Source organism: Pseudomonas sp. A-R-19 (genome assembly GCF_019956575.1).
Taxonomy (GTDB): domain Bacteria; phylum Pseudomonadota; class Gammaproteobacteria; order Pseudomonadales; family Pseudomonadaceae; genus Aquipseudomonas.
Genome location: NZ_JAHBDR010000082.1, coordinates 55989 through 112064, shown reverse-complemented (window position 1 = coordinate 112064; position 56076 = coordinate 55989). Strand labels below are relative to the sequence as shown.

The window sequence follows — 56076 nt, the reverse complement described above, 5'->3', positions numbered from 1 at the left end:
AAGGCACGGATTTACGACCCTCCGACCGGAGGGTTTTTTTTGCCTGTTATTTGCGCGCCTTGAGGATCACGAATTTAGGATTGGCTGCCACTTGCTCGACGCCACGGAACAATCGCGCCAGCTTGCTGTGGTATCCCAGATGACGGTTACCGACGATGTACAACGCGCCACCCACGACCAGCGCTTCGCGCGCCTGCTGGAACATCCGCCAGGCCAGGAAGTCGCCCACCACTTGTTGCTGGTGAAACGGTGGATTGCACAGTACGACGTCAAGCGATTGCGGTTCCTGGCCGGCCAAGCCATCGCCGGCACGCACGAGCACTTCCCGTTCACCCAAGGCTGCGCGCCAGTTTTCGGCGGCTGATTGCACCGCCATGAACGACTCGTCCACTAGCGTGTAGTGGGCCTCGGGGTTTTTCAGGGCGCTGGCGATGGCCAGGACGCCATTGCCGCAACCGAGATCGGCAACCCGCGCCGAGCCGAGATTTTTCGGCAGGTGTGGCAAAAATGCCCGTGTGCCGATATCCAGGCCTTCGCGGCAAAACACATTGGCGTGGTTGAGCAGTTCGATGGCCGGATCGTCGAGCCTGTATCGCGTTGGGTAAGGCGACACAGCCGGGGTTTTGTCTTCAGCCGTGGCAATCAATAGCCGCGCCTTCTTTACTGCCAGCGAGGCTTGCACGGGGCCGATGTAACGCTCCAGCAAGTCGCCCGCTGCCCGGGGCAGATGCTTGATCATGGCGGCGGCAATCACTTGGGCGCCGGGTGCCAGTTGGCCTTGCAGGCGGATCAGTTGCTCCTCCAGCAGTGCCAGGGTTTTCGGCACACGGATCAGCACCCGGTCAAACGGCCCGACCAGGGCCTCGCTGGCGGGGACGCTCGGCACCGCATCAAACGCCAGGCCGTTGCGCACCAGGTTCTTTTCCAGGCCCTGGAGTGCCAGGAACGAATCACCACTGCTGACCACCCGCATTTTGCCCGCCAGGCTGGCCGCCAACGCGCCGAAGCTGTCGTTGAGCACCAGCACCCGGGTGTCAGCGGTGGGCTGCTGTTCAGCCAGGTAATCGAGCAGGTATTCATCGGCCGCATCGAAAGCTTGCAGCGGTTCGTTCTGCTGTTCGGGCTGGCGGATCAGGTCGAGGCTGGCGAAGGGTGTTTCGAGCAAAGGCATTGGGCGGGGCTCTGGGTAATCAACGGATGTCCCGCAGCCTGTAGGCGTTGGTGCGGGCGGAACCGTCCGAGTGTATTGCGCCGTGAAGGTCGGCACGCCAACACTCAGGAGGGACCGCAAATGGTACGTTTTTTTTGCCTGGATTACCCGCAGGTTTTCCCTCGGTGGGGTGCTTTCAGATGGCCCCGGAACGGGCTGCGGCGAGGACTGCCGCAATCTTGTTGTTGACGCCGAGCTTCTCGATAGCCCTGTGCACATGAAAGTTGACCGTGCGTTCACTCAAACTGAGGATCCTGGAAATTTCATAGGCTGTCTTGCCATCGGCCGAGAGTTTCAGGACTTCGAGTTCCCGCCGCGACAAGGGGGGGGCCTGGGGGCGAACCTTTCTTTTCGGTTGCATCCCAAGCGCCAGAGCGTGCAAGTGGCGACTGATGAACACTGAGAATCCAAGGTTTTCGTACAGCTCGTAGGCTGAAATCGGGCAGTGGCTTCTGGCCAGGCTGAGAATGCTGTTCAGGCCGGTTTCCTCATCGTGGATCGCCTGGGACCAGCCATGCTGCAAACCTTGTTGCTGCAACAACTGCCATAGCCAGGGTGTCCTGGAAAAAAGCTCTTCACTCCAGACAACAGGAAACATTGAGTGATTGCACTGCGCCATTATCGGGTCTATTCGCGTGTCATTATTCTTTTCATATTGAATGTTCCACTCAGGGGGGAAATTGTTCAGGCTCACCGGGTTCGCGTCGACCCCGACTGAATTAGAAGTAATTGAAAACCCACAGAATTTATATCCAAGGTTTCTGGCAAAGTTGAGCGCGATTCGATAGGCAGTATCAATCTCTTGTGTATGGGCTAATTGCTTAAGCTGTGACTCCTTCCAGATCTCCATGGGGGAATTCTCCATTAGCGTAGCTTGTTGGTGCATTTTTTGGATCCGAGATCCGGCACGTCAGGAAGTGTAGGACAGTTCCTACGGAGTTGGTGCAACAATTTTGCTCTTTTGACTATTGGAAAAGTGTGCTTAAGGTTCTTAGGCATATAGGAGTTTTAAAATGCCATATGTCATTTAACAATGATGATTGTGTGTGGAATTTAGTGAGCGATCACTTGTGCCTATCAATGCCACTACAATTTGTCTGTGTTTATGCTGCCGTCTTTGCGGGACACTGGGGCATCTTTTGATTGGAGCCTTCCATGTCCGTCAGTGAAGAAAAATTTACGCGCCAGACCTTGCTCGAGGTTCATCCGTTGACCCCGAACCTGTTTACCCTGCGCGCCACGCGGGATGCCGGGTTTCGTTTTCGGGCGGGGCAGTTTGCCCGGTTGGGCGTGACCAAGGCTGACGGCAGCACGGTATGGCGCGCCTATTCCATGGTGTCCTCGCCCTATGACGAGTTCCTGGAGTTCTTTTCCATTGTCGTACCGGGTGGTGAGTTCACCAGTGAACTCAGCCGCTTGGGCGTCGGCGATACATTGCTCGTCGACCGCCAGGCCTTCGGTTACCTGACACCGGACCGTTTCGTCGATGGGCGCGACCTGTGGCTGCTATCGACCGGGACCGGCGTGGCGCCGTTCCTGTCGATACTCCAGGACTTCGAAGTCTGGGAGAGATTCGAGCGGATCATCCTGGTCTACAGCGTTCGCGAATCACGGGAACTGGCTTACCAGGAGCTGATCGCGGGGCTGACGCAACGTGAGTATCTGGCGCAATACGCAGACAAGCTGCAATTCATCGCCACGGTCACTCGTGAACAGCATCCTGGCGCATTGAACGGGCGGATCACCACGCTGATTGAAAGCGGCGAACTGGAGCGCGCCGCCGGTGTTGCGCTGACGCCTGAGCACTCACGGGTCATGCTGTGCGGCAATCCGCAGATGATCGATGACACGCGCAAGCTGCTTAAACAGCGGGACATGCACCTGAGCCTCAGCCGGCGACCCGGCCAGGTGGCGGTGGAAAACTTCTGGTAAGAAAAACGGCGCCTCAAAGGCGCCGTTTTTTTATGCTGATGCAGTCAGGGCCGGTTGTTTTGGGCCTTGAGCAGGTCGCGGATCTCGCCCAGCAACTCTTCTTCCTTGGTTGGAACCGGCGGCAGGCTAGGGGCCACGGCCTCTTCGCGCTTCAGGCGGTTGATGGCCTTGACGCCCATGAAGATCGCGAAGGCAACGATGACGAAGTCGAGGATGGTCTGGATGAATTTGCCGTAGGCCAGCACCACCGCCGGAGTGGCGCCCTCCGCTGCCTTGAGCGTTATGACCAGATCACTGAAGTCCACGCCACCGATCAGCATGCCGATTGGCGGCATGATCAGGTCACCGACAAACGACGTCACGATCTTGCCGAAGGCCGCACCGATGATGATGCCGACGGCCATGTCGACCACGTTGCCTTTGACCGCGAAGGCCTTGAACTCGTTTAACACGCCCATAGGTTATTTCCTTGTTACAGATGAGGTTGATGAACGCAGTGTAAATCAGCAAATCGCATCCTGCATGAAACAACTGCCTGCTGTGCTTGCCTGCAATCGACCCGGGTGGTGTTGAAAAATTCACCGATTGATCTCATCCGTGGGGGTGACCAGGTCTTCCAGAGTGGTTCGCGTACGGTGTTTTCTTCAGCGCAATGGCTTCGTTTGTGTGAGTCGAAAGTCCATTCTTGAATCGGGAGGGTTGAAGTTAATCGGGTAAGTGGTAGCCGGAAACTGTTTTGAAAATTAATTGCAGTTAGAGTGGCGGTTAACTGTTCGGTTAATCTGGAAGTTGGCTAATTCAGTTTCGTGCTACTCAGGGTTAATAATTGAATTTTGTTTGGGTATTGTCGGAGTTGTGCAATAAGTACGTATGTGAGTAACGGTTGTACAACTTTTCAAGTCGGGCGATGAAGCGTAGCGCCATAATTTGTTGGGTATGTTGAGTAAAAAACTTATACAGGTTTTTTGTAAGGTGAATGTATTTGAATATACCTGAACTAGATGAAGGCTATTTGAAATCACCCAAGGGGTTTCAAAATATCTGGCCGCACTCGTGTCCCTCAGCTGAGCTATCATCGCGTTTTTTTCCGGGAGTTCCGATGGCCAAGGCCAAGCGCATGTACGGCTGCACCGAGTGCGGCTCAACCTTCCCCAAATGGGCCGGCCAATGCGGTGAGTGCGGGGCCTGGAACACACTCACCGAAACCATGGTGGAAAGCGGCGGGGCTGCAGCCCCCAGTGGTCGTACCGGCTGGGCCGGCCAGCAGGCGCAGATCAAGACTCTGGCCGAAGTCAGTGTCGAAGAAGTTCCACGCTTCTCCACCGCTTCCAGCGAGCTCGACCGGGTTCTGGGTGGTGGTCTGGTGGATGGTTCGGTGGTGCTGATCGGTGGCGACCCGGGCATCGGCAAGTCGACCATACTGCTGCAAACCTTGTGCAACCTCGCCAAGAGCATGCCGGCGCTCTATGTCACCGGCGAAGAATCCCAGCAGCAAGTGGCCATGCGTGCGCGGCGCCTGGGGTTGCCCCAGGATCAACTGCGGGTCATGACCGAAACCTGCATCGAAACCATCATTGCCACCGCCCGCCAGGAAAAGCCCAGGGTGATGGTGATCGACTCGATCCAGACGATTTTTACCGAGCAACTGCAATCGGCACCGGGCGGCGTATCCCAGGTGCGTGAAAGCGCTGCGTTGCTGGTGCGTTATGCCAAACAGAGCGGTACGGCGATTTTCCTGGTCGGCCACGTCACCAAGGAAGGCGCGCTGGCCGGCCCTCGCGTGCTGGAGCACATGGTCGACACCGTGCTGTATTTCGAAGGTGAGTCCGATGGCCGCCTGCGTCTGCTAAGGGCGGTGAAGAACCGCTTCGGTGCCGTCAATGAACTGGGCGTGTTCGGCATGACCGACAAGGGCCTGAAAGAAGTCTCCAATCCGTCGGCGATTTTTCTGACCCGCGCTCAGGAAGAAGTCCCTGGCAGTGTGGTAATGGCCACATGGGAAGGTACGCGGCCGATGCTGGTGGAGGTTCAGGCATTGGTGGACGACAGTCATCTGGCCAATCCGCGCCGGGTCACACTGGGCCTGGATCAAAACCGGTTGGCGATGCTGCTGGCGGTGCTACACCGTCACGGTGGCATTCCGACCCACGATCAGGACGTATTTCTCAACGTGGTCGGCGGGGTCAAGGTACTGGAAACGGCGTCCGATCTGGCGTTGATGGCGGCGGTGATGTCCAGCTTGCGCAACCGGCCGTTACCCCACGATCTGCTGGTGTTTGGTGAAGTCGGGCTTTCCGGCGAGGTGCGTCCGGTGCCGAGCGGTCAGGAGCGTTTGAAAGAGGCTGCCAAGCACGGCTTCAAGCGGGCCATCGTGCCCAAGGGCAATGCGCCGAAGGAGGCGCCGGCAGGATTGCAGATCATTGCCGTGACTCGACTGGAACAGGCCTTGGATGCGTTGTTCGAATAGCTTCAGGTAAATACACAACCCTGTGGGAGCGGGCTTGCTCGCGAAAGCGGTCTTTTATTCAACATTGATGTCGACTGACACGATGCCTTCGCGAGCAAGCCCGCTCCCACAGGGGGGATTCGGGGATGGCTAGATCTCGATCAGGGCGCCCAGCTCTCGCTCGAGCTCGGCCTTATCAGCCAGGTTGAGCTCGATCAATCGCCGCAGGCGTTCGATGGATTCCAGGCTGATGTGCAGGCAGACAAAACCGAGTTGGCCGTGGTCATCGTGGGCCAGTTGCACATCCATGATGATGTCGACGTCTTCGCTCAGATGAATGTCGACCAGAAAATCCTGCTGCGCATTGCCCAACCACGGATCGGGTCGCTCGATCAGTAACCCCTTGAGCGACAGATCAATCAACGTCACCGGCCAGGTGGACTCACCCTGACTCAGCTCGGTTCGGGCATCGAACGCAATACGTTTGAAGCGGCGACGTTCGGCTGGGTGCTCGCTCATGGCGCGATCCTCGTAGATGTACGCTGACTATAGACCCGCATTCTTCAAGGCTGCCAGCGGGGGCAGGTGGCTAGACCAATGTCGGGCTATGGCCTTTGCCGTCAGGAGCGCTAAACTCGGGGTGGCTGTCTTTCTTGTCCACTCTGGCTGGAATAATAAAATGAAAAATAATAATAGCCCGCTACGCCATTTGCCTTGGCTGCTGTTGGCAATCATAGGTGCGTGCGCCTTGGGTGTCGTGGCATTGCGCCGGGGCGAGGCAATCAACGCCTTGTGGATTGTGGTCGCTGCCGTGGCCATCTATCTGGTTGCCTACCGCTATTACAGTCTGTTCATCGCTAACAATGTCATGCAACTCGACGCGCGACGGGCCACCCCCGCTGTGCTCAACAATGACGGTCTGGACTACGTGCCGACCAACAAACACATTCTTTTCGGTCACCACTTCGCGGCCATCGCTGGCGCGGGGCCGTTGGTCGGTCCGGTCCTGGCGGCGCAGATGGGCTACCTGCCCGGCACGCTATGGATAATCGCCGGCGTGGTGCTGGCCGGTTCGGTGCAGGACTTCATGGTCCTGTTCATGTCCACCCGCCGCAACGGTCGGTCCCTGGGCGACATGGTTCGCGAGGAAATGGGCCGCATCCCCGGCACCATCGCGCTGTTCGGTTGCTTCCTGATCATGATCATCATCCTCGCGGTGCTGGCCCTGATCGTGGTCAAGGCCCTGGCCGAAAGCCCCTGGGGCATTTTCACGGTGATGGCGACCATCCCGATCGCGATGTTCATGGGCGTGTACATGCGTTACATCCGCCCGGGTCGTATCGGTGAAATCTCCGTCATTGGCGTGTTGTTGCTGCTGGGCTCGATCTGGCTCGGCGGGCAGATTGCCGCGGATCCGGTGTGGGCCAAGGCGTTCAGCTTCACCGGCGTACAAATCACCTGGATGCTGATCGGCTACGGTTTTGTCGCGGCAGTGTTGCCGGTGTGGCTGATCCTGGCACCCCGTGACTACCTGTCGACCTTCCTGAAAATCGGCACCATCATCGCGTTGGCCATCGGCATTCTGATTACCATGCCCGAGCTGAAAATGCCGGCCCTGACCCAGTTCATCGATGGCACCGGCCCGGTATGGAAGGGCGGGCTGTTCCCGTTCCTGTTCATCACCATCGCCTGTGGCGCGGTCTCGGGTTTCCACGCGCTGATCTCTTCCGGGACCACGCCGAAACTGCTGGATAACGAAACCAACGCCCGCTACATCGGTTACGGCGGCATGCTGATGGAGTCGTTCGTGGCCATCATGGCCATAGTCGCCGCCTCGGTGATCGAACCGGGCGTGTACTTCGCCATGAACAGCCCGGCCGCCGTGGTCGGCGGGGATGTGGTGGCGGTAGCGACGGCGGTCAGCAACTGGGGCTTTGCCATCACGCCGGAAGCGTTGCAAGCAGTGGCCCACGACATCGGTGAAACCACTATCCTGGCCCGTGCCGGCGGTGCGCCGACCCTGGCGGTGGGGATCGCGCAGATCCTGCACAGTGTTCTGCCGGGTGAAAACACCATGGCGTTCTGGTACCACTTCGCGATCCTGTTCGAAGCACTGTTCATCCTGACCGCAGTCGACGCCGGTACCCGTGCCGGTCGTTTCATGCTCCAGGACTTGCTCGGCTCGTTCGTACCGGCCCTGCGTCGCACGGAATCCTGGACCGCCAACCTGATCGCCACCGCCGGTTGTGTGGCGATGTGGGGTTATCTGCTGTACCAGGGCGTGATCGATCCACTGGGCGGCATCAACACCTTGTGGCCGCTGTTCGGTATCTCCAACCAGATGCTGGCCGGCATCGCGCTGATGCTCGGCACCGTCGTGCTGATCAAGATGAAGCGCCAACGCTACATCTGGGTAACCCTAGTGCCGGCCGTATGGCTGTTGATCTGCACCACTACGGCGGGCTTCATCAAGCTGTTCGATGCCAACCCGGCGATCGGTTTCCTGTCGCTGGCCAAGAAATACAGCGATGCGCTGGCCAATGGTCAGATCCTCGCCCCGGCGAAGGACATTACCCAGATGCAGCACGTGATCTTCAACGCCTACACCAACGCAACGCTGACTGCGCTGTTCCTGTTCGTGGTGTTCAGTATCCTGTTCTATGCGCTCAAGGTCGGTATTTCCGCCTGGGGCAGCAAAGAACGTACGGATAAAGAAGCGCCATTCCAGGCGCTACCGGAAGCGTGATCGAGGATTTGCACCATGTTCAATGACCTGAGTCGTCTCGGTAAATACCTCGGTCAGGCCGCGCGCCTGATGGTCGGCATGCCCGACTACGACAACTACGTCGAGCATATGCAGACTAAACACCCGGACAAACCGGTGATGAGCTACGAGATGTTCTTCCGCGAACGTCAGGAAGCCCGTTACGGTGGCAAGGGTGGGCCGAAGTGCTGTTGAAACAAACCGCTTAGGCATCACCTCTGTAGGAGTCGGCTTGCTGGCGATAGCGATCTTCGGGACGCCATCGCCAGCAAGCCGGCTCCTACAGTCTTTTCTGCGCCCAGGAGACCTTATTTTGTCAGTCCCTATACCTGTCACGATCCTCAGCGGCTTCCTCGGCGCTGGTAAAACCACGCTGCTGCGCCACCTGCTCAAGGCCGAACACGGCCTGAAAATCGCCGTGATCGAGAACGAATTCAGTGATGCCGGCATCGATACCCAGTTGTTGGGCGACGAGCCAGTGCAAGTGATGACGCTGTCAAACGGCTGTGTTTGCTGCACCATTCATACGGACCTGACCAAGGCGCTTTACTTGTTGCTGGAGCGCCTGGACCAGGGCGACATAGCGTTCGACCGGCTGGTGATCGAATGCACCGGCCTGGCCGACCCGGCACCGGTGGCGCAAACCTTCTTCATCGACGAAGAACTGCGTGAACGCTATATCCTCGACGGCATCATCACCCTGGTCGATGCCGCTCATGCTGATCTGCACCTGACCCAGACCATCGCCCAGGCACAGATCGGTTTTGCCGACCGCCTGCTGGTGAGCAAGCGCGATCTGGTGGACGAGCCGACCTTCACCGCGTTGAGCGAGCGCCTGACCCGCATCAACCGTCGCGCGCCGATTCGCGTGGTCGACCACGGCAGGATTGACCTGGCCGAATTGCTCGACGTGCGTGGTTTCAACCTCAATGCCGATCTGGGTGGCGGGGTAAGTTTGCGTCCGGTGAGCAAAGCGCCGTCTATCGACCGCATTTCCAGCCTGGTGTTGCGCACTGATAAACCGCTGGATATCGACAAGCTCAGCGAGTTCATGAACGAGCTGCTGGAGGAGCACGGCAAGCAGTTGCTGCGCTACAAAGGCGTGTTGAATATCCTCGGCGAATCGCGTCGCATGGTCTTCCAGGGGGTGCTGAAGCTTTATGGTTTCGACTGGGATACCGAGTGGGCGGAAGACGAAGCGCGCGAGAGCGTGATCGTGTTCATTGCCGATGACTTGCCGGAAGAAAAGATTCGCGAGGGTTTTGCGCGGGTGGCGGCGGATTAAAGTCAGAAATTGCAGCGAGCCTTAAACCGCCATCGCGAGCAGGCTCGCTCCCACATTTGAAGTGCAATTGCCTGTGGGAGCGAAAGCGCACTAACCTGCGGCACAGTTTTGGCCCAGTGCCGATGCAGGGCTCAGCAACAAATATTCCAGATAATCCAGATGCCGGTTGAGCACGACTTGCGCCGTCGCGGCGTCTCCTTGCTCCAGCGCATCCAGAATCTCCATGTGCACTTGCTCCACGCAATAATCCTTCTTCTGCAGATCAAATTGCGCAATCGCCAACGAAGTCAGCGGTACCAGGCTCTCAAGAAAATGCGCTAGCGGTGCATTCCCCGCCATGTGTGCCAACTGCAGATGAAACTCTCCCGACAAACGAATCGCCCGGCCACGCTCGGCGCATTGACGCTCGTTTTCGACCAGTGTCCGCAGGCGCTTCAAGTCTTGCGCGCAGGGGCGCTGACAGGCCAGCCGCACCAGCATGATCTCGGCCAGACGCCGGGCATGCAGGGTCTGCCGGGTCTGCTCGGCATCAAGCTCGGCGACGCGGGGGCGATGGTTGACTCGAAGGATGATGATCTGTTGATGGGACAATCGCGTCAGGACATCACGCATGTCGCTGCGCCTTGCACCGAACATCTGCGCCAGGCTTTCTTCGGTAAAGCGACTGGCCGAATGGATGCGCAGTTCGAAAATGGCATCGAGGACCCGCGAATACAGATCATCCACCGAAGGGCGGACGGGCAGGGTAGCGAGCGTTTGTGGCGAGGCGAAGCTGTTCATGGCCAATCTCCAGTTCGAAGAGGTTTCAACTGCCGAAGTTGTCTTCCGGAATGTTCAGCTCGATGCCCATCCGCTGACCTTCCCGAAGAATGTGCCGGCGCATCTCGGCGCTGGCCAGGGCACTGTTCTTGCTGCGGATCGCCCGCACCACGGCTTCGTTTTCTTCAAGGCGTTCAGCCAGATGCTCTGGGGAATTACGCAACACTTCGGCGCTCTGCTTGAGGGCATTGCTGGTTTGCTGGACCACGCTCTGGAAGATCGGGTTGGATGTCAGCGTGAACAGCTCTTCGTGGAACGCGATGTAGGCGCTTACGCCGGCTTCACTATCGTTGGCCTCCAGGGCTTCGCGCATGTCCATCAGGGTCAGGCGCAGTTGCCCGACTTCCTTGCTGCTGATGGACTGCGCCACGAGGCCTACGATGAACGGCTCAAGGGTATAGCGCAGTTGCAGCACATCCTCCAGGCTCGCCGCGGCCACTGCGCTTTCATGCGCCTGGCTGTCGGCGAGATTGGCTTCGAGCACCACTACGCCTTTGCCCGGCATCGAGCGCACCAGGCCCAGGGTTTCCAGGACGATGACCGCTTCGCGCAGGCTCGGGCGGCTGATGCCCAATTGTTCGGCCAGTTCGCGTTGCCCCGGCAGCATTTCGCCGGAGCGCCACTGACCGCGGGCCAGTGCGGCCCGAAGTTTTTCTACGACTGAATTCACAACGGTCGAGGTGGTAATCACTGTTCGCTCCATGAGCATCTGTAACGGTTATTGACCGTGCCTGCCCGGGAGCAGGCACGGCGATTATTCAAAATTCCTGCTGATGCGCCGGGGTCACGGGTTTTCGCGGCTGGAAGGTATAACCCACCTGGCCGGAAAGTACCTTGTTCGCCCGTTGCACATCGATGTCCTTTTCCCAGCGGGCGATAGCCACGGTAGCCACACAGTTGCCGATCAGGTTGGTCAGCGCCCGGCCAATGCCCATGAACCAGTCCACGGCCAGCACCAACACCAGACCTACCACCGGAATCGCCGGAATGGCCGTCAGTGTCGCCGCCAGGATCACCAGCGCCGATCCGGGAATACCGTGCGCGCCCTTGGAGGTGATCAACGAGACCAACAGAATCGTCAGCAGGTCGGTCATGGCCAGCGGTGTGCCGGTGGCATTGGCAATGAACACGATGGCCAGGGTCAGGTAGATCGAGAAACCGTCGAGGTTGAACGAGTAGCCCGTTGGAATGACCAGCCCGACCGTCGAACTGCCGATGCCCAGGTGTTCAAGCTTGCGCATGATTTGTGGCAGCACAGCGTCGGACGAAGCGGTGCCCATGACGATCAGCAGTTCTTCGCGCAGGTACTTGAGCAGCGGCCACATTTTCAAGCCAGAGAGGCGCATCACCAGGCCGAGAATCAGGCCAACGAAGGCCACGCAGGTCAGGTAGAACAAGCCGACCAGGCTGCCCAGGTGCTGCAGGGAATCCAGGCCATATTTGCTGGTGGTGAAGGCTATCGCACCGAACACGCCGATCGGCGCCAGACGCACGATCATGCCCATGATGCGGAAGATCACGTGGCTCAGCTCATTGATCAGCCGGGAGATGCCCGACGCAGCTTCACCCACCAGATTCAGCGCGCTGCCGAACAACACTGAAAACAGCAGGACCTGCAGGATATTGTTATCGGCAAAGGCGCCAAGCACCGAGGTCGGAATCAGGTCCATGAGGAACTGCGTGGTGGTGTGCATGTGCTGGCCCCGCTGGGCGATGTCGCCCATATCGGCCGCGGAGAGCTGCTCCAGATGAATGTTCGCGCCACTACCGATACCGGTGCTGAAGGCGAATACCAGACCAATCACCAGCGCAATGGTGGTGAGGACTTCAAAGTAGATCACCGATTTCAGGCCGATACGGCCGACCTTCTTCAGGTCGCCGGCACCGCTGATGCCGCTGACCACTACGCAAAACACAATCAAGCCAATGAGCATTTTGATCAGCTTGATAAAACCGTCACCGAGCGGTTTGAGCTGAGCGGAGTATTCGGGAAGGGTCAGCCCGCAGACGATGCCGAGCACCAGTCCGAGAACCACTTGGAGGAAGATTGAACGCGAGCACCATCTGAGCATGGGAGGAATCCTGGTCGGTGTCCTGGCTGCCGTGCGCAGGGCGCATCGACTTCAGGACTTAATTATTGTGGTCTTACCGGTATGTCCAGTGCAGGTGGAGTCTAGGCGCTATTTTCGGCTGTTCGCAAGTGGAAATTGCATAATTGGCATGACCGGTCTTACCAGTTGGGTTGGATACCCCGACCTTGAGCCTTTTGGGAGGCTGGAATTTTTCCCGGGCAGAAAAAAACCGGCCATCGCTGACCGGTTTTTTAAAATCATGCTCTCACAGAGCATTCAATCGACGGTCTTATAGAGAGACATTACGATTGATGATTTTCAGATCGAAGAAGACAAGTTTGCCGCGTCGTTCTTTGTCGGTAAAAATCGGAAAGTTTGGTGACTCGCCATAGGTCAGTACCTCTCGACGCTGTGGACCGGTATGAAGGCGGATGTTGTTGACTTCGCCTGACAGGTCGTCCAGTTTTGCACTATCGCCCTGGCTGTTAATGATGCGAAAGTAAGTAGGGTCATTACCTTCAAAAACCGACAGGTTACGCTGTTCGCCTTCCATGCTTACATTGTTTTTGAAGTTTCCGTCACGATCTTCAATTTTGATAGTGTAGACGTCGTCGTGATAGGCGAAGAGAAACGTTTCTGGGGCAACGTCCTCCGCGTAACTCAGAAGAACGTCTCCGTAAATGTCGAGTTTTTTCTCGAGGATAGCCTTTTCACCATCATTGAAGTCGGGGGACTCCAACATTTTCCGAATGACTTTGCCTGCTAGGGCAACCGGCTTTTTATCGACGAATAGTTGAGCGGTGAACGATTGGTTGTCCATGTTTTGCATGACACTTATCTCTTCCTTGATTGGGAAAGTTAATATTGTTGCTGTTATAAGTTGCGAGGTTTATTGAACACAGTGCACCGACAATTCCTTGCGTGCGTTTTGTACTTATAACCAAGATGCATCACTGGGGTTGCGCTCAATGATTTTCAGTTTGAAAACCAGAGGGGTCCCGATGCGGCTTGGATTATCGGTCAGAACCGGGAAGGTGGGTGGTCCGGAATAGGACTTAACTGGCCGACGTTGTGGGCCGGCGTAAAGATAGATTTCGCTGATTGCGTCCGGAATTTCGTCCATTTTTACAACATTGCCGGAGCTGTTGATGATGCGGAAGTAAGTGGGGTCATTTCCTTCGAAGATGCTCAAATTACGAGCTGCACCTTCCATGCTTGCCGTTGCCTGGTAAAGACTATTAACGCCTTTAATCCGGATGGTGTATACATCGTCATGATAGGCGAAGTAGAAAGTTTCGGGTGTTACACCTTCGCTGTAGCTAAGTTCCAGTGGGTTGTCTTTGCGAACGTTACGATGAAACTCGTGCCAGCCTTCTCCAGTGTCCGGTTCTTCAAGAAGTTTGTTTATAACCTTTCGAACCGTGGCAATAGGCTTGTTATCGACAAAAAGTTGGGCGGTGAACGATTGAGTTCGATCTGTGAACATGATTTTAGTCTCTTCCTTGATGTATGAATAACCCTCGTATTTGTGGTGAGCGAGTCGGGTTATTCGTTGCTTGTCAGGGACGAGACTATCATCAGGGGTTAAAATCCGGATTTTCGGTGTGTTGCAAAATTTTAAATTTTATTCGGTGCTGTTGTCTGTGAGGAAGTTACAGTTTTGGAAGTTGTAAGTGACGGGCATAAAAAAACCGGCACAAGTGCCGGTTTTCTCAGCTGTGATTTAGCGGGGCTTATTAAGCGCCGTATACCGGCAGCTTCTTGCAGATAGCCTTGACCTTCTCACGAACGGCGTCGATCACCGCTTCGTTGGAAAGATCTGCCAGGATGTCGCAGATCCAGCCGGCCAGTTCCTTGCACTCTGCTTCCTTGAAGCCGCGAGTGGTCACAGCCGGAGTGCCGAAGCGCAGGCCGGAGGTGACGAACGGGGAGCGTGGGTCGTTTGGCACGGAGTTCTTGTTCACGGTGATGAACGCTTTGCCCAGAGCGGCGTCAGCATCTTTACCGGAGATTTCCTGCTTGATCAGCGACAGCAGGAACAGGTGGTTCTGAGTACCGCCCGACACCACGTCGAAGCCGCGCTCGATGAACACGCTGGCCATGGCCTGGGCGTTTTTCACCACTTGTTGCTGGTAGGTCTTGAACTCAGGCTGCAGCGCTTCCTTGAAGCAGATCGCTTTAGCGGCGATCACATGTTCCAGCGGGCCACCCTGGGCGCCCGGGAATACCGCGGAGTTCAGCTTCTTCTCGATGTCGGCGTTGGCGCGAGCCAGGATCAGGCCACCACGTGGACCGCGCAGGGTCTTGTGGGTGGTGGTGGTCACGACGTCAGCGAATGGAACCGGGTTCGGGTAGACGCCAGCGGCGACCAGGCCGGCCACGTGGGCCATGTCGACGAACAGGTAAGCGCCAACCTTGTCGGCGATTTCGCGGAAGCGCGGGAAGTCGAGGATCTGCGAGTAGGCAGAGAAACCAGCCACGATCATTTTTGGCTTGTGTTCAACCGCCAGGCGCTCGACTTCGTCGTAGTCGATCAGGCCATTGGCGTCGATGCCGTACTGGATGGCGTTGTACAGCTTGCCGGAGGACGAAACGCTGGCGCCGTGGGTCAGGTGACCACCGTGGGCCAGGCTCATGCCCAGGATGGTGTCGCCAGCCGACAGCAGGGCCAGGTAAACGGCGCTGTTGGCTTGCGAGCCGGCGTGCGGCTGAACGTTGGCGTAGTCGGCACCGAACAGCTCTTTGGCGCGATCGATCGCCAGTTGCTCGACGATATCTACGTACTCGCAACCACCGTAGTAGCGCTTGCCCGGGTAGCCTTCGGCGTACTTGTTGGTCAGTACCGAGCCTTGAGCTTCCATCACCGCAGGGCTGGTGTAGTTTTCCGAAGCGATCAGCTCAATGTGCTCTTCCTGGCGCTGAGCTTCTTGCTCCATGGCGGCAAAGAGATCGGCGTCGTACTTGGCAATAGTCAAATCACGGCTGAACATGGCGGTCCTCAAGGATCGGGGGCGGAAAAGGGGGGCATTCTACCCCAACGGGTTTTGGAAGGCATATGAAACGGCATCATGTCGCAGACAAGTGGGCTTCATGACCTGATATGCGGTGTCTGTGGTGGCCCCTTCGCGAGCAAGCCCGCTCCCACATTTGAAATGCTATCCCCTGTGGGAGCGGGCTTGCTCGCGAAGAGGTCAGCAAACTCAGCGCAACGCTTCAATCGAACATAAAGAGCGCATCATTGCTGAACTGCCCCTCGAACCGCCCCGCCGGCATCGGCCGCCCGAACAGGTAACCCTGCACCTCGTCGCAACCGTGCTCCCTCAGGAAGTCCAGCTGCTCTTGGGTTTCCACACCCTCGGCGATCACCGCCAGATTGAGGCTGTGGGCCATGGCGATGATCGCCCGGGCGATCTGCGCATCCTGTTCTCCGGATGGCAGGCCATCGACGAAGGTGCGGTCGATCTTCAGTACGTCGATCGGGAATTGCTTGAGGTAGTTGAGCGATGAATAACCGGTACCGAAGTCGTCGACGGCAATGCTCAGGCCGAGGTTTTTCAGGCCGTCGAGGATCTGCATCGCCTCGCTGACTTCGCGCATCAGGATACTTTCGGTCAGTTCCAGCTCCAGGCACGCCGGCGGCAGGCCGGTTTCCCTGAGGATGGTGGCGATTCGCGTGCCGAGCTGGCCATCGGAGAACTGCCGCGCCGAGATGTTCACCGACACCTTCGGCACCCGTACCCTGGCCTGATGCCAAGCCTTGAGTTGGCGGCAGGCTTCGCTGATCACCCAGTCGCCGACATCCACCACCAGACCGAGCTCTTCGAGCACCGGTATGAAGTCCCCCGGCGGCACCAGCCCGCGGCGTGGATGACGCCAGCGCAGCAGTGCCTCGGCGCCGGTCAAACGTTTGCCATCGCCACTGAATTGCGGCTGGTAATACAGCACGAATTCGTTCTGTTCCAGGGCGTGGCGCAAGTCGCTTTCCAGTTCCAGCCGCTCCAGGGCGCTGGCGTTCATGTCCGCCTGATAGAACTGGAAGTTGTTCTTGCCACGCTCCTTGGCGTGGTACATCGCCGTGTCGGCGTTCTTCATCAACTGGCTGAGCTCGTTGCCGTCCTGCGGGCTCAGGGCGATGCCGATACTGGCCGTGACAAAGAACTCGCGGCCTTCGAGTACGAACGGTTTCACCAGACTGGCGAGAATCTGTTCGGCCACATGAATGGCCCGGTTCAGGGCGATTTCGCGGTTGGCTCGCGGTTGCAGGAGCAAAGTGAACTCGTCGCCGCCCATGCGCGCCACGGTGTCGTCATCGTCGACGCAACCGAGCAGGCGCGTGGCCATTTCCTTGAGCATGCGGTCGCCGGCGGCGTGGCCCAGGGAGTCGTTGATCGGCTTGAAGCGATCGAGATCGAGGAACATCAGCACCACCCACGACTTCTGCCGCTCGGCCGATTGCAGTGCCGTGTGCAGGCGATCCTGGAACAGCGTGCGGTTAGGCAGGTGGGTCAGGGCGTCGTAGTAGGCGAGGCGGTGAATCCGCTGCTCGCTGGCCTTGCGCTCGCTGATGTCGCTGAAGAAACACACATAACTGGCCAGGTCGCCTTCATCGTCGAGCACGGCGGTGATCCCGACCCAGGCCGGGTAATGCTCGCCGTTACGACGCTTGAGCCAGACTTCGCCTTCCCAGGTGCTGTGCTGGCCCAATTGTTTGAGTACGTAACGCAGATGGGCTTCCTGCTGGTCGTCGACGGTCAGCATGTTCGGCAACTGGTCGAGCACCTGCTCCACGGCATAACCGCTGACACGGCTGAAGGCTTCGTTGGCCTGGACGATGTAGCCGGCCGGGTCGGTGATCAGGATCGCCGAGGTCGAGTGTTCGAATACCGTGGCGGCCATGCGCAAGTCTTTTTCGGCCCGGCGTTGCTGGCTGATGTCGCGACCGACGCCCAGCACGCCTTCGAATGTCCCGTGCTCGTCCCAGACCAATACCAGGCGCAGTTCAATCGGGATCTTGCGCCCGTCGGCCCGCAGGCAATCGAACAGGAACAGTTGGGTTTGCACCTGGCTGCGTAACACAGCCAGTTGGTCCGGCTGATCCAGCGCTTTGCTGACCCGATCCATCAACTGGTAGATGCCGGTCAATTGTTGCGGGTTGGCGATGGTCGATTGCCAGCCGTTCTGGAAAATCCATTCGGCGTCGTAGCCCAACACGGCTTGCACCGAAGGGCTGACGTAATTGAGGTTGAGGCGGCTGTCGGTGGAGAAAATCACGTCGCTGATGCTTTCTGCGAGCATTCGGTAGCGCTGCTCGCTGTCACGCAGCGATTCGCTGGCTTCGATCTGGTCGGTGATGTCCTTGGCCACGCCGATGATCCGCGTGACCTGGTCGTCCTTGTCCCGCGCCAGTGCCTGCTCGCGAATCTCGAAGCGTCGCCACTGGCCGTCGCGATGGCGGAAACGCAACTGGCACTGCATCAACTGGCGATAACCGGCCTGGCGCTGGACCTGGCGGGAACGATGGTAATAGTCGGCGTCTTCGGGGTGCAGGAGGATTTCCCAGAAGTATTCGCCCATCTGGTGCAGCTCGGTGCGGTTGTAGCCCAGGGTCTGGCCCAGATGGTGGTTGCTGAAGATCATGCGCTGGCTGATCACATCCTGCACATACAGATGATCCGGTACCGTGCGCACCACATCTGACCAGAACCCTTCGCGCTCCAGCAATGACAGCTCGATGAGCTTGCGGCTGGTGATGTCGGTGATGCTCAGGATCACCGCTTTATAGTCGTCCTGGGTTTGCGGCAGGCGCAGCACCAGCCACAGGTGCTGGTCGCGACCGCTGGCATCCTGCAGTTTGATTTCCAGCTCAAGCTGTTGCTGCTGGTTGAGTACCGCGTCGAGTACCTGTTTGCCGATGGCGGTGCCGTCCTGCGGGTTGCCGTCGATCAGGAGTTTCCAGGCCTTGTCGGCGTTATCGACATTAAGCAGTTGCAGCGCGACCTGGTTGACTTCGGTGACCCGCAGTTCCTGCAACAGTTGCCGACGTTGTCCCGCAACCGCCAGCCATGTTTTCAGTTGCTCACTGTCCTGCAATTGCGCCTTGTCGAACATGTTCTTGAGCCCGGACATGTCGAGGACGCACAGGGCCACGCCGGTGCCTTCGAAAATGTCCTGGTAACGTCGACGCCCTTCATTCAATTGGTGCTGACGCCGGCGCATGTTCAGCAAGGCGAGGAATGGCAGCATGGAAAACGCCAGGCCCAGCAGGCATTTGCCGATGAACGCCGGCAGCAGCTCTTCCAGCACGTGTTGACGGTCGAACAAGCCACGCAGTTGCCAGTCGCTGCTGCTCAACGGAACCGTCAGCACACTGCTTGCGATATCGTCCTCGGTCAGCGTGCCCGGATTGATCGCGGGCTGCGCTTCGTCGCGGCTGATGATCTGATGATTGATGCGGTTCTCCACCAGCCACATCGGGCGGCCACCGGCCTCGCTTTGCTTGGTCAGGGACGAAAAGAAGGTGGGTGTCAGGCGCAAGGCCCAATAGCCTCGGGAACTGCCGCTGGCCTGATGCAACAATAAATGCACCACGGAGCCATCGGTGCCATTGCTGAAGTAGTGCGCCTGGGAGTGGCTGCGGCGCACCAGTTCGACCAGGTAGTCGCTGTCATCGTTTTCGGGGGCGCTGTCACTGATGACTCTTCCCGATGGGCTGAGCAACGCCAGGCTGCGCAGATCAGGCAGCGACTGTTGCAGCTTGCGCAGCAGGGCCTGCATTTCATCGGCGCCCTGCGGTTGCTCGACGATCGGCAACAGATTGAGGGCGATCTGCGCGTTGAGCGCCATGTTCAGGCTGACCTGCGCGGCCAGGTCGGCGGTGTAGTCGATGGTGTACTGGCGCTGGTTTTTCTGGGTTTCGCGCAACTGGTCGAGCAACTGCCAGAACAGCAGGGCCAGCAGTAACAACACGAGTGTCGCCAATGTGCCCTTCAAGGTCCCGCGCAGGGGCGAGCCGGGCGCTGTGGCCGGCGCGCTGGAAGTCAGTGGCGGAGGAACATTGGACAAGCTGTAATCCTGCGGTTTGGCTGGACTGGCGCGACGTGCACTATAAGCCGGACGCCCGAAGGGCGGCTAGCATGCCTTGAGTTGTGGCGAAGTGCCAGCCCCTGCCCGTCGGCTGGACTGCCATCTGTCATTAAGGTAGCTTTGCCGGTTACGCGGGAGCGTTCCAGCTCCTAGACTCAGACTTTTTCAGCGCGCACGTATTGATAGCCTCAAGCGAGCGACGCGCACGGTCTGGCCGGGCATTGCCTGCGCTCCAATCATTCATCTGTCACTGACCCTAGGTTCTCCATGGCTCAATACGTATTCACCATGCATCGGCTGGGCAAAGTTGTTCCGCCGAAGCGGGAAATCCTGAAAAACATTTCTCTGTCCTTCTTCCCCGGCGCCAAGATCGGCGTGCTCGGCCTCAACGGTTCGGGTAAGTCCACGCTGTTGAAAATCATGGCTGGCGTCGACACCGAGTTCGAGGGCGAAGCCCGTCCGATGCCGGAGCTGAACATCGGCTACCTGCCGCAGGAACCGCAACTGGATCCGACCAAGACCGTGCGTGAAGTGGTCGAGGAAGCGGTCAGCGTGATCAAGAACGCCCAGGCGCGGCTGGACGAGGTCTACGCGGCCTACGCTGAAGAAGACGCCGACTTCGACAAACTGGCTGCCGAACAGGCCAAGCTCGAAGCGATCCTGCAAGCCAGCGACGGCCACAACCTCGATCGTCAACTGGAAGTCGCCGCCGACGCGCTGCGTCTGCCGGCCTGGGATGCCAAGGTCGAATTCCTCTCCGGTGGTGAGAAGCGTCGTGTGGCCTTGTGCCGCCTGCTGCTGTCCGCACCGGACATGCTGCTGCTCGACGAACCGACCAACCACCTGGACGCCGATTCCGTTGCGTGGCTCGAGCACTTCCTGCACGACTTCCCGGGCACCGTGGTCGCGATCACGCACGACCGTTACTTCCTGGACAACGTTGCCGGCTGGATCCTGGAACTCGACCGCGGTGCGGGCATTCCTTACGAGGGCAACTACTCGGGTTGGCTGGAAGCCAAGTCCGATCGTCTGGCTGCCGAATCCAAGCAGCAGTCGGCCCACGAAAAGGCCATGAAGGAAGAACTGGAGTGGGTGCGCAAAGGCGCCAAGGCCCGCCAGTCGAAATCCAAGGCTCGTCTGCAACGCTTCGAAGAAATGCAATCGCAGGAATTCCAGAAGCGCAGCGAAACCAACGAGATCTACATCCCGGCCGGTCCACGCCTGGGCGACAAGGTCATCGAATTCAAGAACGTCACCAAGGGCTATGGCGATCGCGTGCTGATCGACAACCTGTCGTTCTCCATGCCTAAAGGCGCCATCGTCGGCGTGATCGGCGGTAACGGTGCCGGTAAATCGACCCTGTTCCGCATGTTGATGGGCAAGGAAACGCCGGATTCGGGCAGCATCGAAGTCGGTGAAACCGTGCAGCTGGCTTGCGTCGACCAGAGCCGCGAAGACCTGGATGGCAGCAAGACCGTGTTCCAGCAGATCTCCGACGGTTCCGACCAGATCCGCATCGGCAACTACGAGATCCCGTCGCGTACCTACGTTGGTCGCTTCAACTTCAAGGGCGGCGATCAGCAGAAGTTCGTCAAGGACCTGTCCGGTGGTGAGCGCGGTCGCTTGCACCTGGCCCTGACCCTGAAGGAGGGCGGCAACGTCCTGCTGCTCGACGAACCGTCCAACGACCTCGACGTCGAAACCCTGCGTTCCCTGGAAGAAGCCCTGCTGGACTTCCCGGGCGCCGCCATTGTGATCTCTCACGATCGGTGGTTCCTTGACCGCGTCGCGACGCACATCCTGGCGTACGAAGACGACTCGCAAGCGGTGTTCTTCGAAGGCAACTACACCGAGTACGAAGCCGACCGTAAAAAGCGCCTCGGCGACGCGGCTGCCCAGCCGCATCGTGTACGGCACAAGAAACTGGCCTGATTTCGGGTTGGTTGCATAAAGAACGGAGCCTTCGGGCTCCGTTTTTTTTGCCTGTGTTTTTTCAATGACACCGAGTCGCGCCATTCGCGAGCGAGCCCGTTCCCACAGGGTTTTGTGAAAGGCACAAATCTCAATTCAACAGAAGATCCCCTGTGGGAGCGGGCTTGCTCGCGAAGGCGGTGTTCCTGATGGTGCAATACTCGAATGGTGAATCCCTATTCAGGTGCAAAAATGGTCAAAAAACAGATTAATTTATATCCTGTGCACCATTTAATTTCATGAATGCGACATTTTGCTCTGTTCCTGTGCGCGAATCGTTTGTTACAGTCCGGCTCAATCTCCTCCAACGACAATAAATTTGCCGAGACTTTTCCATGATCGAATCTGTCGAGTCCTTCCTTGCGCGCCTGAAAAAACGCGACCCGGATCAACCCGAATTCCACCAGGCCGTCGAAGAAGTTCTGCGCAGTCTGTGGCCGTTTCTTGAGGCCAATCCGCATTACCTGAACTCAGGCATCCTGGAGCGCATCTGCGAGCCTGAGCGGGCGGTGGTGTTTCGCGTGTCGTGGGTCGACGATCACGGCAAGGTCCAGGTCAACCGCGGTTTCCGCATCCAGATGAACAGCGCCATTGGCCCCTACAAGGGTGGCTTGCGTTTCCATCCTTCGGTGAACATGGGCGTTCTGAAGTTCCTTGCCTTCGAGCAGACCTTCAAGAACTCCCTGACTTCGCTGCCAATGGGCGGTGGCAAGGGTGGTTCGGACTTCGACCCCAAAGGCAAAAGCGACGCCGAAGTCATGAGTTTCTGCCAGGCTTTCATGAGCGAGTTGTACCGTCATATCGGTGCGGATGTTGATGTGCCGGCCGGTGATATCGGCGTCGGTGCTCGTGAGATCGGCTTTCTGTTCGGCCAGTACAAGCGCCTGAGCAACCAGTTCACCAGCGTGTTGACCGGCAAGGGCCCGAGCTACGGCGGCAGCCTGATTCGCCCGGAAGCCACCGGTTTCGGTTGCGTGTACTTCGCCGAAGAAATGCTCAAGCGTCGTGGTTTGGCGGTCGAGGGCAAGCGCGTGGCGATTTCCGGTTCGGGTAACGTCGCGCAATACGCCGCGCGCAAGGTCATGGACCTGGGCGGCAAAGTGATTTCGCTGTCTGATTCCGAAGGTACGCTGTACTGCGAAAGCGGTTTGACCGAGGAGCAATGGCAAGCGGTGCTGGAACTGAAAAACGTCCAGCGCGGGCGCATCAGTGAACTGGCCGGCCGTTTTGGCCTGGAATTCCGCGCAGGTCAGCTGCCATGGAGCCTGAGTTGCGACATCGCGCTGCCCTGCGCGACGCAAAACGAACTGGATGCCGAAGCCGCCCGCGCCTTGCTGCGCAACGGCTGCATCTGTGTCGCGGAAGGCGCGAACATGCCGACCACCCTTGAGGCGGTGGACCTGTTCATCGAGGCCGACATTCTGTTCGCGCCGGGCAAGGCCTCCAACGCGGGCGGTGTGGCGGTGAGCGGGCTGGAGATGTCGCAGAACGCCATGCGCCTGGCGTGGACCGCTGGCGAAGTGGACAGCAAGTTGCACGCCATCATCCAGTCGATTCACCACGCTTGCGTGCATTACGGTGAGGAGAGCGGCCGGGTCAATTACGTTAAAGGCGCGAACATCGCCGGCTTCGTGAAAGTCGCCGATGCGATGCTGGCCCAGGGCGTCGTTTAACTCGGCTCGATGCGGATCACTTCAATCTGTTGATCCCCGGCGGGGCGCAGCCACAGCACTTCGTCGTTGAGTCGTGCGCCGAGCAGTGCCCGACCCAGCGGTGAACCCCAATTGATCAGGCCGTGAGCGGCATCGGCCTGATCCTCGCCCACCAGCTGTACCCGGCGTTCGGTGGCGTGTTCGTCGGCGTAAGTCACCCAACTGCCGATCTGCACTTTCTCGGTCGAGGTCGCAGCAAGTACGACCTGAGCGCTGCCCAGGCGCTGCTTGAAGTAACGCAAATCACGTTCGAGATCGACCAGGCGCTGTTTGTCCGCCTGCTCGCCTTTTGCCGATTGCTCGGCATGCAGGGTTTGCAGTTCGGCGACTTTACCCTTTAACAGGTCCAGGCCTTGTGGCGTGACGTAATTGGGCTGCGCGCTGACCTGCCGTTCGACAGGCTGATCGGCTTGCGCGGCGGCGTTATCTTCATTGACGAAGGCACGGCTCATGGAATTCTCCCGGTATAGGGTTTGGGCCATGGTCGCAGGCATTTGGTTTCACTGGATGTCTGAAAGCGACTTACGGCGAGTGATAAGCCCGTGCGGCGTCCTGATCCTTCTGCTGCTGCCAGGCTTTGTCCCGTTCCTCCAGATGGCTGTTGCGCCCATCCCCGCGGTCCTGGTTGTCGCGCATGGCCTGGCACTGGCGAAAGCCATCGCTCCAGCCTTCGGCGTACATTGGGTCCTTGAGGTAACGCGGGACGTTTTTGCGGAACTCGCCGGAGATCGCCCCGGCGGCCTGCCGACCGCTGCTGCAACCGTCATCGAAGCCATCGGCGAAGGCGGGTGGGTAACCTTTGGCGAGCAGCTCTTCGTGGGTTGACTGGCAACCTGCGAGCAGCAACAACACACCCACAACACTTGCATAACGCCGCATTCCTCACTCCCGGGCCATTCAGCGGCCTATGGGTGAAGTCTAGGAGAGGACGAGTGAGGCGATCGTGAAAGAAAGATCAAAGAATTCTTGTAGGAGCCGGCTTGCTGGCGATGGGATCAACGCGGTGTGTCCGAATAACCACGGTGATGCCATCGCCAGCAAGCCGGCTCCTACAGGCGTGGCGATCAGTAGTGATACCACTTCAGCTCAAGCATCACTTCGTTCTCGGCCGTGGCCAAATGGCTGAACTCGCGTTGCGCGCTCAAGCGCAGACCGAGATTGCGCGATATTTCCCACTGCTGATTCAGGCTCAGGCTACGGCGCACTTCGCCATTGGTGAAGAAATCGCCTTTGGCTTCCAGGCTCAAGTTACCCAGCGGGTTCTTCCACAGCACACCGCTGTTGAAACCGGCGGCTGGCGCGACGAATGCGGCGAAGTCGTTGTTGTGCTCGATACGCACCGTGCCCAAGGCAAAACCGAGCATGTCATCGCCCAGTTGCCAGGTTCCGCCACCACCGCCGTTGACGTGGCTGACCAGGGTCTGGTCATCGTGCTTGCCCGGCACCCGCTCCAGGCCACCGGTGACTTGCCATGACAGCGGTTGCAGCAATTCGTTACGCGGGGTCAGGGAGCGAATGGTCGCCAGATCCAGTTGCTGCACTTGCCAGTCATTGCCTTCGTACTGGCGCAGTTTCAATTGCAGGATTTCGATCTGCGCGCCAAGGGGAAAGCTTTCGTTGTTGTCATTGAGGTCGTGATAAGCCATGCGCAAGCCGTACTCGCCAAAGGCTTTATCGCCACGGGTGCCGAGGCCGAGCTGCCAGGTTCGGGACTCGTGGCCGTCTTCAGGCAGGCCGGGTTGCGGGATGTCCAGCTCCGGTGCCGGGTTCTGGTTGATCGCCCGCAGCAGTTCGAAGCTGCGCTGGGCGCGCGCCGGGTCGCGTTCCTGACCGTTGGCGCGGTAGCGCTCCAGGCGATAGGCCGCATCGATGATCAGCGCCTGGCGGTCGCGGGGTTGCGCCTTGAACGCAGGATCTTGCAATTGTTTCTGATCGGCGCTGATTTTCAGCACCCATTGCTGCTCTTCAGGGTTCAACGGCTCAGCGCGACTGAGCAACTCGCGTTCCCGGGAGGGACGATACTGGATCGACTCCACCAGCCCGGCCTCTTTCACGGCCTTGACGGTGTCGGTGGGAATGGCCGTGAGCGGGAATTGCTCGGTCAGGCGCAGGCTTGGACGGGCCACTTGCAGCAGTTCCAGCAAGCGGTATGAGCAGTTTTCGTCGAAGAAGAAGTAATCGAACTTGATCTGCTTCAGCTCCCAGACGTGCTCGACCATGCGCGCGGTTTCCTGTTGCGTCAGGTTCAGCCGGTATTCCCACAGGTCGCGGTTTTCCAGGCTGCGGTATTCCGAGAGTTTTTCCTGATAGGGCACCAGTGCGAACAGGCCGGGATAACCGCCCATCAGGCCTTTCCAGGCATAGAGGATGCTGTTGTCCGAACCCTCGATGTAGGCGCCGAAGTTGATGGCGTAGCTGAGCAGCGAAGTCTTGTCGTTCTTTACACCGGCCTGGTCGATGCGCAGCAGGGTGTGGCCGAACATCGAGGACGGGCTATTCAGATAGGCTGCCGGGAAGATCATCACCGCGCTGTCGGGCGAGACGTCCTTGAACCATTGCTTGAACTCGGCGCAGTCCGGCGTCGGCAGGCCGGTCAGGCCGAGTTGCTCTTTGAGCCAGCGGGTGCGGGCCGGGTAGACGCATTGAGCGTGTTGTTCACCGGCACTGTCCGGGGCGTACAGGGCTTGTACGGTCGCCGCCAGTTCATGGTCCGGGTGTTCATTGCCGTCAGCGGCGAGAAAGAATTTCGGATCGCTGACATAGCTGCGCCAGCCGCCGAGCTTGGCGGTCTCGTAATGGCCCAGGGATATCCAGAAAGGGTCGTTGGCCAGTTGCTGCAAACGTTGAGGGTCGATATGAGGCGCGGCGGACAGCGGGGCGCAGACACACAGCGCCAGCCAGGCAAGGCGTTTGAGCATAAATGGCAACTTAACTTGAAAAAAATGAAGACCGGCGCGGTTGATGCTTCCCCCTGTAGGAGCTGGCTTGCCAGCGATGGTCTCTAAGGCGCCGCGTTTATCCAGTAGACACGCGTCATCGTTAACGACCATCGCTGGCAAGCCAGCTCCTACAGTACGCAGGCATCACCAAAAAAACAAAACCCGCTTCCCGAAAGAAGCGGGGCGGGTCGAGCTTAAGCTTGAGTTGCGTACTTGGCCAGACGAGGGTCGGCTTTGAGCACGGCCAGGGTGTTGGTATGCACATCTTCGGCAGTCACGTCAGCCTTGCTGAAGATCTGCTGGAAGTGCTCGTGAGTGACGGCGGCGAAGTGCGCACGGTCTTCCGGCGCCACGCCCAATACCACGGCATAGGTGGTCAGCGCTTCGCCCTGACCTTTGGCCATGTCTTCGGACAGCTCGTTCATCATGCCATTCATGGCAAACCAGGATTTGCCGCCATAGGTCAGCGCCGCATTGGTTGCGCAGCCGTTGGTGCCGGAGGTCATACCGAAGGTTGCGTTGCCGGAAGTGCCGTTGGTGGTGGATGCCAGGAAGTGAGCTGGAGTACCACGCTGGCCTTCGAACAGCATGTTGCCCCAACCGCAATCCGGGCCGCCAGGCGCTTGCGCCATGGCATTGATGGATACAGCGGTGAAGAGAGTACCAAGAAGAATCCGTTTCATAGCTTTATTCTCTTTATGTGCATACCAATAGACAAGGGAGTCTGGCCCGTTCCGGTGCCAGTGGGCCGGGCATTAGTCCAGCCGCGCAGTTTGGAGTTTAGGCACGATCACGGGGTTCCGTGATTTTTTGCAAAACATTCATGGGGAACGACGGCGCAAGCCCGGCCCGCCTGGGGTTGGCGGATTGACTATGCTCAGGCCTGCGGCGCTCCTTGCCAGTCGGGCATGGGCAGCGCCAGAATGCTGCCATCTGCCCCGCCTGATTGTAAGGAAGCCCGATGCCTGATCCTGTTGCTGCCAGCTTGCGTCTAGCGCCCGAAGCGCTGACCCGTCCGTTTTCCGCTGAACAGTTCAGCTTCTCTACCACCAATGATCTGGAGCCCTTTCGCGGTGTGCTTGGCCAGGAACGTGCGGTCGAAGCCTTGCAGTTCGGTGTGGCCATGCCACGCCCCGGTTACAACGTATTCGTCATGGGCGAGCCCGGCACTGGCCGGTTCTCGTTCGTCAAACGCTACCTCAAGGCCGAAGGCAAGCGCCTGCAGACCCCGGCGGACTGGGTCTACGTCAACAATTTCGATGAACCTCGCGAGCCGCGCGCGCTGGAGCTGCCGTCGGGCACCGCCGGTGCCTTCATCGCTGACATCAACGGCTTGATCGACAACCTGCTGGCGACGTTTCCGGCAGTCTTCGAGCATCCGTCCTACCAGCAGAAGAAAAGCAGCATCGACCGCGCCTTCAACCAGCGCTACGACAAGGCCCTGGACGTCATCGAGCGTCTGGCGCTGGAAAAGGACGTCGCGCTCTACCGCGACGCCAGCAATATCGCCTTCACCCCGATGGGCGACGGCAAGGCGTTGGACGAGGCTGAGTTCGCCCAGTTGCCGGAAGCCGAGCGCGAACGCTTTCACGAGGATATTTCGGCACTGGAGGAGCGCCTGAATGAAGAGCTCGCCAGCCTGCCGCAATGGAAGCGTGAGTCGAGCAACCAACTGCGTCATCTGAACGAAGAAACCATCACCCTGGCCTTGCAGCCATTGTTGTCGCCACTCTCGGAGAAATACGCCGAGAACGCGGCGGTCTGCGGTTATCTGCAAGCCATGCAGGTGTACTTGCTCAAGACCGTGGTCGAGCAACTGGTGGACGACAGCAAGACCGACGCTGTCGCCCGCAAGTTGCTGGAAGAACAATACGCGCCGAGCCTGGTGGTCGGTCACTCGGCCAGCGGCGGTGCGCCAGTGGTGTTCGAGCCGCACCCGACCTACGAAAACCTTTTCGGTCGTATCGAATACAGCACCGATCAGGGCGCGCTGTACACCACCTACCGCCAACTGCGGCCGGGTGCGTTGCACCGGGCCAACGGCGGCTTCCTGATCCTTGAAGCGGACAAAATGCTCAGCGAGCCGTTCGTGTGGGACGCCCTGAAACGCGCCCTGCAATCACGCAAGCTGAAAATGGAGTCGCCGCTCGGTGAGCTGGGCCGTCTGGCCACCGTGACCCTGACACCGCAACACATTCCGTTGCAGGTCAAAGTCGTCATCATCGGTGCCCGCCAGCTGTATTACACGCTGCAAGACCTCGATCCGGACTTCCAGGAGATGTTCCGCGTCCTGGTGGATTTCGACGAAGACATCCCGATGGTCGACGAGAGCCTGGAGCAATTCGCCCAGTTGCTCAAGACCCGTACTTCCGAAGAAGGCATGGCACCGCTGACCGCCGATGCGGTGGCGCGCCTGGCCACCTACAGTGCGCGCCTGGCCGAGCACCAGGGGCGCTTGTCGGCGCGTATCGGTGACTTGTTCCAACTGGTCAGCGAGGCAGACTTCATCCGTCACCTGGCTGGCGATGAAATGACCGACGCCGGGCACATCGAGCGTGCACTCAAGGCCAAGGCCACGCGGACCGGACGGGTTTCGGCGCGGATTCTCGACGACATGCTGGCCGGGATCATCCTGATCGACACCGATGGCGCGGCGGTCGGCAAGTGCAATGGCTTGACCGTGCTGGAAGTCGGCGACTCGGCCTTCGGTGTGCCGGCGCGAATTTCCGCCACGGTGTACCCGGGCGGCAGCGGTATCGTTGACATCGAGCGTGAGGTCAACCTCGGCCAGCCGATCCACTCCAAGGGGGTGATGATCCTCACGGGGTATCTGGGCAGCCGCTACGCCCAGGAATTCCCGCTGGCGATTTCCGCGAGCATCGCCCTGGAGCAATCCTACGGTTATGTCGATGGCGACAGTGCTTCCCTGGGCGAGGCCTGCACCCTGATTTCGGCCTTGTCGAAAACCCCGCTCAAGCAGTGCTTTGCCATCACCGGTTCGATCAACCAGTTTGGCGAAGTACAGGCAGTCGGCGGAGTCAACGAGAAGATCGAGGGCTTCTTCCGTCTGTGCGAAGCCCGCGGTTTGACTGGCGAGCAGGGGGCGATCATTCCTCATGCCAACGTCGCCACGCTGATGCTCGACGAGAAAGTGCTGGCGGCCGTGCGTGCGGGGCAGTTCCATGTGTACGCGGTCCGTCAGGCCGACGAAGCCTTGAGTTTGCTGGTGGGCGAGCCGGCCGGCGAGCCGGACGAAAATGGCGAGTTCCCTGAAGGCAGCGTGAACGCGCGGGTTGTGGAGCGCCTGCGGGTTATCGCGGAAATGATCAGTGAAGATGATCTGAAAGAAGCCGAGAAGGAGTTGGCGCAGGAGGCTTTGGCAGAAACCAAACCAGCTTGATGCAGTAACCCATGTGGGAGCGGGCTTGCTCGCGAAGGCGTCGTGTCAGTCGACATCAAAGTTGCATGACACACTGCTTTCGCGAGCAAGCCCGCTCCCACATTTGTTTGTGTGAGTAGCGGAAAAGCGTCGTCGAAATGGCGTCAATATTCACACTATGACCATTCGGCGCCTTTCGGTCTCCGCTCGGCCTGCAAGCCAGACTTTTCTTCTATTCTCTGCTCAAGGATATCGACAGTAATCACAGGATCGAAACAGCCTTCCCGCGGGGGCTGAATACCGGATCTACCGAGGGTCGCCGCCATGTCGCGCAACCTCTGTCTCACCCGTCAATGCCTGGGCCTTGTGACCCGTATCGAATGTGCCATCCGCCCATTGGCGGGAGATACGGGCATGTGGACTCTGCTCTTCGCCGCCGGAATGGCCGGCGAACAACCTTCGGCCATCAAGGCCCAAGGCCCGTTTCACGGTCCAATCGTCGCTGAATCAATCCTCGACACCATCGTTGAAAGCCTGACCTTGCATGGCTACGAGTTGGCCGACGATCCGCAAATCTGGTGCCTGCACCTGCAAGCCCAACTGCGGGAAATCAACGGGGGGCGCTGCCGGAACATGGGCGGCTTCGAGTTTCACCCAGAGCACTGAGTCGCACTATTGATCAAGGTGCGTCATATCGGCCTTGTCGAGTTTGACCTCGAAACCATATTGCACGGTGGCGAGGTCAGTGCGCTGATAGGTTTCCAGGCGCGTAGGCTGCCCGTAGAAGTAGTGCACGGCAAACTGCGCCGGACCTTGTGCGCTCGCGCCATGGCTGACCGTTAGAATTTCCTTCAAGTAACTGCCGCTGTCGTCCTTGGCGAAGAAACGCCAGTCCTGGGCGGGATACGCCTTCAGGTCCACCACCAGCGCGTTGTCCTTGAGCTCGAGGCCCTTGGGCAGTTGGCGGGCATCGACGGTTTTTTGCTCGACCGTGGCCAGGAACAACGGCATCGAGCCCACCGCGTAGGCTGGCGTTTCCGGAAACAGGTTCAGATCATAAGTGATGGTGCCGCGCAGGGGGTCGATCTGGTACGCCTCGGGCGGCAGCTCGATCGGCTCGTCGCGTTTGCCGCGAGTGTCTTCGGTGAAGAAACTCACCGGACTTTCCCCGGGGTTGAACGATGTGCCGAGCAGTTCATCGTTGAAGCTGCGCAGGTGAGTGAATTCGATTCGCGCAGCGCTGGGATCGTCGACCGATTGACTGATGTTGACGTTCTTTTTCAGTTGGTCCTCACTCAGCGTTGCCCCTTTCAGCCAAGTCGCCGCCTGGTCGTCATACACCACTACGTGCAAGTTCAGGGGCTGGACAGACTTGTTCGCAGTCTCGGCATCGAAGCGCCAGATCGGCAGGTCGAGGTCCTTGCGGGTGACCGTGGCGGCGGAAAAATCCAGGATGCTCACTTCGAGGGTTTCGATCGTCCCGTTGAAGTACACCTTCGAGTAATGTCGAGCTTGCTGTTTCTCAAAGTTGCGTTGTTCTTCGTCGAGCTGTTTTTCCAGGGGCTCGCTCCAGCTCTTTTGCTGTTGCATCTTGGCCAGCTGCTGCTGATAGAAGGCAATTTGTACCGCGGTTTCATTGATTGAGCCGGCGCGCGCGATGAATTGCCCGGTGCTGTCCCTGGCCTGGACGATCAGCGGGTTCAGCGGTGCTTCTCTGACTTCGGGGGCCAGCGGCGCGCTGTTGTTGTATTCGATTTCCGCGTAGTTGTTCGTCAAAGTGAGCAGGGTGACGCTCAGGTTGTCATTGGTGCGGGTCTGGCCTACGTCCTTTTTCGTCAGGTCGAAGCTGTAGAGGCGGCGTGGCGCGATGACCTCGACTTTGCCTTGCAGGGTCACCGGTTGTGGCTGCTGCTTTCTGTCGATGTCGAGGCCTTCGATGAAGGGGTAGGCCACGGTCAGGTCATCGGGGTTGGTCAGGTTGGAGCTCGAAGGGCTCAGCTGGATGCCGGGGTCGGTTTCCGACCATTCCGGCTGGAAGGGAATCACGCGTTTATTGCTCAGGGTGACCGACTGCCATTCCAGTCCGTGGGGAAACAAAAACGCGGCAGGAACGCTGAACGTGAACGGAAACACCGGTTGCAGATCGGTCAGGTAGTCGGAACTGGAGTCCTTTTGCAGCACGAACAACCCATTGATATAGGTATCGACCAGGGCCTGCGGGGTCGGGTAGTGCTTGAGCATGGCGAGGGCGTCTTCGCCGTATTCGGTTTCCACCGGTTTGCTGTCGAGCTTGAGTTGCGCGCGTTCGAGCAGCAGCAGTGAGCCGCCCAACTCCGACACGGCATCCTTGAGTTTTGGATCCTGAATGGCATCCAGCGACTTTTCGAACTGCGCGGTTTTTTCTTCGAGGCTGACCTGGCGTTTTTCATCGCTGGGTGAGCAGCCGCTTAGCAGCAGCGCCAGGCAAATTCCGGCACTCGTTAAAGGCAATCGCACATCCATTTCCAGTCTTCCTGTCCGATACCACTGAGCGGTCAATGATTTGGACACTAGCAGAAAAACTTTGATACACAGGCGCAGGTGGCGGATTTTTCGACGGTTTCTGGCGGTAACGAGGCGCTGTTATACTCGCGGCCATTTCCAGTCCACATGTGAGATTCAATGGAACGCTTTATCGAAAATGCAATGTACGCCTCGCGCTGGCTGTTGGCGCCGATCTATTTCGGCCTGTCCCTCGGGCTGCTGGCGCTGGCACTGAAGTTCTTCCAGGAAGTCTTCCACGTCATCCCGAACGTCTTCTCGATGGCCGAGTCGGACTTGATCCTGGTGCTGCTGTCACTGATCGACATGGCCCTGGTGGGCGGTTTGCTGGTGATGGTGATGATTTCCGGCTACGAGAACTTCGTCTCGCAACTGGATATCGATGACAGCAAGGAAAAGCTCAACTGGCTGGGCACCATGGACTCTTCGTCGCTGAAGATGAAGGTGGCGGCGTCGATCGTGGCAATTTCGTCCATTCACCTGCTGCGCATCTTCATGGACGCCAAGAACGTCGACCCTGAACACCTGCAGTGGTACGTGATCATCCACATGACCTTCGTGGTCTCGGCATTCGCCATGGGTTACCTGGATAAAGTCACCAAGCACTGAGTGCAACTTCCTTTGTGGGAGCGTGGCTTGCCCGCGATGGTATCGACGCGGTCTGACGCTGAACCGTGGTGACGCCATCGCGGGCAAGCCGCGCTCCCACAGGGTGCAAACAGACGGGCGGCGTCGTTTGTGGCTTGTGCTTTGATGCGCCGAGGCCTATCCCTGTAAGTATGTTGGCTCGCCACTGCGTGAGGTGCGTTCATGACCCTGCAAGAGTTGAATGCGTATGCCGTCGCCGGGAAGGTCGATGAGCTGAACCTGATCTCTATGGAGGGGGGCATCTACCTGCTGGAGGCGCGGATGCATGGCGCGGCGCATCCATTGAACGATACGCACGGACACACGATGAGCCTGCGTTCGGTGGAGCATGCCCGTGATGTGCTGCGCTCCTTTCCCAAGTTGCACTTCAACCTTGTGCACACGGTCGTGCATGACGAAATGTGCGGCCTGGTTGCCGATATTGAGGAAAACCTGAAGGTGCCGATCGCCTGACGCCCCTCATCAATGGCATGACATCTGTGCTAGTCTGCTGGCCCTTTTGGTTCCGGGCGCTCCGGGACGCGCTGTGCACGCATGGCAAGTTCCCGAGCCGTCCGCACAGCGGAGCAGTGTCATGTCCGAAGTAAATCTGTCCACCGACGAAACCCGCGTCAGCTACGGTATTGGCCGTCAGCTGGGCGACCAACTGCGCGACAACCCGCCACCGGGCGTAAGCCTGGACGCGATCCTGGCCGGTCTGACCGACGCATTTGCCGGTAAGCCAAGCCGTGTGGGTCAGGAAGAGATGTCCGCCAGCTTCAAGGTCATCCGCGAAATCATGCAGGCCGAAGCTGCAGCCAAGGCTGAAGCGGCCGCTGGCGAAGGCCTGGCTTTCCTGGCTGAAAACGCCAAGCGTGAAGGCATCACCACTCTGGCTTCCGGCCTGCAGTTCGAAGTTCTGACTGCTGGCGAAGGCGCCAAGCCATCCCGTGAAGACACCGTGCGTACCCACTACCACGGCACCCTGATCGACGGCACTGTGTTCGACAGCTCCTACGAGCGCGGCCAGCCAGCAGAGTTCCCGGTTGGCGGCGTGATCGCCGGCTGGACCGAAGCCCTGCAACTGATGAATGCCGGCAGCAAATGGCGCCTGTACGTGCCGAGCGAACTGGCTTACGGCGCTCAAGGCGTTGGCGGCATCCCGCCGCACAGCGTACTGGTGTTCGACGTCGAGCTGCTCGACGTTCTGTAATACCCGCTGATTTACCTGTACCTGTAGGAGCGAGCTTGCTCGCGATGGGCGTCAACGATTACGCGGCCATTCTGAATGAACGCGGTGTCTTGGAGTTTTTCGCGAGCAAGCTCGCTCCTACAAGGTTTGTAGCGTTTCTCATATCTCGATCTTATGGTTCAGATCGTGCGACGGGCGCAACGCCCGGGCATAGCAGAACAGAAACAGATTACGCACCAGCTCCTTGAGTACTACCGGTTCGCTGGAGCTCAGGCCACTGACGTCCAGATCACCCTGGTCCTGCAGCTCGTTCAAGGCTTCCTCTTCCAGTACGGCACAGACTTCCCCGGTTTCCCGATGCAGGATCCTGAGGTAAGGGTGTGGGCGGTCCAACCAGGCATCGATCAAATAAGTCATGGTTCTCATCTCCATTGAAGGTTTGATGAGAATAATTCTTATTCATCAAATAGCAAGGACCTATTGGCGGTTTGCGCTTTTTTTCAGGTGAAGATTGCGTCAGGTCAAATCGACTGGCGTTTGGCTATTGCGAGGATTTACTGGGGGAAGCGGGGAGGGAGTGGTGCCATCCCACGCCGGGCGCGGGATGGAAAACAGCAGGCTCAGACTTTTCTGACGAACTCGGACTTGAGTTTCATTGGGCCAATGCCGTCGATCTTGCAGTCGATGTCGTGATCGCCATCGCACAGGCGGATGTTCTTGACCTTGGTGCCCACCTTGACCACCAAAGACGTGCCCTTGACCTTGAGGTCCTTGATCACGGTGATGGTATCGCCGTCCTGCAGGATGTTACCGACCGAATCCTTTTTCACCGCGTCATCGGACACCGCTTCGGCTTCGCCGCTGGCGGACCATTCGTGAGCGCACTCGGGGCAGATCAGTTGGGCGCCGTCTTCATAGGTGTATTCGGAATTGCATTTCGGGCAGGGTGGCAACGTGCTCACTAAGGCTCCTTGGATTCAGGATCACTAAAAGCGCACATTATATAGGGTTTTATCGCAAGGAGGTGGGACTGTAGGAGCTGGCTTGCTAGCGATGCATGCGCCTCGGTGTGTCAGGAACACTCCGGTGATGCGATCGCCAGCAAGCCGGCTCCTACGAAAAGCGGGTCAGTGCGTACGCGCGACCGCGAACTCGCTCAGTTCAACCAGTGCATCGCGGTATTCGCTGGCAGGCAGCGCGTCGAGGCACTTGATCGCACGTGCCACGTAGTCACGGGCCAGTTGTGCGGTGTAATCCAGCGAGCCCGAGGCTTCCACGGCTTCGCGGATGCTTTCCAGGTCTTCGATTCCGCCTTTCTGGATCGCCTTGCGCACCAGGGCGGCCTGTTCCGGCGTGCCTTCGCGCATGGTGTAGATCAGCGGCAGGGTCGGTTTGCCTTCGGCCAGATCGTCACCGACGTTCTTGCCCAGGGTTTCGGCGTCGCCTTTGTAATCGAGCAGGTCGTCGACCAGCTGGAAGGCCACGCCCAGGTGATCACCGAATGTACGCAGGGCTTCGGCCTGTTCCGGCGTGGCTTGGCACAGGGCCGCGGCACTGTGGGTCGAGGCTTCGAAGAGCATCGCGGTCTTGCCGCGGATGACTTCCATGTAGGTTTCTTCGGTGGTGCTGGCGTCACGTACCTTCGACAACTGCAGCACTTCGCCTTCAGCGATGATGCGCGTCGCTTGCGAAAGGATCTTCATCACTGGCATGGAGCCCAGTTCGACCATCATTTCGAAGGAACGTGAATACAGGAAGTCACCGACCAGCACGCTTGGCGCGTTGCCCCACATGGCGTTGGCGGTCGAACGGCCGCGGCGCATGCCGGACATGTCGACCACGTCGTCATGCAGCAGGGTCGCGGTGTGCAGGAACTCGATGGTGGCGGCCAGCAGGCGCAGCTCGTCGCCTTCGCGACCAAGGGCCTTGCCACACAGCAACACCAATAAGGGACGCAGGCGTTTGCCGCCGGCCGAGGTGATGTAGTCGCCGATTTTCGATACCAGCGGCACTCGGGAAGTCAGCTGCTTCTTGATGATGCCGTCGACGGCGCTAAAATCGTCCGCCACCGCGCGGTAGAAAGCTTGGGGTTGCATCAGCGACAGTTGCTCCAGAAGGGTTGCGCGGCATGCTAGGACCCACGCCAGCAGGTGTCAAGGCGCGATGGACGGCCCCTTGCAAGGCGCTCGTGCCTTGCGTACAATCGCGCACCCTGAACTTCCTGGGCAGCACCTGCCTTACGCAATTGCAAGTGGGCCTCCAGCCCCATGCAGCCATGCCAGCCAATACCTCTTCTTATAAAGAGCTGGGTGAGCAGGATTATCGGAGAAATACCATGTCTTATGCAGTAATCGTTACTGGCGGCAAGCAGTACAAAGTCGCCCCAGGTGAATACCTGAAGATCGAAAAACTGGAAATCGCTACCGGCGAATCCGTTACCTTTGATCGCGTTCTGTTGGTTGCCAACGGTGACGACGTGAATATCGGCGCTCCAGTTGTTGCTGGCGCTACCGTTGTGGCTGAAGTGATCTCCCAAGGTCGTCACGATAAAGTCCGCATCATCAAGTTCCGTCGTCGTAAGCACCACATGAAGCGTATGGGCCACCGCCAGTGGTACACCGAGATCAAAATCACCGGTATTCAGGCTTAATTTCAGCCTAATTCCTCACTAGGAGAATTGAACTCATGGCACACAAAAAAGCTGGTGGTAGTACCCGTAACGGTCGCGACTCAGAAGCCAAACGCCTTGGCGTGAAGATGTATGGCGGCCAGGCTATCAAAGCAGGCAACATCATCGTGCGTCAGCGCGGCACCCAATTCCACGCTGGCTACGGCGTTGGCATGGGTAAAGATCACACCCTCTTCGCTAAAGTCGAAGGCGTGATCAAGTTCGAAGTAAAAGGCGCCTTCGGTCGTCGTTACGTGAGCGTAGTCGCCGCTTAATTGCGCGATCGCTGGAAAAGCCCTGTCTCGCGACGGGGCTTTTTCGTTTGTGGGGTGAGTCTCTTGCAAAGCTGTTTGTATGGGCTGTTGGCGTACGATGTAGGTATCGTGGTTTGGGGTCGCTGCGCTCATTTTTGCAAGAGTCTTATGTCTTGATTGTTTTTCGGCTCGTCCGTATGGCGAGAGGCGTTTGTTATGAAGTTTGTTGATGAAGTATCGATTCGAGTAAAAGCCGGCGATGGTGGCAATGGTGCCATGAGTTTCCGTCGGGAAAAATTTATCGAGAACGGTGGCCCGAACGGCGGTGATGGCGGTGACGGCGGTTCCATCTACATGATGGCCGACGAAAACCTCAACACCCTGGTGGACTACCGTTACACCCGGCACTTCGATGCCGAGCGTGGCTCCAACGGCGGCAGCACCGACTGCACCGGCAAGAAAGGTGAAGACCTGATCCTGCGCGTTCCGGTCGGCACCACGGTGATCGACTCTGCCACTCAGGAAGTCATTGGCGACCTGACCAAGGCCGGTCAGAAATTGATGGTAGTGCAGGGCGGCTGGCACGGTCTGGGCAACACCCGTTTCAAATCCAGTACCAACCGTGCGCCGCGCCAGACCACTCCGGGCAAGCCGGGTGAGCAGCGCGACCTGAAGCTGGAAATGAAAGTGCTGGCTGACGTCGGTCTGCTGGGCTTGCCGAACGCCGGTAAAAGTACTTTTATCCGTTCGGTGTCGGCTGCCAAGCCGAAAGTTGCCGACTACCCGTTCACCACGCTGGTGCCGAACCTGGGTGTGGTCAGTGTCGATCGCTGGAAGAGCTTCGTGGTCGCGGACATTCCGGGTCTGATCGAGGGTGCTTCCGACGGTGCCGGCCTGGGCATTCGCTTCCTCAAGCACTTGGCGCGTACGCGTCTGCTGCTGCACCTCGTGGACATGGCGCCGCTGGATGACGCCAGCGCACCGGATGCCGCTGAAGTGATCGTCAGCGAGCTGATCAAGTTCAGCCCGTCCCTGGCGGAGCGTGATCGCTGGCTGGTCCTGAACAAGTGCGACCAGATCCTTGATGAAGAGCACGATGCTCGCGTCAAGGAAATCGTTGATCGCCTGGAGTGGACGGGTCCGGTCTACGTGATCTCGGCCATCTCCAAGCTCGGTACCGAGCGTCTGTGCCACGACATCATGCGTTACATGGAAGATCGTGCCGATCGCCTGGCCAATGACCCGGCCTACAAGGAAGAGCTGGCCGATCTCGATCAGCGCATCGAAGACGAGGCTCGCGCGCAACTGCAGGCGCTGGATGACAAGCGTGCCCTGCGTCGCAGCGGTGTGAAGTCGGTCCACGACATCGGCGACGATGATTGGGACGAAGAAGATGTGGATGACGAAGATGGTCCGGAAATCATTTACGTGCGTGACTGATTCGTTGCGATAAACTTAAGCGCCGCTCAATCGAGCGGCGTTTTGGTATCTGGAAATCGATTGTTGGTCACGAATAACCACGAATAACGTCACGGGCAGTGCCAGGTCGCGCTGCCCTCAAGCTAAGGTTGAAGATGATGCGGAGCAAGGTGACAGGTGCGCAGCGTTGGGTCGTGAAGATCGGCAGCGCTTTGCTGACGGCAGACGGCAAGGGCCTGGATCGCGCGGCAATGGGTGTCTGGGTTGAGCAGATGGTGGCCTTGCATGAGGCGGGTGTCGAGCTGGTGCTGGTGTCCTCCGGGGCGGTGGCGGCCGGCATGAGCCGTCTGGGCTGGACCTCGCGACCCAGTGCGATGCACGAGCTCCAGGCTGCCGCGGCAATCGGCCAGATGGGGTTGGTGCAGGCCTGGGAGTCGAGTTTTGCCGAGCATGGCCGGCATACCGCGCAGATTCTCCTGACTCACGACGACCTGTCCGACCGCAAGCGCTACCTGAACGCCCGCAGCACCTTGCGTGCGCTGGTCGAGCTCAAGGTCATTCCGGTGATCAACGAGAATGACACCGTGGTCACCGACGAAATCCGTTTTGGCGACAACGACACCCTGGCGGCGCTGGTGGCCAACCTGGTGGAGGCGGACTTGCTGGTGATCCTGACGGATCGTGACGGCATGTTCGACGCCGATCCGCGCAACAATCCGGATGCGCAGTTGATCTACGAGGCGCGTGCCGATGATCCGGCACTCGATGCGGTGGCCGGCAGTACGGGTGGCGCGCTGGGACGTGGTGGCATGCAGACCAAGCTGCGTGCTGCGCGTCTGGCGGCCCGTTCCGGTGCTCACACCATCATCGTCGGTGGGCGGATCGAGCGTGTGCTGGATCGTCTCAAGGCTGGCGAGCGCATCGGCACCTTGCTGTCGCCAGAGCGCGGCATGCTGGCGGCGCGCAAGCAATGGCTGGCCGGTCACCTGCAAACCCGTGGCACCCTGGTGCTGGATGCGGGCGCGGTGACTGCGTTGTCCCAGGGTAACAAGAGCTTGCTGCCGGTCGGGGTCAAATTGGTGCAGGGTAGCTTCCGTCGTGGCGAAATGGTGGTATGCGTGGCGCCGGACGGTCGTGAGATTGCCCGTGGCCTGGCCAACTACAGTGCGCTGGAAGCGCAAAAAATCATCGGTCAGTCGTCCGAAGCGATTGTCGGTCTGTTGGGTTACATGGCGGAACCGGAACTGGTTCACCGCGATAACCTGATCCTGGTTTGAAGGAATACCTGAATGCGCGTGGCAAAAGGATTGTTGGGGTTGCTGTTGGCGATGCCGTTGCTGGCTTCGGCCGAGGAAATCGGCCGGGTGTCGACGGTGTTCAAGTTCGTCGGGCCGAATGACCGGATTGTGGTCGAGGCCTTCGATGATCCGAAGGTCGACGGCGTGACCTGCTATCTGTCGCGCGCCAAGACTGGTGGTGTGAAGGGCGGCCTGGGGTTGGCCGAGGATCGTGCCGAAGCGTCCATCGCTTGCCGTCAGGTCGGGCCGATAAGCTTCAAGGGTGAGCTCAAGGATGGCGATGAGGTGTTCAAGGAGCGCACGTCCCTGGTGTTCAAGACCATGCAGGTGGTGCGCTTTCTCGACAAGAAGCGCAATACGCTGGTGTACCTGGTGTATAGCGATCGCTTGATCGAGGGTAGTCCGCAGAATGCGGTGACGGCGATTCCAATCTTGCCGTGGGCGCACGCCCAATAACCTGATGTAAATCGAACTCTGTAGGAGCGAGCTTGCTCGCGAGGGACGCATGGGTGACATGGGCTGTCTGGTGCCCCGTGTTATCGTTGACGTCCATCGCGAGCAAGCTCGCTCCTACAGTTTTTTGTGTGTCCATCAAATCGCAGGCAATAAAAAACCGACCCTGAGGTCGGTTTTTTAATGAACGAGTCGCTTAGGCAGCAGCGGCAACGTTCAGGGCCTTTACGTGGCCATTCAAACGGCTCTTATGGCGAGCAGCCTTGTTCTTGTGGATGATGCCTTTATCGGCCATGCGGTCGATAACTGGCACAGCCAGAACGTATGCAGCTTGAGCTTTTTCAGCGTCTTTTGCGTCGATGGCCTTAACTACATTCTTGATGTAGGTACGAACCATGGAACGCAGGCTGGCGTTGTGGCTGCGACGCTTCTCAGCCTGTTTTGCACGTTTTTTGGCGGAAGGTGAGTTGGCCACCGTCGAGCTCCTCGAAAGACTTTTTAGGAAATAGCAAACAAAATAGGCCGCGAATCATGCCGATGAAGAGAAGTCTTGTCAAGGGCGCTTGAAACGTTCCGCTAAGTGGTAGGTATGAAGAGGCGGGATATTTATTTCCGGCGCTTGACCTGTAAACTCGCGAGCTTTGGCTCTGTGCTGTTGCGGCGCGGAGTATCGCACAAGTAGGCGCATTGTTCGCCTGCTGTTTATCGACAGGCACAAACTTCTTCCATGAATCTGCTCAAATCGTTGGCCGCCGTCAGCTCTATCACGATGCTTTCCCGGATTCTGGGATTTGTTCGAGACACTCTCATTGCGCGTACATTTGGCGCGGGAATGGCGACGGACGCCTTCTTCATCGCCTTCAAATTGCCCAATCTGCTGCGCCGGATCTTCGCTGAGGGGGCTTTTTCCCAAGCCTTCGTGCCGATTCTTGCGGAATACAAGAGCCAGCAGGGCGAAGAGGCGACACGCACCTTCATTGCCTATGTCTCGGGTTTGTTGACACTGGTGCTGGCGCTGGTCACAGCGCTGGGCATGCTTGCCGCGCCCTGGGTCATTTGGGTAACTGCGCCGGGATTCACCGATACCCCGGAAAAATTCGAGCTCACGTCCGATCTATTGCGGGTGACCTTTCCTTACATATTGCTGATCTCCCTGTCGTCATTGGCGGGCGCGATCCTCAATACCTGGAACCGTTTTTCGGTGCCGGCGTTCGTGCCGACCCTGCTCAACGTCAGCATGATCATCTTTGCGCTGTTCCTGACGCCGTATTTCGATCCTCCCGTGATGGCGCTCGGCTGGGCGGTACTGGTCGGTGGCCTGGCGCAATTGCTTTATCAGCTGCCGCACCTGAAAAAGATCGGCATGCTGGTGCTACCGCGCCTGAACCTGCGCGACACCGGCGTCTGGCGGGTAATGAAGCAGATGCTGCCAGCGATCCTCGGCGTCTCGGTGAGCCAGATTTCGTTGATCATCAACACCATTTTCGCTTCGTTCCTGGTCGCCGGTTCCGTGTCCTGGATGTACTACGCCGACCGTTTGATGGAGTTGCCATCCGGCGTGCTGGGCGTGGCGCTGGGGACGATTCTGCTGCCGACCCTGGCCAAGACTTACGCCAGCAAGGATCGCCACGAATACTCGCGTATTCTCGATTGGGGACTGCGCCTGTGCTTTGTATTGGTGCTGCCTTGCGCCCTGGCGCTGGGGATTCTGGCCGAGCCGCTGACGGTTTCGCTGTTCCAGTACGGCCAGTTCGATGCCCATGATGCGGCCATGACTCAGCGCGCGTTGATCGCTTATTCCGTCGGTTTGCTCGGGATTATCGTGATCAAAGTGCTGGCGCCGGGCTTTTATGCGCAACAAAACATCCGGACGCCGGTGAAAATCGCGATTTTCACTCTGGTCGTTACCCAGCTGTTCAACCTGTTGCTGATCGGCCCGTTGGCTCACGCAGGCCTGGCGCTGGCTATCAGTGCCGGTGCCTGTATCAATGCTGGCTTGCTCTTTTATCAATTGCGTAAACAGCAGATGTACCAGCCGCAACCCGGTTGGGCGAAGTTTGGCTTCAAGCTGGTGATCGCAGTGGCGGTGATGTCTGGCGTATTGCTGGCCGGGATGCATTTCATGCCGGCCTGGGGCGAAGGGCAGATGCTTGAGCGTTTCTTGCGCCTGGGCGCCTTGGTGGTCGCTGGTGTGGTGGCTTATTTCGGCATGTTAGTGTTGATGGGCTTCCGTTTGCGCGACTTCAATCGCAAGGCGCTGGGATAGAGGTTCTGGCCTCGATAAACACGGTCGAACCGGCGGTTTTGTCGGCTCGATCACTTTGGGTTACGGTGTTGCCTGTCGTCGGCCGCCGGGTGTGGTTATAATCGACCACTTTATGAGCAAGAAGCGCGTTATGCAGCTGGTTCGAGGCCTCCACAATCTGCGCCCCCAGCATCGGGGCTGTGTCGCCACTATTGGCAACTTTGACGGTGTACACCGTGGCCACCAGGCAATCCTGGCGCGCCTGCGTGAGCGTGCGCTTGAGTTGGGCGTGCCCAGTTGCGTGGTGATTTTCGAGCCGCAACCGCGCGAGTTCTTCGCTCCGGAGACCGCGCCGGCCCGTCTGGCCCGTTTGCGGGACAAGCTCCAGCTGCTGGCGGCAGAAGGCGTCGACCGCGTTCTGTGCCTGGCTTTCAACCAGCGCCTGAGCAAGCTCAGCGCCAGCGAGTTCGTCGATACCATCCTGGTGGATGGCCTTGGCGTCCAGCACCTGGAGGTCGGCGATGACTTTCGTTTCGGCTGCGACCGCGCGGGAGATTTCGATTTCCTGCAACAGGCCGGCATCCTTCAGGGATTTACCGTCGAAGCGGCGCAAACCGTCGAGCTCGATGGCATCCGGGTCAGCAGCACACAGGTCCGCAATGCCCTGGCCGCCGCTGATTTCGCCCTGGCCGAACGCCTGCTCGGGCGGCCGTACCGGATCGCCGGTCGCGTATTGCATGGCCAGAAGCTCGCTCGGCAGTTGGGTACGCCCACCGCCAACATACAACTCAAGCGTCGTCGCGTGCCGTTCACCGGGGTTTACCTGGTGGACGTCGAGATCGACGGCAAGACCTGGCCCGGCGTCGCCAATATTGGCGTGCGGCCCACGGTTCAAGGTGATGGCAAAGCCCACCTGGAAGTGCATCTTTTAGATTTTGCCGGCGATCTGTATGACCGGCGTTTAACGGTGGTTTTCCACCACAAGCTGCGTGAAGAGCAGCGTTTCGCCTCTCTGGAGGCGCTGAAAACGGCGATCAACGCGGATGTCGCCGCCGCCCGTGCACTAGCCGCACCTAGCGCCCATCGCTAATGAAGAGCCTTAAATGACCGACTATAAAGCCACGCTAAACCTTCCGGACACCGCCTTCCCAATGAAGGCCGGCCTGCCTCAGCGCGAACCGCAGATTCTGCAGCGCTGGGACAGCATTGGCCTGTACGGAAAGTTGCGCGAGATTGGCAAGGATCGTCCGAAGTTCGTATTGCACGACGGCCCTCCGTACGCCAACGGCACGATTCACATCGGTCATGCGCTGAACAAGATTCTCAAGGACATGATCATCCGTTCGAAGACCCTGTCGGGCTTCGACGCACCTTATGTTCCGGGCTGGGACTGCCACGGCCTGCCGATCGAGCACAAGGTCGAAGTGACCCACGGCAAGAACCTGGGCGCGGACAAGACCCGCGAACTGTGCCGGGCCTATGCCACCGAGCAGATCGAAGGGCAGAAGTCCGAGTTCATCCGTCTGGGTGTGCTGGGCGACTTTGCCAACCCGTACAAGACCATGGACTTCAAGAACGAGGCCGGTGAAATCCGCGCTCTCGCCGAAATCGTCAAGGGCGGTTTTGTGTTCAAGGGCCTCAAGCCTGTGAACTGGTGCTTCGACTGCGGTTCGGCCTTGGCCGAAGCGGAAGTCGAGTACGAGAACAAGAAGTCCTCGACCATCGACGTGGCGTTCCCGATTGCCGACGAAGCCAAACTGGCTGCCGCCTTCGGTCTGCCAACCCTGGGCAAACCGGCTTCGATCGTGATCTGGACCACCACCCCGTGGACCATCCCGGCCAACCAGGCGCTGAACGTCCACCCGGAATTCAACTACGCCCTGGTCGACGTCGGCGACAAACTGCTGGTGCTGGCTGAAGAGCTGGTCGAGTCGTGCCTGGCGCGCTATTCGCTGGAAGGCTCGGTGATCGCTACCGCTACCGGTTCGGCGCTGGAACTGATCAACTTCCGTCACCCGTTCTATGACCGTCTGTCGCCGGTTTACCTGGCCGACTACGTTGAGCTGGGCGCTGGTACCGGTGTGGTTCACTCCGCTCCGGCCTACGGCGTGGACGACTTCGTGACCTGCAAGAAGTACGGCATGGTCAACGATGACATCCTCAATCCGGTACAAAGCAACGGCGTTTACGTGCCGTCGCTGGAGTTTTTCGGCGGCCAGTTCATCTGGAAGGCCAACCCGGCCATCGTCGACAAACTGACCGAAGTCGGTGCGCTGCTGCACACCACCGTCATCGAACACAGCTACATGCACTGCTGGCGCCACAAGACCCCGCTGATCTATCGCGCCACCGCGCAGTGGTTCATCGGCATGGACAAGCAGCCGACCACTGGCGACACCCTGCGCCAGCGCTCGCTCAAGGCTATCGAAGAGACCCAGTTCGTACCGGCCTGGGGCCAGGCGCGCCTGCACTCGATGATCGCCAACCGTCCGGACTGGTGCATTTCCCGTCAGCGCAACTGGGGCGTGCCGATCCCGTTCTTCCTGAACAAGGAAAGCGGCGAGCTGCACCCACGCACCGTCGAGCTGATGGAAGAAGTCGCCAAGCGCGTCGAAGTCGAGGGCATCGAAGCCTGGTTCAAGCTGGACGCCGCCGAGCTGCTAGGCGCTGAAGCGCCGCAGTACGACAAGATCAGCGACACCCTGGACGTCTGGTTCGACTCGGGTACCACGCACTGGCACGTCCTGCGCGGTTCGCACCCGATGGGCCACGAAACCGGTCCGCGCGCCGACCTGTACCTGGAAGGCTCGGACCAACACCGTGGCTGGTTCCACTCGTCGCTGCTGACCGGTTGCGCCATCGACAACCACGCACCGTATCGCGAGCTGCTGACTCACGGCTTCACTGTCGACGAGGCCGGCCGCAAGATGTCCAAGTCTTTGGGCAACGTGATTGCGCCACAGAAAGTCAACGACACCCTGGGCGCCGACATCATGCGTCTGTGGGTTGCCTCGACCGATTACTCGGGTGAAATAGCGGTTTCCGAGCAGATCCTGCAACGCAGCGCGGACGCCTACCGGCGTATCCGTAACACTGCGCGCTTCCTGCTTTCGAACCTGACCGGCTTCAACCCGGCCACCGACCTGCTGCCGGCCGAAGAAATGCTGGCACTGGACCGTTGGGCCGTGGACCGTACCCTGCTGCTGCAGCGCGAACTGCAAGAGCACTACGGCGAATACCGCTTCTGGAACGTGTACTCGAAGATCCACAACTTCTGCGTGCAGGAGTTGGGCGGCTTCTATCTCGACATCATCAAGGATCGCCAGTACACCACTGGCGCCGACAGCAAGGCCCGCCGTTCGTGCCAGACCGCGCTGTTCCACATCTCTGAAGCGCTGGTGCGCTGGATCGCGCCGATCCTGGCGTTCACCGCCGACGAACTGTGGCAGTACCTGCCGGGCGAGCGTAACGAATCCGTGATGCTCAACACCTGGTACGAAGGCCTGAGCGAACTGCCGGAAGGCTTCGAGCTGGATCGCGCTTACTGGGACCGGATCATGGCGGTCAAGGTTGCGGTCAACAAGGAAATGGAAATCCAGCGTGCAGCCAAGGCTGTCGGTGGCAACCTGCAGGCCGAGGTGACGCTGTTCGCCGAAGATGCGTTGACCGCCGACCTGGCCAAGCTGAGCAATGAACTGCGCTTCGTGCTGATCACTTCGACCGCCAGTGTTGCGCCGTTGGTGCAGGCACCGGCCGATGCCGTGGTCACCGAAGTCAGCGGCCTGAAGCTGAAGATCGTCAAGTCGGCCCACGCCAAGTGCGCCCGCTGCTGGCACTGCCGTGAAGACGTCGGCGTGAACCCGGAGCATCCGGAAATCTGCGGCCGTTGCGTCGACAACATCGGCGGCGCTGGCGAGGTTCGTCACTATGCCTAATGCCGTTGGTCGCTTCGGGCGACTGGGCTGGCTCTGGTTGAGTTTGCTGGTCCTGGTCATCGACCAGGCCAGCAAGTTCTACTTCGAAGGCAAGCTCCAGATGTACCAGCAGATCGTGATCATCCCCGATTACTTCAGCTGGACCCTGGCCTACAACACTGGCGCGGCGTTCAGCTTCCTGGCTGACAGCTCTGGCTGGCAGCGCTGGCTGTTCGCGTTGATCGCAGTCGTGGTCAGTGCGGTGCTGGTGGTATGGCTCAAGCGTCTGGGGCGCAACGAGACCTGGCTGGCGGTTGCGCTGGCCCTGGTGCTCGGTGGCGCGCTGGGCAATCTGTATGACCGCATTGCCCTGGGCCATGTGATCGATTTCATCCTGGTGCATTGGCAGAATCGCTGGTATTTCCCGGCGTTCAACTTTGCCGACAGTGCAATCACTGTCGGCGCGGTCATGCTTGCACTGGATATGTTCAAAAGTAAAAAGACCGGAGAAACCGTTCATGACTGAACAGGTATTGGCTGAACAACGCATCGGCCAGAACACGGAAGTCACCTTGCATTTCGCATTGCGCCTGGAGAACGGCGACACGGTGGACAGCACCTTCGACAAAGCCCCGGCGACCTTCAAGGTCGGTGACGGCAACCTGTTGCCAGGTTTCGAAGCTGCGCTGTTCGGTTTCAAGGCCGGTGACAAGCGTACACTGAGCATCGAGCCGGAGAACGCTTTCGGCCAGCCGAACCCGCAAAACGTGCAGATCATCCCGCGTTCGCAGTTTGCGGATATGGAGCTGTCGCCCGGTTTGCTGGTGATCTTCAACGATGCGGCCAATACTGAATTGCCGGGCGTGGTCAAAGAGTTCGATGATGCGCAAGTGACCATCGACTTCAACCACCCGCTGGCGGGCAAGACGTTGACCTTTGACGTGGAAATCATTTCCGTCAAAGCGCTGTAGAAATGTGGGAGCGGGCTTGCTCGCGAAAGCGGTGTGTCAGACGACATCAATGTTGAATGTCAGTCAGCATTCGCGAGCAAGCCCGCTCCCACATTAAACCTTCGCTGTTCTTGAACACTGTGTTCGAAGAACGGCAGGGCATTACCATTTTTCGCGCGCAAGACACGAGGCACAGCATGCAAATCAAACTCGCCAACCCCCGTGGCTTCTGCGCCGGTGTGGACCGGGCGATCGAAATCGTCAACCGCGCCCTGGAAGTCTTCGGGCCGCCGATCTACGTGCGCCACGAAGTGGTTCACAACAAATTCGTTGTCGAGGACCTGCGCTCCCGTGGGGCTATCTTCGTCGAAGAGCTGGATCAGGTGCCGGATGACGTCATCGTGATCTTCAGTGCCCACGGCGTTTCCCAGGCCGTGCGCAGCGAAGCGGCTGGTCGTGGCCTGAAAGTGTTCGACGCCACGTGCCCGCTGGTGACCAAAGTCCACATCGAAGTGGCGCGCTACAGCCGCGATGGCCGTGAATGCATTCTCATCGGCCACGCCGGTCATCCGGAAGTCGAAGGCACCATGGGTCAGTACGATGCCAGCAATGGCGGCGCGATCTATCTGGTTGAAGACGAGAAAGATGTGGCGGCATTGCAGGTGAACAACCCTGAAAAGCTTGCCTTCGTGACTCAGACCACCTTGTCGATGGACGACACCAGCCGTGTTATCGACGCGCTGCGTTCGCGTTTCCCGGCCATCGGTGGACCGCGCAAGGACGACATTTGCTACGCCACGCAAAACCGTCAGGACGCGGTCAAGCAACTGGCCGACGAGTGCGACGTGGTGCTGGTGGTCGGCAGCCCTAACAGCTCCAACTCCAACCGCTTGCGCGAATTGGCAGAGCGCATGTCCACTCCGGCTTACCTGATCGACGGCGCCGAAGACCTGCAGAAGAGCTGGTTCGACGGCGTCGAGCGTATCGGTATCACCGCTGGCGCATCCGCTCCGGAAGTCCTGGTGCGCGGCGTGATCGAGCAGTTGCAGGCCTGGGGTGCCACCGGTGCCGATGAACTGGCCGGTCGCGAGGAGAACATCACGTTCTCAATGCCTAAAGAACTGCGCGTTCGCTCGTTGCTCTGAGTTTTTGCCTTTCTTCGCATAAAGCGTGCTCAGCCTTGTCGCTGCGCAGGCTGACGCGACCGGTCCGAGCCAACACCACTTGATGTTGGCTCACCGGCTTGCGAACTGCGCAAATGTGTAATGTCCCGCCAATCAGTGACTCGCCCTGACCTCTGAAGCGTATTGAGCTTTCGACCGGGCCGTTTCCGACAATCGACACTCGTGCGTTTCCCTGGCGTTCGGCCAGTAGTGGATTGTCGCTGTCCATCTCCCCCTTGCCGCTGATATCCAGAATCATCCGCCAGCCGTGGCTCCAGTCACCATTGATGCTGTGAATCACCACGGCCTGGTTGCGCACGATGGCTTCAGTGCGAGCGGTGCGAATACCACTGAACAGTGCCTGTGCCGCTTGCTCCCGCTGGTTTGACTCGATCAGCGTTGCGAACGCCGGACTGACCAGTTGCAGAACAATTCCTGTAATTGCCAGTCCCATGAGCAGTTCGATCAGGCTGAAGCCTTGTTGCCGCATGACATATCCCTCCGTGGCGTGTAGTGGCTCGCGCAATCCCTGCGCGAGAAATGGCACCGCACCGCTTGTTCGAATGTAGTGCCGCGCAAGAGCAGGTATAGCCGAAGGAAACAGAAGGCCCCGATGGAGCATCGTACAAAAGGTTTCACGCTGATCGAGTTGCTGGTCGCGCTCGCGATCCTTCTGATTCTGCTGACTCTGGCTGTCCCGGGGTTTACCCGCTCGACACAAACAACCAGGGCCGATACGGAAATTGCGGACCTGCGACGAGCCCTGAATTTTGCCCGGCTCGAAGCCATCGAGCGGGGCAACACCACACGGGTGCGCCCGACGGCCGGAGGGGATGTCTGGAGCAGGGAGCTGGCGATTTACGACGGTACTGGCGCTTTGGCCAATGTATTGCGGGTTGTTCCGGCGATGAGCAGCGGTGCAACTCTGGCGCTAACCTCAGGCGTCACCGCCATCGATTTCAACGGCATGGGTGGATTGTCGTCGCCGTCCTCGGAGGTGGTGATCAGATATGGACGGGGCGCACAAAGCAGGACGCTGACCGTGTGTTTGAACGGACGAATTCTATTGGGGGGAGATTGCGGATGAGGGCAGGGATGCAAAGCACGCAGGACGGCATGACGCTGGTCGAAGTCCTGGTGGCGTTAGTCATTCTGGGCGTGGGGTTGCTGGGGGCGGCGGCGTTTCTGCTCAATGCACTGAAGTACACGGACAGTGCGCGCATGACCAGTCAGGCCAGTTTTATCGCCTACGACATGATGGACCGCATTCGCGCCAACGCCGCTGCGGACTACACCATTTCGCCACCCGCTTCGGGCAACCCGGACGTTACCCGGGATAAGGACTTGTTTGATTTCAACGCCAACGTTGTCAGCTCACTCGGCGCCACCGCGACGGGCAGTGTCACCGTCAATCAGCAGCTGTATACCATCACCATTGCCTGGGACGACTCACGGGCTGCGAATGCTGCCGACTCGCGGCGCAGCTTCGTTCTGACCAGCCGCACGGCCGTTGATCCGGTGGTGACCCCGTGAGTCGTCGTAGCAGAGGCTTTGGCCTGGTCGAGTTGCTGATCGCCCTGGCCTTGAGCCTGATCGTAGTGCTGGGCGTGGTGCAGGTTTTCATCGCGGCCAAAAACACTTATCTCAGCCAGAATGCGGCCGCGAACATGCAGGAGGACGCACGTTTCGTGTTGAGCAAAATGATTCAGGAAATCCGCATGGTCGGGATGTTCGGTTGCCTGGAAACGATCACCGATGCGAGTAAGAAGCGCGATTTCCATGCCAGTCAGCTAACGCCGATTCGCTGGGACAATGGCGGCCGCAAGTTGACTCTGGTGACGACGGATGTGGGTGGCAACGGCAGCAGCCCGGACTGGACCGTTCTTTCCGATTGTCGAAGTCATTCGACGGCCTACAGCAAAAGCCGGACCCCGGTGGCAGGGGAACTGGCCTTTCCGATACGGCAGCTGACTTACAGCTTCAGCAACAACCAACTGCTCCTGAAGGGAGGGGATGCCAATCCACAGGTACTGGTGGACCACGTGGAGGCGTTTGACGTGAGCTTCGGCCTGGCCAGCACGGCCACTGACCTGGCTGCTTCACGCTACAGCAGCAACCCGCCGGACCCTGCGCTGATTCGAAGCGTTCGCCTGAGCCTGACCCTCACCGATCCGAACCACCGGGTGAGCGATCAAACCTTCAACGTGGTTGCCGCTCTGCGCAATCGCTTGCCATGAGGGGGCCCATGACGTATTGCACCCAGCGCGGCATGGCGTTGCTGGTCAGTCTGGTGTTCTTGCTCTTGTTGACGCTGATTGGTCTTTCATCGATGCAGAGTGCCACCCTGCAGGAAAAAATGGCCGGCAGCGTCGCCTTGCGCAACCAGTCATTTCAGATTGCCGAAGCCGCATTGCGGGTGGGAGAAAGTACGGTGCAAAGGGACAGTTATGCACTTCCTGTTTGCAGCGGCATCATTCAATGTGCACCGCCCTCCGAGTCCTCGAGCATTACCGCTGCCGGTTTCAACGCCTCTTCCGGAGTGACCTGGGTTGCCTCGGGCAATGGCTTTTACGGGGTGCAAAACATCGGCGACAGCCGGGGTGCGGTGAATGTGCCCATCAATACCCAGGCGACCTTGTATCGGGTGACGGCAGTCGGCATCGCGGGTCACTCGCGCAGTGTGGTGGAGAGTATCTATGCGAAGTACTGAGCGACTGTGGTCAGCACTGGTGGGTATCGTGGTCACGCTAGGCCTGTCGGCGCACGCCGCCGCATCAGCGGATTCGCCAGCGCTGAACCGGCCAACCTGCCTGGCGAATGGCAACTGGTACGGGTTCTACCACGGTAATCAGGGCTTGAAAGCTGTCTGCCTGAAGCTGCCCGAGGCGATCAGCGTTAAGATGCTCGACAGCAACGAAGATGGCGTGGTCGACAACGTCGACTCGCTGTCCGAAGGCGTGATCTTTGTTGGAGAGCATTCAACACAGGACGCCAGCGACAATTCCGCTGGCGACGATAGTCCGGGGATGGAAAAATCCGGCGGCAGCCGTCGCATCATGTGGCGACAAATACAGTAAGTGAGAGTTGAGGCATGCGTAGTTCCAACCGCGGTTTTACCCTGATCGAAATCATGATCGTGATTGCGATCATCGGGATTGTCATGACCATTGCTGCCCCGAGTTTCACCGAGTACCTGAACAAGGGCCGTCGCGCAGAAGTGACCGGTCTGCTCTCGGAGCAGGCGCAGCTTCTGGAGCGTTTCTATTCGCAGAAAAATGTCTACACCGATGCGACGGGCCTCAGCGCTGGCAATGATTACTACAGCATCACACCGACCCTGACCGACCAGACCTTTCTGCTGACGGCGGTGCGCAAGGCTGGCTCGAGCATGGCTGCTGACAAGTGCGGTGATCTGACCATCACCAACACTGGTGTCCTGGGCATGGTCAACGCAAAATCCGGCCTGACCAGCAAAGACTGCTGGGGGCGCTGAGATTCTTTTTCGGGTGCCTTTTGCACCCTCTGTCTATTTAACGATTGGATCAGAACATGACCAGGCAACAGCAAGTGGTGATTGTCGGCGGTGGGGTGATTGGCTTGCTGACGGCCTTCAACCTCGCCTCCGAGGTGCAAAGCGTTGTGCTGCTGGATCGCTCCAACGTCGGCCAGGAGTCGTCCTGGGCCGGCGGCGGTATCGTTTCGCCACTTTACCCGTGGCGCTACAGCCCGGCGGTCACCGCGTTGGCTCACTGGTCCCAGGACTTTTATCCACAACTGGGCGAGCGCTTGTTTGCCGCTACCGGCGTTGATCCTGAGGTGCACACCACCGGTCTGTACTGGCTGGATCTGGATGACGAGGCTGAAGCCCTGGCATGGGCTGCCCGGGAAAACCGTCCATTGAGTGCTGTTGATATCTCGGCAGCACACGACGCCGTGCCGGTACTGGGCAGCGGTTTTTCCCGGGCGATCTACATGGCCGACGTCGCCAACGTGCGCAATCCGCGGCTAGTGAAGTCTCTCAAGGCTGCTTTGCTGGCGCTGCCGAACGTGACGATCCATGAGCAGTGTGAAGTCAGCGGGTTTGTTCGTGACGGCAATAAAGTGGTTGGCGTGCAGACCTCCACAGGTGCTGTCCTGGGCGATCAAGTCGTCCTGACGGCGGGGGCCTGGAGCGGTGATTTGCTCAAGTGTCTTGATCTGACGCTGCCGGTCGAGCCGGTGAAAGGGCAGATGATTCTCTACAAGTGTGCGGCGGATTTCCTGCCGAGCATGGTCCTGGCCAAGGGCCGTTATGCGATTCCCCGGCGCGACGGGCACATACTGATCGGCAGTACGCTGGAGCATGAAGGCTTTGACAAGACGCCAACCGGGTCGGCGCTGGAAAGCCTGAAGGCGTCCGCGGTGGAGTTGATCCCGGCGCTGGCCGATGCCGAAGTGGTGGGACATTGGGCTGGCTTGCGCCCGGGTTCACCCGAGGGCATTCCTTATATCGGCCCGGTGCCGGGGTTTGACGGGCTCTGGCTTAACTGCGGGCATTACCGTAATGGCCTGGTGTTGGCGCCGGCGTCATGCCAGTTGTTTGCCGATGTGATGCTGGGCCGTGCGCCGATCATCGATCCGGCGCCTTATGCGCCTGCCGGGCGACTCTGATTTTAGAGGGTTGTCGACTGACAGGGCCTCTTCGCGCTCCCACATGAGGTTTGTGTCGATCGCAAATCCAGTGTGGGAGCGGGCTTGCTCGCGAAGAGAGAGTCAATCCAGGCCAAACTTCTTGAGTCTGTAGCGCATCGACCTGAATGACAGATTCAACCGCTGAGCCGCCGCCGTGCGGTTCCAGCGGGTTTCTTCCAGGGCCTGGAGCAGCAGTTGGCGTTCGACGTTTTCCAGGTAGGTTTCCAGGTTGTCGATCCGGGTCAGGTCTGGCACGCCACCTTCAGCCCCGCAGTTGCCTTCAGCCAGGCGCAGGTCGCCGGCTTCGATCTGATTGTTCTCACACAATGTGTGCGCTCGTTCGAGCATGTTTTCCAGTTCCCGCACATTACCCGGGAAGCGATAGCTTTTCAGTGCATCGAGGGCTTGGGGGCGGAGTCTCGTCGCGGGTTGACCGGAATCGGCGGCCAGTCGCTTGAGTATGTAGTTGGCGAGCATTTCGATGTCATCACGACGCTCGCGCAAGGGCGGTACCCGGAGTTCGATCACGTTCAAGCGGTAGTAAAGGTCATGGCGAAATCGTCCGGCGGCGACTTCAGCGCCAAGGTCCTTGTGGGTGGCGCAGAGAATGCGCACATCCACCGCCACTTCCTGCTGTCCGCCGACACTGCGTACGGCTTTCTCCTGAATCGCGCGCAGCAGTTTGACTTGCATGGTCAACGGCAGGTCAGCCACTTCGTCGAGCAGCAGGGTACCGCCGTGTGCCGTCTGGAACAGGCCGGGTTTGTCTTCGATAGCGCCGCTGAAACTGCCTTTGCGATGGCCGAAAAACTCGCTCTCCAACAGTTCGGAGGGAATCGCCGCGCAGTTGATCGGGATGAACGGCTGATTGGCGCGAGGGCTTTGATCATGGATCAGGCGCGCGACCAACTCCTTGCCGCTACCGGATTCTCCACTGATGTAGACCGTCGCATGGCTGCTGGCCAGTTTGCTGATGTGTTTGCGCAGGTTGCGCATAGGCAATGAGTCGCCCAGCAAGCGACGATCGATGCCGACCCCGCGGGCAGGAAGCACCAGGGCGCTGGTGACCAGTTCACGCAGGCGCGTAAGGTCCACCGGTTTGGTCAGGAAGTCGAACGCCCCGGCCTTGAGCACGTTGATTGCGGTTTCGAGACTGGCGTAAGCGGTGATCATTGCCACCTGGACCTGAGGGTGGCGTTGCTGGATGTGTTGCACCAACTCCAGGCCGGTACCATCCGGCAACTGCATGTCGGTCAGGCATAGATCGAAGGTTTCGCGTTTTAGCAGGGAGTGCGCTTCGCCGACGTTGCGGGCGTTGAACGTCTCCAGTTTCATCCTTCCCAGGGTGATTTCCAGGAGTTCGCGAATGTCTGGTTCGTCATCGACGATCAAGACTTTTTGCCGTGGTCTCGTGTTCAACGTAGGTTCCGTCCGTGAGCAAAGGTCATGCAAAAGCAGCCGCTTTCCTGGCGTGCCTTGAAGTCTAGGCGGGACAGAGTGCTTTCGCCCGGCTGGCCGGACCGATAAAGCCCCAGGCCCTTGTTACAGGGGGCTGGGGCTTCATTATCGAGTATTTCCAGTGATTTCAGGTCGAGCCGTAGCGGCGACATTTGCTCACGACGATGCAGGTGCAGGACGTTTTCGATTACCCGGTTCATTCGCAGAGTTTGGTCTTGAATAATCTGCGTCAGACGTCATTCGACGCCTTTCAGTTCCTTGGGTGTGCGCGATAGTCCTCAACCGGTCGCCAGATCGGGTGAAGTCTCAGCGGCCGCTGGAGCCCTTGTCTTGCTCGAGATGGGCCTGGCTGCAATACCAGCGTTGGTCGAGGCTCAGCGCGCGGTCACGGGGCAGGTGAACACCGCAATGGGCGCAACGGACCATGGGCGCCGCTTCCCGTTCGGCAGGGGACCTGGGGTTGGAAGCCTGACCCTTGAATCTGCGCCAGAACCATACTGCAGCGGCAATCAGGGCAATCCAGAACAATAGACGAAGCATGGTGAGCTGCTTTTTGATTGATGAAGCGGCAGTTTAGCCAAGGACATGGCCAGCGCACAGTCTAATAGCTTATGTAGGAGCGAGCTTGCCCGCGATGGTCTCAAGGACGACGCGTTTATTCAGACAAAGCGCGTTAACGTTGACGTCCATCGCGAGCAAGCTCGCTCCTACAAGTCACCCTTTTTGCACAACCCGATGTGTCAGTCGAACACGCCGAAGGTCATGTAGCTGAACCACGAGCGGTCACTGTTGTTGCCTTCCGCTTCGTGATTTTCTTCTTCGATCGCGTCGCCATTGCCGTCTTTAGGCTTGAGCTCGGCCGGGATTGCGTCCTTGGCGTCCTGGAACTGCTTCTGTACGTCCTGGTTGGCGCGGGTTTCGCCCGGTGGCAGTGGCGGACTGGACTCGATCAGGCCCAGGGTCGCCTTGCTCAGCCACGAACGGTTGTCGGCTTCGGCCACGGTCGGTACGAACTGACCGTCCACCAGCGTCGGGTGGTTCGGGTAGTTGAGCTTCAGTGTTTCCAGGCTGGTGGCAGCCAGCTCATCCAGGTGCAGGCGCTGGTAGGCCTCGGTCATCACCGCCAGGCCGTCGCCGACCGAAGGGGTTTCCTGGAAGTTTTCCACCACGTAACGACCACGGTTCGCCGCGGCGACATAGGCCTGACGGGTCAGGTAGTAGTCGGCTACGTGAATTTCATAGGCCGCCAACAGGTTGCGCAGATAAATCATGCGCTGCTTGGCGTCTGGCGCGTAGCGGCTGTTCGGGAAGCGGCTGGTCAGCTGGGCGAACTCGTTATAGGAGTCGCGGGCGGCGCCCGGGTCACGCTTGGTCATGTCCAGCGGCAGGAAGCGAGCGAGCAGGCCGACGTCCTGGTCGAAAGAAGTCAGGCCCTTGAGGTAGTAGGCGTAATCGACGTTCGGATGCTGTGGGTGCAGGCGAATGAAACGCTCCGCAGCGGACTTTGCAGCCTCTGGCTCGGTGTTCTTGTAGTTGGCGTAGATGAGCTCGAGTTGTGCCTGATCGGCATAACGACCGAACGGATAACGCGATTCCAGAGCCTTCAGCTTG

At 59.0% G+C, this 56076-nt stretch carries 54 protein-coding genes and 1 pseudogene (1 of these 55 cut by a window edge); 30 read left to right on the top strand and 25 right to left on the bottom strand.

Annotated elements, in window-relative coordinates; translation table 11 throughout:
* Nucleotides 1-46 precede the first annotated feature (46 nt).
* Together KGA88_RS23700 and KGA88_RS23695 are read right to left on the bottom strand one after the other, a co-directional pair.
* Nucleotides 47-1171 (bottom strand): methyltransferase, encoded by a 1125-nt coding sequence (locus tag KGA88_RS23700; RefSeq protein WP_223594633.1) that lies wholly within the window; start codon nucleotides 1169-1171, stop codon nucleotides 47-49.
* A gap of 175 nt (nucleotides 1172-1346) precedes the next feature.
* On the bottom strand, nucleotides 1347-2060 hold the full coding sequence (locus tag KGA88_RS23695; protein WP_223594632.1) for a helix-turn-helix transcriptional regulator: 714 nt from the start codon (nucleotides 2058-2060) through the stop codon (nucleotides 1347-1349).
* A 305-nt stretch (nucleotides 2061-2365) separates the two neighbouring features.
* Between KGA88_RS23695 and KGA88_RS23690 the strand changes: the two genes are divergently transcribed.
* Nucleotides 2366-3142 carry a ferredoxin--NADP reductase gene (locus tag KGA88_RS23690; RefSeq protein WP_110657135.1) on the top strand — a complete coding sequence of 259 codons (777 nt, stop codon included), beginning with the start codon at nucleotides 2366-2368 and terminating at the stop codon, nucleotides 3140-3142.
* Nucleotides 3143-3186: 44 nt separating this feature from the next.
* On the opposite strand, the gene mscL is transcribed toward KGA88_RS23690, so the two are convergent.
* A complete protein-coding gene (gene mscL / locus KGA88_RS23685) occupies nucleotides 3187-3600 on the bottom strand; it encodes a large-conductance mechanosensitive channel protein MscL (protein WP_110657133.1) in 414 nt (137 codons plus the stop codon).
* Between the two features lie 641 nt (nucleotides 3601-4241).
* Here mscL and radA point away from each other — a divergent pair.
* On the top strand, nucleotides 4242-5609 hold the full coding sequence (radA, locus tag KGA88_RS23680; RefSeq protein ID WP_103396481.1) for a DNA repair protein RadA: 1368 nt from the start codon (nucleotides 4242-4244) through the stop codon (nucleotides 5607-5609).
* A gap of 129 nt (nucleotides 5610-5738) precedes the next feature.
* On the opposite strand, the gene KGA88_RS23675 is transcribed toward radA, so the two are convergent.
* A complete protein-coding gene (locus KGA88_RS23675; RefSeq protein ID WP_110657131.1) occupies nucleotides 5739-6107 on the bottom strand; it encodes a PilZ domain-containing protein in 369 nt (122 codons plus the stop codon).
* Between the two features lie 160 nt (nucleotides 6108-6267).
* Here KGA88_RS23675 and KGA88_RS23670 point away from each other — a divergent pair, with 160 nt between their 5' ends.
* The 3 genes from KGA88_RS23670 to yjiA all read left to right on the top strand — a co-directional run bounded on the left by KGA88_RS23670 (nucleotide 6268) and on the right by yjiA (nucleotide 9637).
* A complete protein-coding gene (locus KGA88_RS23670; RefSeq protein ID WP_223594631.1) occupies nucleotides 6268-8334 on the top strand; it encodes a carbon starvation CstA family protein in 2067 nt (688 codons plus the stop codon).
* Nucleotides 8335-8349: 15 nt separating this feature from the next.
* Nucleotides 8350-8547: a YbdD/YjiX family protein gene (locus tag KGA88_RS23665; RefSeq protein WP_007895266.1), complete on the top strand. Its 198-nt coding sequence runs from the start codon at nucleotides 8350-8352 to the stop codon at nucleotides 8545-8547.
* A 118-nt stretch (nucleotides 8548-8665) separates the two neighbouring features.
* Entirely contained in the window at nucleotides 8666-9637 is a 972-nt protein-coding gene (gene yjiA / locus KGA88_RS23660) for a GTPase (protein WP_110657127.1), read from the top strand.
* 90 nt (nucleotides 9638-9727) lie between these two features.
* Here yjiA and KGA88_RS23655 read toward each other — a convergent pair whose 3' ends face one another.
* The 7 genes from KGA88_RS23655 to KGA88_RS23625 all read right to left on the bottom strand — a co-directional run bounded on the left by KGA88_RS23655 (nucleotide 9728) and on the right by KGA88_RS23625 (nucleotide 19590).
* Nucleotides 9728-10417, bottom strand: a complete 690-nt coding sequence (locus KGA88_RS23655; protein ID WP_223594629.1) for a GntR family transcriptional regulator — start codon at nucleotides 10415-10417, stop codon at nucleotides 9728-9730.
* A 25-nt stretch (nucleotides 10418-10442) separates the two neighbouring features.
* Nucleotides 10443-11147 (bottom strand): FadR/GntR family transcriptional regulator, encoded by a 705-nt coding sequence (locus KGA88_RS23650; protein WP_110657124.1) that lies wholly within the window; start codon nucleotides 11145-11147, stop codon nucleotides 10443-10445.
* Nucleotides 11148-11214: 67 nt separating this feature from the next.
* Nucleotides 11215-12528, bottom strand: coding sequence for a C4-dicarboxylate transporter DctA (locus KGA88_RS23645; protein ID WP_110657122.1), 1314 nt, complete (start codon nucleotides 12526-12528; stop codon nucleotides 11215-11217).
* A gap of 289 nt (nucleotides 12529-12817) precedes the next feature.
* The gene (locus KGA88_RS23640) at nucleotides 12818-13357 is read right to left on the bottom strand and encodes a hypothetical protein (protein WP_223594628.1); all 540 of its coding nucleotides are present in this window, start codon (nucleotides 13355-13357) and stop codon (nucleotides 12818-12820) included.
* A gap of 105 nt (nucleotides 13358-13462) precedes the next feature.
* Nucleotides 13463-14014: a hypothetical protein gene (locus KGA88_RS23635; RefSeq protein ID WP_223594627.1), complete on the bottom strand. Its 552-nt coding sequence runs from the start codon at nucleotides 14012-14014 to the stop codon at nucleotides 13463-13465.
* A 250-nt stretch (nucleotides 14015-14264) separates the two neighbouring features.
* Nucleotides 14265-15518 (bottom strand): serine hydroxymethyltransferase, encoded by a 1254-nt coding sequence (glyA, locus tag KGA88_RS23630; protein ID WP_110657115.1) that lies wholly within the window; start codon nucleotides 15516-15518, stop codon nucleotides 14265-14267.
* 223 nt (nucleotides 15519-15741) lie between these two features.
* Nucleotides 15742-19590 carry an EAL domain-containing protein gene (locus tag KGA88_RS23625; RefSeq protein ID WP_223594625.1) on the bottom strand — a complete coding sequence of 1283 codons (3849 nt, stop codon included), beginning with the start codon at nucleotides 19588-19590 and terminating at the stop codon, nucleotides 15742-15744.
* A gap of 288 nt (nucleotides 19591-19878) precedes the next feature.
* Here KGA88_RS23625 and ettA point away from each other — a divergent pair, with 288 nt between their 5' ends.
* Nucleotides 19879-21543: an energy-dependent translational throttle protein EttA gene (ettA, locus tag KGA88_RS23620; protein WP_110657111.1), complete on the top strand. Its 1665-nt coding sequence runs from the start codon at nucleotides 19879-19881 to the stop codon at nucleotides 21541-21543.
* Nucleotides 21544-21917: 374 nt separating this feature from the next.
* Nucleotides 21918-23255 (top strand): NADP-specific glutamate dehydrogenase, encoded by a 1338-nt coding sequence (gdhA, locus tag KGA88_RS23615; protein WP_223594624.1) that lies wholly within the window; start codon nucleotides 21918-21920, stop codon nucleotides 23253-23255.
* Here gdhA and KGA88_RS23610 read toward each other — a convergent pair.
* The 4 genes from KGA88_RS23610 to KGA88_RS23595 form a co-directional block, all read right to left on the bottom strand.
* Nucleotides 23252-23746 carry a GreA/GreB family elongation factor gene (locus tag KGA88_RS23610; protein ID WP_110657107.1) on the bottom strand — a complete coding sequence of 165 codons (495 nt, stop codon included), beginning with the start codon at nucleotides 23744-23746 and terminating at the stop codon, nucleotides 23252-23254. The two genes, gdhA and KGA88_RS23610, sit on opposite strands and share 4 nt — an antisense overlap.
* 70 nt (nucleotides 23747-23816) lie before the next feature.
* A complete protein-coding gene (locus KGA88_RS23605; protein ID WP_110657105.1) occupies nucleotides 23817-24173 on the bottom strand; it encodes a hypothetical protein in 357 nt (118 codons plus the stop codon).
* A gap of 185 nt (nucleotides 24174-24358) precedes the next feature.
* On the bottom strand, nucleotides 24359-26212 hold the full coding sequence (locus KGA88_RS23600; protein ID WP_223594621.1) for a DUF4105 domain-containing protein: 1854 nt from the start codon (nucleotides 26210-26212) through the stop codon (nucleotides 24359-24361).
* Nucleotides 26213-26427: 215 nt separating this feature from the next.
* Nucleotides 26428-26916: a DUF3015 domain-containing protein gene (locus tag KGA88_RS23595; RefSeq protein ID WP_102672634.1), complete on the bottom strand. Its 489-nt coding sequence runs from the start codon at nucleotides 26914-26916 to the stop codon at nucleotides 26428-26430.
* 278 nt (nucleotides 26917-27194) lie between these two features.
* On the opposite strand from KGA88_RS23595, the gene KGA88_RS23590 reads away from it, so the two are divergent.
* Both KGA88_RS23590 and KGA88_RS23585 read left to right on the top strand, forming a co-directional pair.
* Nucleotides 27195-29633 carry a Lon protease family protein gene (locus tag KGA88_RS23590; protein ID WP_110662257.1) on the top strand — a complete coding sequence of 813 codons (2439 nt, stop codon included), beginning with the start codon at nucleotides 27195-27197 and terminating at the stop codon, nucleotides 29631-29633.
* Nucleotides 29634-29936: 303 nt separating this feature from the next.
* A complete protein-coding gene (locus KGA88_RS23585; protein ID WP_110659058.1) occupies nucleotides 29937-30278 on the top strand; it encodes a hypothetical protein in 342 nt (113 codons plus the stop codon).
* Nucleotides 30279-30284: 6 nt separating this feature from the next.
* Here KGA88_RS23585 and KGA88_RS23580 read toward each other — a convergent pair whose 3' ends face one another.
* On the bottom strand, nucleotides 30285-32114 hold the full coding sequence (locus KGA88_RS23580) for a hypothetical protein (protein ID WP_223594620.1): 1830 nt from the start codon (nucleotides 32112-32114) through the stop codon (nucleotides 30285-30287).
* Nucleotides 32115-32273: 159 nt separating this feature from the next.
* Here KGA88_RS23580 and KGA88_RS23575 point away from each other — a divergent pair, with 159 nt between their 5' ends.
* The 3 genes from KGA88_RS23575 (at nucleotide 32274) to KGA88_RS23565 (ending at nucleotide 33993) form a co-directional block, all read left to right on the top strand.
* Complete coding sequence (locus tag KGA88_RS23575) at nucleotides 32274-32762, top strand: TIGR00645 family protein (RefSeq protein ID WP_007970904.1); 489 nt, start codon at nucleotides 32274-32276, stop codon at nucleotides 32760-32762.
* 201 nt (nucleotides 32763-32963) lie between these two features.
* A complete protein-coding gene (locus KGA88_RS23570; RefSeq protein ID WP_110659062.1) occupies nucleotides 32964-33254 on the top strand; it encodes a DUF6482 family protein in 291 nt (96 codons plus the stop codon).
* Nucleotides 33255-33375: 121 nt separating this feature from the next.
* Entirely contained in the window at nucleotides 33376-33993 is a 618-nt protein-coding gene (locus KGA88_RS23565) for an FKBP-type peptidyl-prolyl cis-trans isomerase (protein ID WP_007970907.1), read from the top strand.
* A 138-nt stretch (nucleotides 33994-34131) separates the two neighbouring features.
* Here the strand turns inward: KGA88_RS23565 and KGA88_RS23555 are convergent, their stop codons facing one another.
* The 3 genes from KGA88_RS23555 to KGA88_RS23545 form a co-directional block, all read right to left on the bottom strand.
* Nucleotides 34132-34389 (bottom strand): hypothetical protein, encoded by a 258-nt coding sequence (locus tag KGA88_RS23555; protein ID WP_110659066.1) that lies wholly within the window; start codon nucleotides 34387-34389, stop codon nucleotides 34132-34134.
* Nucleotides 34390-34592: 203 nt separating this feature from the next.
* Complete coding sequence (locus KGA88_RS23550) at nucleotides 34593-34934, bottom strand: zinc ribbon domain-containing protein YjdM (RefSeq protein ID WP_110659068.1); 342 nt, start codon at nucleotides 34932-34934, stop codon at nucleotides 34593-34595.
* Nucleotides 34935-35099: 165 nt separating this feature from the next.
* Complete coding sequence (locus KGA88_RS23545; RefSeq protein ID WP_110659070.1) at nucleotides 35100-36068, bottom strand: polyprenyl synthetase family protein; 969 nt, start codon at nucleotides 36066-36068, stop codon at nucleotides 35100-35102.
* 239 nt (nucleotides 36069-36307) lie between these two features.
* On the opposite strand from KGA88_RS23545, the gene rplU reads away from it, so the two are divergent.
* The 5 genes from rplU to KGA88_RS23520 all read left to right on the top strand — a co-directional run bounded on the left by rplU (nucleotide 36308) and on the right by KGA88_RS23520 (nucleotide 40067).
* On the top strand, nucleotides 36308-36622 hold the full coding sequence (gene rplU, locus KGA88_RS23540) for a 50S ribosomal protein L21 (protein WP_003176051.1): 315 nt from the start codon (nucleotides 36308-36310) through the stop codon (nucleotides 36620-36622).
* A gap of 35 nt (nucleotides 36623-36657) precedes the next feature.
* Nucleotides 36658-36915, top strand: coding sequence for a 50S ribosomal protein L27 (rpmA, locus tag KGA88_RS23535; RefSeq protein ID WP_003281574.1), 258 nt, complete (start codon nucleotides 36658-36660; stop codon nucleotides 36913-36915).
* A gap of 195 nt (nucleotides 36916-37110) precedes the next feature.
* Complete coding sequence (gene cgtA, locus KGA88_RS23530) at nucleotides 37111-38334, top strand: Obg family GTPase CgtA (RefSeq protein ID WP_110659072.1); 1224 nt, start codon at nucleotides 37111-37113, stop codon at nucleotides 38332-38334.
* 137 nt (nucleotides 38335-38471) lie between these two features.
* Nucleotides 38472-39590, top strand: a complete 1119-nt coding sequence (gene proB / locus KGA88_RS23525; protein WP_110659074.1) for a glutamate 5-kinase — start codon at nucleotides 38472-38474, stop codon at nucleotides 39588-39590.
* 12 nt (nucleotides 39591-39602) lie between these two features.
* A complete protein-coding gene (locus tag KGA88_RS23520; protein WP_223594618.1) occupies nucleotides 39603-40067 on the top strand; it encodes a CreA family protein in 465 nt (154 codons plus the stop codon).
* Nucleotides 40068-40260: 193 nt separating this feature from the next.
* Here KGA88_RS23520 and rpsT read toward each other — a convergent pair whose 3' ends face one another.
* Complete coding sequence (gene rpsT, locus KGA88_RS23515) at nucleotides 40261-40539, bottom strand: 30S ribosomal protein S20 (RefSeq protein WP_020798646.1); 279 nt, start codon at nucleotides 40537-40539, stop codon at nucleotides 40261-40263.
* 252 nt (nucleotides 40540-40791) lie between these two features.
* On the opposite strand from rpsT, the gene murJ reads away from it, so the two are divergent.
* From murJ to ispH, 6 genes are all read left to right on the top strand, one after another.
* Nucleotides 40792-42330 (top strand): murein biosynthesis integral membrane protein MurJ, encoded by a 1539-nt coding sequence (murJ, locus tag KGA88_RS23510; protein ID WP_110659075.1) that lies wholly within the window; start codon nucleotides 40792-40794, stop codon nucleotides 42328-42330.
* A gap of 130 nt (nucleotides 42331-42460) precedes the next feature.
* Nucleotides 42461-43399, top strand: coding sequence for a bifunctional riboflavin kinase/FAD synthetase (gene ribF, locus KGA88_RS23505; protein ID WP_103396458.1), 939 nt, complete (start codon nucleotides 42461-42463; stop codon nucleotides 43397-43399).
* Between the two features lie 13 nt (nucleotides 43400-43412).
* Complete coding sequence (gene ileS, locus KGA88_RS23500) at nucleotides 43413-46244, top strand: isoleucine--tRNA ligase (RefSeq protein ID WP_223594616.1); 2832 nt, start codon at nucleotides 43413-43415, stop codon at nucleotides 46242-46244.
* Entirely contained in the window at nucleotides 46237-46749 is a 513-nt protein-coding gene (gene lspA, locus KGA88_RS23495; RefSeq protein WP_046041776.1) for a signal peptidase II, read from the top strand. The genes ileS and lspA overlap by 8 nt, the downstream gene beginning before the upstream one ends.
* A 7-nt stretch (nucleotides 46750-46756) precedes the next feature.
* Nucleotides 46757-47194 carry an FKBP-type peptidyl-prolyl cis-trans isomerase gene (fkpB, locus tag KGA88_RS23490; RefSeq protein ID WP_172435717.1) on the top strand — a complete coding sequence of 146 codons (438 nt, stop codon included), beginning with the start codon at nucleotides 46757-46759 and terminating at the stop codon, nucleotides 47192-47194.
* A 176-nt stretch (nucleotides 47195-47370) separates the two neighbouring features.
* On the top strand, nucleotides 47371-48318 hold the full coding sequence (ispH, locus tag KGA88_RS23485) for a 4-hydroxy-3-methylbut-2-enyl diphosphate reductase (protein ID WP_223594608.1): 948 nt from the start codon (nucleotides 47371-47373) through the stop codon (nucleotides 48316-48318).
* Here the strand turns inward: ispH and KGA88_RS23480 are convergent.
* A complete protein-coding gene (locus KGA88_RS23480; protein WP_223594607.1) occupies nucleotides 48287-48826 on the bottom strand; it encodes a GspH/FimT family pseudopilin in 540 nt (179 codons plus the stop codon). The genes ispH and KGA88_RS23480 overlap by 32 nt on opposite strands.
* A 123-nt stretch (nucleotides 48827-48949) precedes the next feature.
* On the opposite strand from KGA88_RS23480, the gene KGA88_RS23475 reads away from it, so the two are divergent.
* Genes KGA88_RS23475 through thiO form a run of 7 tightly spaced genes read left to right on the top strand, consistent with a single transcriptional unit; the run spans nucleotide 48950 to nucleotide 52986 of the window.
* Complete coding sequence (locus KGA88_RS23475; RefSeq protein ID WP_223594605.1) at nucleotides 48950-49423, top strand: GspH/FimT family protein; 474 nt, start codon at nucleotides 48950-48952, stop codon at nucleotides 49421-49423.
* Nucleotides 49420-49869, top strand: coding sequence for a type IV pilus modification protein PilV (gene pilV, locus KGA88_RS23470; RefSeq protein WP_223594604.1), 450 nt, complete (start codon nucleotides 49420-49422; stop codon nucleotides 49867-49869). Before KGA88_RS23475 ends, pilV begins: the two co-directional genes overlap by 4 nt.
* Nucleotides 49866-50573 (top strand): PilW family protein, encoded by a 708-nt coding sequence (locus tag KGA88_RS23465; protein ID WP_223594602.1) that lies wholly within the window; start codon nucleotides 49866-49868, stop codon nucleotides 50571-50573. The genes pilV and KGA88_RS23465 overlap by 4 nt, the downstream gene beginning before the upstream one ends.
* Nucleotides 50574-50581: 8 nt before the next feature.
* On the top strand, nucleotides 50582-51046 hold the full coding sequence (locus KGA88_RS23460) for a PilX N-terminal domain-containing pilus assembly protein (RefSeq protein ID WP_223594600.1): 465 nt from the start codon (nucleotides 50582-50584) through the stop codon (nucleotides 51044-51046).
* The gene (locus tag KGA88_RS23455; protein WP_223594598.1) at nucleotides 51033-51413 is read left to right on the top strand and encodes a hypothetical protein; all 381 of its coding nucleotides are present in this window, start codon (nucleotides 51033-51035) and stop codon (nucleotides 51411-51413) included. The genes KGA88_RS23460 and KGA88_RS23455 overlap by 14 nt, the downstream gene beginning before the upstream one ends.
* Nucleotides 51414-51427: 14 nt before the next feature.
* Nucleotides 51428-51829 carry a type IV pilin protein gene (locus KGA88_RS23450; RefSeq protein ID WP_110657263.1) on the top strand — a complete coding sequence of 134 codons (402 nt, stop codon included), beginning with the start codon at nucleotides 51428-51430 and terminating at the stop codon, nucleotides 51827-51829.
* A 56-nt stretch (nucleotides 51830-51885) separates the two neighbouring features.
* A complete protein-coding gene (gene thiO, locus KGA88_RS23445; protein WP_223594596.1) occupies nucleotides 51886-52986 on the top strand; it encodes a glycine oxidase ThiO in 1101 nt (366 codons plus the stop codon).
* 102 nt (nucleotides 52987-53088) lie between these two features.
* Here thiO and KGA88_RS23440 read toward each other — a convergent pair whose 3' ends face one another.
* From KGA88_RS23440 to KGA88_RS23430, 4 genes and pseudogenes are all read right to left on the bottom strand, one after another.
* Nucleotides 53089-54426, bottom strand: a complete 1338-nt coding sequence (locus tag KGA88_RS23440; protein WP_223594594.1) for a sigma-54-dependent transcriptional regulator — start codon at nucleotides 54424-54426, stop codon at nucleotides 53089-53091.
* Nucleotides 54423-54701, bottom strand: a pseudogene (locus KGA88_RS31605) (hypothetical protein); the annotation flags it as partial. The pseudogene KGA88_RS31605 and the gene KGA88_RS23440, both read right to left, overlap by 4 nt.
* 70 nt (nucleotides 54702-54771) lie before the next feature.
* Nucleotides 54772-55005, bottom strand: a complete 234-nt coding sequence (locus KGA88_RS23435; RefSeq protein WP_223594592.1) for a PP0621 family protein — start codon at nucleotides 55003-55005, stop codon at nucleotides 54772-54774.
* 200 nt (nucleotides 55006-55205) lie between these two features.
* Nucleotides 55206-56076 carry the 3' portion of an outer membrane protein assembly factor BamD gene (locus KGA88_RS23430; RefSeq protein ID WP_110657273.1) on the bottom strand. The gene runs 152 nt beyond the window's last position, so the window shows 871 of its 1023 coding nt (coding positions 153-1023); the start codon falls outside the window, past its right edge; it ends in the stop codon at nucleotides 55206-55208.

Excerpts from the sequence above, each read along its gene's own strand:
- thiO (WP_223594596.1), top strand. The coding sequence starts at position 51,886 with ATGACCAGGCAACAGCAAGTGGTGATTGTCGGCGGTGGGGTGATTGGC.
- KGA88_RS23450 (WP_110657263.1), top strand. The coding sequence starts at position 51,428 with ATGCGTAGTTCCAACCGCGGTTTTACCCTGATCGAAATCATGATCGTG.
- KGA88_RS23695 (WP_223594632.1), bottom strand. The coding sequence starts at position 2,060 with ATGGAGATCTGGAAGGAGTCACAGCTTAAGCAATTAGCCCATACACAA.
- KGA88_RS23555 (WP_110659066.1), bottom strand. The coding sequence starts at position 34,389 with ATGACTTATTTGATCGATGCCTGGTTGGACCGCCCACACCCTTACCTC.
- KGA88_RS23640 (WP_223594628.1), bottom strand. The coding sequence starts at position 13,357 with ATGCAAAACATGGACAACCAATCGTTCACCGCTCAACTATTCGTCGAT.
- KGA88_RS23460 (WP_223594600.1), top strand. The coding sequence starts at position 50,582 with ATGACGTATTGCACCCAGCGCGGCATGGCGTTGCTGGTCAGTCTGGTG.
- proB (WP_110659074.1), top strand. The coding sequence starts at position 38,472 with ATGCGGAGCAAGGTGACAGGTGCGCAGCGTTGGGTCGTGAAGATCGGC.
- KGA88_RS23595 (WP_102672634.1), bottom strand. The coding sequence starts at position 26,916 with ATGAAACGGATTCTTCTTGGTACTCTCTTCACCGCTGTATCCATCAAT.
- KGA88_RS23435 (WP_223594592.1), bottom strand. The coding sequence starts at position 55,005 with ATGCTTCGTCTATTGTTCTGGATTGCCCTGATTGCCGCTGCAGTATGG.
- KGA88_RS23675 (WP_110657131.1), bottom strand. The coding sequence starts at position 6,107 with ATGAGCGAGCACCCAGCCGAACGTCGCCGCTTCAAACGTATTGCGTTC.
- rpmA (WP_003281574.1), top strand. The coding sequence starts at position 36,658 with ATGGCACACAAAAAAGCTGGTGGTAGTACCCGTAACGGTCGCGACTCA.
- cgtA (WP_110659072.1), top strand. The coding sequence starts at position 37,111 with ATGAAGTTTGTTGATGAAGTATCGATTCGAGTAAAAGCCGGCGATGGT.
- KGA88_RS23580 (WP_223594620.1), bottom strand. The coding sequence starts at position 32,114 with ATGGATGTGCGATTGCCTTTAACGAGTGCCGGAATTTGCCTGGCGCTG.
- ribF (WP_103396458.1), top strand. The coding sequence starts at position 42,461 with ATGCAGCTGGTTCGAGGCCTCCACAATCTGCGCCCCCAGCATCGGGGC.
- KGA88_RS23455 (WP_223594598.1), top strand. The coding sequence starts at position 51,033 with ATGCGAAGTACTGAGCGACTGTGGTCAGCACTGGTGGGTATCGTGGTC.
- KGA88_RS23700 (WP_223594633.1), bottom strand. The coding sequence starts at position 1,171 with ATGCCTTTGCTCGAAACACCCTTCGCCAGCCTCGACCTGATCCGCCAG.
- gdhA (WP_223594624.1), top strand. The coding sequence starts at position 21,918 with ATGATCGAATCTGTCGAGTCCTTCCTTGCGCGCCTGAAAAAACGCGAC.
- KGA88_RS23590 (WP_110662257.1), top strand. The coding sequence starts at position 27,195 with ATGCCTGATCCTGTTGCTGCCAGCTTGCGTCTAGCGCCCGAAGCGCTG.
- KGA88_RS23605 (WP_110657105.1), bottom strand. The coding sequence starts at position 24,173 with ATGCGGCGTTATGCAAGTGTTGTGGGTGTGTTGTTGCTGCTCGCAGGT.
- KGA88_RS23475 (WP_223594605.1), top strand. The coding sequence starts at position 48,950 with ATGGAGCATCGTACAAAAGGTTTCACGCTGATCGAGTTGCTGGTCGCG.
- ileS (WP_223594616.1), top strand. The coding sequence starts at position 43,413 with ATGACCGACTATAAAGCCACGCTAAACCTTCCGGACACCGCCTTCCCA.
- KGA88_RS23570 (WP_110659062.1), top strand. The coding sequence starts at position 32,964 with ATGACCCTGCAAGAGTTGAATGCGTATGCCGTCGCCGGGAAGGTCGAT.
- pilV (WP_223594604.1), top strand. The coding sequence starts at position 49,420 with ATGAGGGCAGGGATGCAAAGCACGCAGGACGGCATGACGCTGGTCGAA.
- ispH (WP_223594608.1), top strand. The coding sequence starts at position 47,371 with ATGCAAATCAAACTCGCCAACCCCCGTGGCTTCTGCGCCGGTGTGGAC.
- lspA (WP_046041776.1), top strand. The coding sequence starts at position 46,237 with ATGCCTAATGCCGTTGGTCGCTTCGGGCGACTGGGCTGGCTCTGGTTG.
- KGA88_RS23545 (WP_110659070.1), bottom strand. The coding sequence starts at position 36,068 with ATGCAACCCCAAGCTTTCTACCGCGCGGTGGCGGACGATTTTAGCGCC.
- KGA88_RS23690 (WP_110657135.1), top strand. The coding sequence starts at position 2,366 with ATGTCCGTCAGTGAAGAAAAATTTACGCGCCAGACCTTGCTCGAGGTT.
- KGA88_RS23645 (WP_110657122.1), bottom strand. The coding sequence starts at position 12,528 with ATGCTCAGATGGTGCTCGCGTTCAATCTTCCTCCAAGTGGTTCTCGGA.
- KGA88_RS23480 (WP_223594607.1), bottom strand. The coding sequence starts at position 48,826 with ATGCGGCAACAAGGCTTCAGCCTGATCGAACTGCTCATGGGACTGGCA.
- glyA (WP_110657115.1), bottom strand. The coding sequence starts at position 15,518 with ATGTTCAGCCGTGATTTGACTATTGCCAAGTACGACGCCGATCTCTTT.
- KGA88_RS23670 (WP_223594631.1), top strand. The coding sequence starts at position 6,268 with ATGAAAAATAATAATAGCCCGCTACGCCATTTGCCTTGGCTGCTGTTG.
- KGA88_RS23655 (WP_223594629.1), bottom strand. The coding sequence starts at position 10,417 with ATGAACAGCTTCGCCTCGCCACAAACGCTCGCTACCCTGCCCGTCCGC.
- radA (WP_103396481.1), top strand. The coding sequence starts at position 4,242 with ATGGCCAAGGCCAAGCGCATGTACGGCTGCACCGAGTGCGGCTCAACC.
- murJ (WP_110659075.1), top strand. The coding sequence starts at position 40,792 with ATGAATCTGCTCAAATCGTTGGCCGCCGTCAGCTCTATCACGATGCTT.
- KGA88_RS23665 (WP_007895266.1), top strand. The coding sequence starts at position 8,350 with ATGTTCAATGACCTGAGTCGTCTCGGTAAATACCTCGGTCAGGCCGCG.
- KGA88_RS23635 (WP_223594627.1), bottom strand. The coding sequence starts at position 14,014 with ATGTTCACAGATCGAACTCAATCGTTCACCGCCCAACTTTTTGTCGAT.
- KGA88_RS23575 (WP_007970904.1), top strand. The coding sequence starts at position 32,274 with ATGGAACGCTTTATCGAAAATGCAATGTACGCCTCGCGCTGGCTGTTG.
- mscL (WP_110657133.1), bottom strand. The coding sequence starts at position 3,600 with ATGGGCGTGTTAAACGAGTTCAAGGCCTTCGCGGTCAAAGGCAACGTG.
- ettA (WP_110657111.1), top strand. The coding sequence starts at position 19,879 with ATGGCTCAATACGTATTCACCATGCATCGGCTGGGCAAAGTTGTTCCG.
- KGA88_RS23520 (WP_223594618.1), top strand. The coding sequence starts at position 39,603 with ATGCGCGTGGCAAAAGGATTGTTGGGGTTGCTGTTGGCGATGCCGTTG.
- KGA88_RS23585 (WP_110659058.1), top strand. The coding sequence starts at position 29,937 with ATGTCGCGCAACCTCTGTCTCACCCGTCAATGCCTGGGCCTTGTGACC.
- rplU (WP_003176051.1), top strand. The coding sequence starts at position 36,308 with ATGTCTTATGCAGTAATCGTTACTGGCGGCAAGCAGTACAAAGTCGCC.
- KGA88_RS23565 (WP_007970907.1), top strand. The coding sequence starts at position 33,376 with ATGTCCGAAGTAAATCTGTCCACCGACGAAACCCGCGTCAGCTACGGT.
- KGA88_RS23610 (WP_110657107.1), bottom strand. The coding sequence starts at position 23,746 with ATGAGCCGTGCCTTCGTCAATGAAGATAACGCCGCCGCGCAAGCCGAT.
- KGA88_RS23600 (WP_223594621.1), bottom strand. The coding sequence starts at position 26,212 with ATGCTCAAACGCCTTGCCTGGCTGGCGCTGTGTGTCTGCGCCCCGCTG.